The organism is Bradyrhizobium sp. 21, assembly GCF_023073335.1.
Lineage (GTDB): Bacteria > Pseudomonadota > Alphaproteobacteria > Rhizobiales > Xanthobacteraceae > Bradyrhizobium.
In genome coordinates this window covers 21,084-77,928 of record NZ_JADPJG010000038.1, presented here as the reverse complement: position 1 = coordinate 77,928, position 56,845 = coordinate 21,084, and the positions used below count along the sequence as shown (strand labels likewise).

Below are 56,845 nucleotides of genomic sequence, written 5' to 3'. Positions count from 1 at the left end.
GCATCTGAAGCGGGCGATGGAAATCGCCGACTGGAAGGAATTTGGAAAGCGCGCCAAGCTCGCCAAGAAGAGCGGCCTGATCCGCGGCATTGGGCTCGCGAGCTATGTCGAGGTCTGCGGCACCATGGGCGAGGAGACCGCCAATGTGCGGATGGATCCGAACGGCGACATCACCGTCCTGATCGGCACGCAGTCGAGCGGGCAGGGTCACCAGACCGCCTATGCGCAGATCGTCGCCGAGCAGTTCGGCGTTGCGCCCGAGCGCGTGCACGTCCACCAGGGCGATACTGACATGATTGCCACGGGCCTCGGCACCGGCGGCTCGGCCTCGATTCCCTCGGGTGGCGTCAGCGTCGAGCGCGCCACGCGCGAGTTGGGGCAAAAGCTGAAGGAGATCGCAGCGCAGGCGCTGGAAGCCAGTGCCGGCGACCTCGAGATTACCGATGGCGTGGTCCGCATCGCCGGCACTGACCGCTCGATCTCGTTCGCCGATCTCGCCAAGCGGCCGGGCGCCGATCCGTCGAAGTTGAATGCGAGCGCGACCTTTGCCAGCGCCGACGGCACCTATCCCAACGGCACCCATGTCGCGGAGGTCGAGATCGATCCGGCCACCGGCATCATCAAAATCGTCAATTACGTGATTGTGGACGATTTCGGCAAGACGCTCAATCCGCTGCTCCTGGCCGGACAGGTGCATGGCGGCGCCATGCAGGGCATCGGCCAGGCGCTGATGGAGCAGGTGGTGTATGGCGCAGGTGATGGCCAGCTCATCACCGCGACCTTCATGGACTACGCGCTGCCGCGTGCGGCGGACGGGCCTGCCTTCGTGTTCGAGACTGCCAACGTCCCCTGCACGACCAATCCGTTGGGGGTGAAGGGGGCGGGCGAGGCCGGCGCGATCGGCTCCTGCCCGGCCGTCGTCAACGCCATCATCGATGGGCTCTGGCGCGAGTACAAGATCGACCACATCGACATGCCCGCGACAGCGGAGCGGGTGTGGATCGCCATCAACGAGCACCATCGCCGTCACAGCCTGTAAGCCCGAGCTCAATCGAATCATCCGGAGTGCGACGATTGATCGCCGCGCTCCGGATGGAATGAAATCTGCCTAACGGTGTTGGCCTCATGTGGGGTCAGCACGATCCTGTCAGCGAAAGGGATTTTGCGAATGAAGCGAGTGTTGGTTGTTGGCGGCGCGCTGCTGCTCGGCATGGGCGCGGTTTGGGCACAACAGGACTCCGTCAAGGAGGTCCAGACCCTCATGAAGGGTAATGGGAAGAACGCCGGCGCGGTGGCGGCGATCGTCAAGGGCGAGAAGCCCTACGACCAGGCCATCGTCGATACGGCCCTGGCGCAGTTCGAGGACACCGCCAAGAAGCTGCCGAACCTGTTTCCGGCAAGCGCCAAGGGCATGAAGCCCGAGGGCGATTACAGCGCCTCGCCGAAGGTCTGGGAGGACAAGGCCGGCTTCGATGCCAAGGTCGCGAGCTTCGCCAAGACCGTCGCCGAGGCCAAGGGCAAGATCAAGGATATCGATTCGCTCAAGGCGAATTTTCCCGCGGTCGGCAAGGAATGCGGCGGCTGCCACGAGACGTTCCGCGTGAAGAACGGCTGACGGAAAGACAGGCTACCGGAAATCAGGAAAGGGCGGCCTGCGAAAGCAGCCGCCCTTTTTGTTGCGTCGCGTGTCGCCGCTGGACGCAGACTGGCTTTCGTAGGACACTGCGAGTGAATGCTCCCGGGGGGCCATATCGTGCCGCGACTTGTCGTCTGCTTGATTGCCCTTCTGACAGCTGTCGCCTTGACGCCCGGCGCGACAGCCGCCGATGTCAAGGTGATGATCTCGGCCGGGTTCTTCAACGTGTACAAGGAGCTCGGTCCCGCGTTCGAGGCATCGACGGGGAATAGGCTCGTCACCACGCGGGGGCCTTCGATCGGCGATTCACCGGAAGCCATCCCGACGCGGCTCGCCCGCGGCGAGGAGACCGACGTCGTGATCATGGACGGGGCCGGCGTCGATCTCCTGGACAAGCGCGAGCTGACGCGTCCGGGCAGCAGGGTGCCGCTCGCGGAATCCTTCATCGGCATGGTGGTGCGCGCCGGTCAGCCCAAGCCCGACATCAGCACGATGGACGCGCTGCGCAAGACTCTGCTCGCGGCCAAATCCATCGCCTATTCGGATAGCTCGAGCGGCACTTATCTCTCGACGATCGGATTCAAGAAGCTCGGCGTTGCCGACGAAATCTCCGGCAAGTCGCGCAAGGTGCCCGGTCCGCCGTCGGGAGAACCCGTGGCTGCCGTCGTTGCGCGAGGCGAGGCGGAGATCGGGTTCCAGCAGGTCGCCGAACTGATGCATGTTTCCGGGGTCGATTTCGTCGGCACCGTGCCGTCGGACATTCAGCCGCCGACCCTCTATGTCGGCGCACTGTCCAGGAATTCGCAACATCCCGAGGCCGCAACCACCCTGTTGCACTTCCTTTCCTCGGCAGAAGCAGCGGCCGCCATCACGAAGGCCGGATTGAAGCCGTTGCCCGCGCATTGATGGCTGGGCCGGCTTCGCCCGGTCCATGGTCCTTGCGCAACTTGGGACGCGACTTGGAAACCGTACGTTGCGCGTCCGGGAATAGAGGCGGATTCCACGTCGGTTGATGAGAGTTGTCGGAACCGGCGCAGCCGATGCCGATTGCTTCACCGTCGCGAGAGCTCGCGCGGCGAGCACCTCCAACCGAGAACAGCGAGACAGGCCATGGCAAAACCGTTCCCGTCGAAAACCCACATCGGCAACCATATGCTGCATCCGGAAACGCTGATGCTGACCTACGGCTATGATCCGCAATTGTCGGAAGGCGCCGTCAAGCCGCCGGTGTTCCTGACCTCGACCTTCGTGTTCAAGACGGCCGAGGACGGGCAGGACTTCTTCGATTTCGTGTCCGGCCGGCGCGAGCCGCCGGAAGGGATGGGCGCGGGCCTGGTCTATTCGCGCTTCAATCACCCCAATAGCGAAATCGTCGAGGACAGGCTCGCGATCTACGAGCGCACCGAAAGCTGCGCGCTGTTCTCATCCGGCATGGCGGCCATCGCAACCACGATCCTGGCTTTCGTCCGCCCCGGCGATGTCATTCTGCATTCCCAGCCGCTCTATGGCGGGACGGAAACCCTGCTGACGAACACGCTTGCGCGCATGTCGATCGGCGCCGTCGGCTTCGCCGATGGTGTCGATGAAGCCGTGGTCAGCCAGGCCGCGGAAGAAGCCACACGCAAGGGCCGGGTTTCGATGATCCTGATCGAAACCCCGGCCAACCCGACCAACGGGCTGGTCGACATCGCGATGATGCGGCGCGTCGCCGAGACAATCGGAAAGACGCAAGGACACATTCCGATCATCGCCTGCGACAACACGCTGCTTGGTCCCGTGTTTCAGCGGCCGATCGAGCACGGCGCGGATATTTCCTTGTACTCGCTCACCAAATATGTCGGCGGCCATTCCGACCTGATCGCAGGCGCCGCGCTCGGCGCGAAAACAATCATGAAGGGCGTCAAGCAGCTCCGCGGCGCGATCGGCACCCAGCTTGATCCGCATTCCTGCTGGATGATCAACCGGTCGCTCGAGACGCTGAGCCTGCGCATGGAAAAGGCCGACAGCAATGCGCGCCTCGTGGCGGACTATCTGCGCGATCATCCCAAAGTGAGCAAAGTCCATTATCTCGGTCATCACGAGGCGGGCTCTCCGGCCGGACTTGTGTTCGCGCGGCAATGCTCGGGGGCGGGATCCACGTTCTCGTTCGATATCGTCGGCGGCAAGGCGGCGGCCGTGAAATTCCTCAACGCGCTGCAAATCCTCAAGCTGGCGGTGAGCCTTGGCGGCACGGAGTCGCTTGCGAGCCTGCCGGCGACCATGACCCATTCCGGCATTCCCGCCGACATCCGCCGAAAAATCGGCGTGCTCGATTCCACGATCCGACTGTCGATCGGCATCGAACACCCGTCGGATTTGATCGCCGACCTCGCGCAGGCGCTGAATGCCGCCGAACCTGACGTGTGACGCCTGCGCCAGCCGGGCGACGGAATCGAAAAGGGCGGCTGCGAAAGCAGCCGCCCTTTTGTTGGACAGTGCGAAAGGTTACTTCGTCACCTGACCACGGATCTCGCCGCCCGGATTGGCCGCGGTGTGGATGTTGACGTAGAGCTTGCCGGCCAGGAGATCGGCGGCCTGCGCGTCGGTCAGCGTCGCTTCGCCCTTGGCCGGGCTCGACGTCGCATTCGGGATCGCAACGGCGACGCCGGCGTTCTTGCCGGCCTCGGCAGGCCCATGGAAATGTGCGGCGGTGGCAGGGCCCGACAGCCCGGAATAGGTGACGGTCCAGGACAGTTTCTTGCTGGCGGCGTCGTAGTCCAGATCGGCCGTGCCGGTGCCGCTGCTGGTCGTTGCCGGCACCTCGGACTTGGCGTCGAGCGTTGCTTTCAGCTTTTCCGCGCTGGCCGAACCTGCAAAGGCAATGGCGCCGAGCATTGACATGGCGATGACGGTCTTGTTCATGACTTTTCTCCCTGCTGAACCCGTTTGGGCTGCCAAACTTTCAACAGCCGGCATTTCAGTTTATTCCCGTTCCAGGCCGCCGTGGGCTAAATTCTTCGTGGCTGGAGCGGCGCCGACTTCGGTCATAAGGTGCGCCGCGACGCACGAAAGGACTCATGTTGCGACGAACAATCACCGTGGCGCTGCTCGCCGCACTCGCCGCAGCCGGCGTCTATTGGTGGCTCAGTTCGCCGGTGGTGGCCGCCGTGAGCCCGGGGCCAGCCCATGTGCCTGACCTCGCCAACGGCGAGGTGATCTTCAATGCCGGTGGTTGCGCCTCATGCCATGCCGTCCCCGACCAGCCCGATCGCACCAGGCTCGGCGGCGGCGTCGCGATCAAGTCGCCGTTCGGAACGTTCTACGCGCCGAACATCTCCTCCGATCCGACCTACGGCATCGGCAAATGGAGCGAGACCGATTTCGTCAACGCGGTGATGCACGGGGTCTCGCCCGACGGACAGCATTATTTTCCGGCCTTTCCCTACACCTCCTACCAGCATGCAAAACGCGAGGACGTGCTCGATCTCTTTGCCTATCTGAAAACTCTACCGGCCGTTGCAGGAAAAGTGCGTGACCACGACGTGCCCTTTCCGTTCAACATCCGGCGCAATGTCGGCATCTGGAAATTCCTGTTTATGGACGGCAAGCCGTTCGTCGCCGACGGCGGCAAGTCGCCGCAATGGAATCGCGGCGCCTATCTCGTCAACAGCTTTGGCCATTGCGCCGAATGCCACAGTCCGCGCAACGTGCTGGGCGGCATCATCTCGGGCGAGCGCTTTGCCGGCGGGCCCAATCCGGAAGGCGAGGGATGGGTGCCGAACATCACGCAGAAGCGCCTAGGCGAGTGGAGCGCGAAGGATATCGCCTATTTTCTGAAGACTGGCGAACTGCCCGACGGCGACAGCGTCGGCGGCGCGATGACGCGCGTGATCAAGAACATTTCGCAATTGCCGGATGCGGATCTTGCGGCAATGGCGGATTATCTGAAGTCGCTGCCGCCGGTGGACGGTCCGCCGCGGCCCAAGCGCAAGGAGGGTGGCGCCTGACGCAGGCCCTTTCCAATTGACACGCAAGGGTGGCACCCGCATGTTTTGCTGCCGGTTGGAAATTGGAATTGCATCACGATGGGTTGTCTGGTCTTTACGCGGGTAGTGCCGATCGCTTCGACGCGTGAAGGTGCCGAACCGGATGCAGCAGGCCTCACGGCTCAACCGTTTGGTTGAGATGGCCAGCACGGCAAAGCTCCCGATCGTGCTCCATGGGCGTTTCCTGACGCTGTTTCGGGCCGCTCTCGGACAGGGCCAGACCGGCATCGACGCCTATCGGGACTGGCGCGCCTCCGAGCCCTTGGAGGCTGCCGACGAGATCGTCTACCGCACCATGCCGCTGCTCGTCGCCACGGTCGACCGGGCCGGGATCGTGGATGCCGACACCAAGCGGATGCGCGGCGTCGTCAAGCATGTCTGGTTGTCGAACGCGACGCGGGTCCGCGATCTCGTCGAGGCCAATCGAGCGCTTGAAAGCGCCGGCATCGACGCGCTGCTGATCAAGGGCGGTGCGCTGTTTGCACGCGACGAGAGCTACATGGCGAAGCGCATGACGGGGGATTACGATCTCCTGGTTCGCCGCGTTGAGGCGCCGCGCGCGATCGAGGTGCTGCGGCAGGCATCGTTCCGCAGCCATGGCATGAATGTCGAGCTGTTCTCGGAGTCCGATTTCGACCGCGACATCCATGCTGTCGCGATGTCGCGGGCCGGCTTCGGCCGTGCCATCGATCTGCACTGGCGCGCGATCTTCTGGCTCGACGACACCGGTTTTACCGAGGAATTATTCAAGACCGCCGAGCGGGCGAAACTGCTGACCCATGAGGTGCTGATCCCGGGCCTTGCCGAGCAGCTGGCAATCGCGGCCATGCGCCCCGAGCCGGCCGATCAGAAGGAGATGGTTTTCCGGGCGCTCGAGGTCGTCCATGTGCTGGAAAACTACGGCCACAAGGTCGATTGGGATCGCTTCCGTTCGATCGTGATGCGCTACAATGGCTGCCTGTTCGCGGCGCAATTGCTCGACGTCGTCGCGCGGGAGATGCCGGCGCTCGTGCCCGAGGGTCTGGTGAGCCAGTTGTGGCGCTACGCGCCGCCCGGAAAATCCATCGAGGTCGCGGTGCGCGCGGTGCCGTGGGCGCAGCGCACTCAATGGCAGCAGTTCTGGGGCGCCTTCTTCGCGTCATTGCGCGCGCAGTTCAAGGCGCCGTTTCGCGGGTTGGACTGGCTGAGGCTGCCGGGCGCGGCCATCGCCGCGTTCGATGCCAGCGTCACCCATTTTCCCTTGTTTCGGGACGCGATCCTGAAGCGGATCTGGCAGCGGGCGGCTGATACGACGCATCCGCTGCGCGGAAAAGGCGTCTGGTTCGGGCAGGGGTTTTCCATTCCCGAGGACGAGGGCCGATGGACCGACCATCAGTTCGCCGTCGTCGACGTGCCGGTCGACGGACGGTCGCAAACGTTCGCCGCGGTCGAGCTGGCAGTGATTCCGTTCCTGCCGCCGGGGACCGAGAGCTTTCGTTTCGCGGCCTATGCCGGCGCCAGTGAGGTGCTGCAGATGATGGCGGGGCGCAACGATCCGATGCCGTTCAAGGTTACACTGAATGCAAAAATTGTCGGCACGGACAAGCGCAAAATCGTCGTCGCGCTGCGGATGCACGATACCGGGCGTCCGATGGATATCAACCACTCGATCGACCACCGTCTGCTCGGGCTGTTCGTCAAGTCGGTGTCGATCGACGGCGTGCCGGTGTTCACTCCGGCGGCCGCTGCGCCTTGATGGCCTTGCGTAGCGCCATCAGTGTCTGGAGATTCTGAGCGTCCGTGTTGGTGCGGCCGCCATTGCCGAGATGAAGCCGGCGCCGGACGACGATGTCGTCGACATGCGCGATTTTCAACCCGTCCCGCTTGGCGCGGCCGAGCCACGCGATGAAGAAGGTCGCGGGCAGCGTTTCGTCGAACGGCCCGATCCGCTCGAGCGCGGCGCGCCGGATCAGCATGCATTGCTTGAGCTCGCCCGGCATGATCTCGACGGCCGGCTTGAGACGCGCGCGCAGCACCTCCGGTACGTCGGGGCTGACGAATTGCTGCACCTTGCCGAATGCGGCCTCGATGTTGCCGTCACGGTCGAGCAGGGCCAGCTGCATCTGAAGCTTGCGCGGCGTCCAGAGGTCGTCCGCATCGCAGAAGCCGATCAGCTCGCCGCGCGTCATCGCGAGGCCCTTGTTGACGGCGACGGCCTGGCCGCTGTTCTCTTGAGTGAGCGCAACGATGCGATCACCGAAGCGGTCGAGAACGCCGCGTGTGGCATCGGTCGAGCCGTCGTCGATGACGATGACCTCATCGGGAGGGATCGTCTGGCCGAGCACGCTCTCGACGGCCTCGGCAATGTAGGCCTCGGCATTGTAGGCGGCGATGACCACGGAGACGCGCATGCGGCCTCAGAGCTGTTCGAGCCGGCCGAGGAACGCGGCGGGAATCTGCATCGGCGCGGTGCCGGTGTCGGCGAAAAATACGGGCGCGAGCCCTGCGATCCGCGCTACCTTGTCGGCGATCTCGTTGGGCCATCCCGGCAGCTCGTAGGCCGTGGTCGGCAGCAGCGCGCGAAATGCGTCCGACGGCCGCGCCGGTGCGAATTCGGGCACGACCGCGCCGCGGCGGCGGGGAATGAACGTCGCGCGCAGCCTGCCGCCGCCGATGCGGTCGCCGAGATCGGCGAGGCTCAGCTCGTGGCGCGGCTCGCCGTTGAAATCCGAGACCGGCGTGGTTGCGCCGATGAAGCTTTGAAACGTTTCGACCAGGGCAGGGCGCAGCCGCGCCGAGCAGAACAGCGGCTCGATCCGGCCGGTCTCGCTGTTCACAGCGACGAAGTCGTCACCCGCATAGCGCCAGCCGGCTTTGGCGCAGGCCAGCGCCGCGGTGGTCTTGCCGCTGTGCCCTTCGCCCGCCAGCAGCGCGAAGCCTGCGTCGCTTCCCACTGCCGCGCCATGGACCGCGCACCACGGCGTATCGTGCATCATGGCGTGGATCAGCGAGATCGCCGGCCGGCTGCGGATCCAGGGCGGCGCCTCGCCCTTCGGCAGCCAGGCGATGCCGCGCTTTGCCGTGAGATCGACCGCGAACAGCACGGGGATGACGGCCGGCTGCCACACCGAATAGATGCCGTCCTCGATCAACAGGCGCGGTTTCTCGGCGGCTTCCGGCACGAGCGCCGAGAGATCATGGTCGGCGGCGGTGATGAAGCGCAGGTCGAGATCGATACGATCAGGCGTGCTCTGGATGTAGGCGGGCAAGAAACTGCCGGCCAAATCCTGCGAGGCAAAGCCGAGGCGTAAGCCGAACGGGCCGCAGCGGGCCGGTGTCTCGATCGGCGCCGGCGCTGCCGTGGCGAAGACCGCCGCGATCTCCTGCCGGATGAGAGCGCTAGCCTTCATGTGGCTCGCGCAGCGGCCAGCCTTCATCGCCGGCGTCATGCACGGGATCCATCAGCAGGAGCTCCCGCAGATTGTCGAAGCGCTGGAATTCCGGCGCGGCGAATGCGCCCGACAGCACCGGCGTCCATGTCTCAACACGTGCATCGGCGGCGCCTTCAGCGATAAGGCCTTCTGCCAGCATGCTGTCGACGAAGGCTTGCACCTGCGGCGTGATGGAGGCGGCATCACCGCCAGTCGCGGAAGCGCACGCGTTTGCGATCTCCTCAACCGTTCGGTTGGCCCTGAGGCCGAGCCAAATTTGCGCGGCGCTGCCGTCGAGGTTGTAGTAGACGCCATTCTGATAGTTGGCCAACACCACTTCACTATCAAATTGCTGGCTGATCAGCAGCGGCACCGACGTGGTGAGGGCCATGACTTGCTCGGTACTCGCTTCAATTCCAATGGTCGGACGCTAGCATAGGTGCCCGGCTGCGCAACCGCGCGGATTGCGCCAATTGCGGGCAACTAGCTCGCGCCGAACGCCTTGAAGGTGATGATGGTGAGGGTGTCCTGGATGCCCGGTAGCACCTGCACCTTCTCGTTGATGAAGTGGCCGATGTCGGTGTCGTTGTCGACGTAGAACTTCACCAGCAAATCGTAGTGGCCGGCCGTGGAGTAGATCTCGGAGGCGATCTCGGCTTCGGCAAGCGCATTGGCAACAATGTACGACTGGCCGAGCTTGCATTTGATCTGGACGAAAAAGGGAACCATTGCAGTCACTCCGAAGGCATATCTGGCGGCCAATAGGCCAAAACCGGCCGGATTTGGCAAGCGAACTTGCCGGAGGGGCCGGGGATAGGTTGCCGCGAGCGCAAATGCCAGTCCTACGAGGTCACGACCATGGCGGCGAACGCGTCCCTGAGGCGCCGCGCCAGTTCGACCTTGCGATAGGGCTTGGTTAGGACGACAGATTGCGCCTGCGCGCGGCCCTGCTCGACCAGGGTCTCCAGCGCATAGCCCGAGGTGAACAGCACCGGGAGACCCGGGCGAATCCGCCGGGCCCGATCGGCTAGATCCCAGCCGCTCATACCGCCGGGCATCACGATATCGGTAAACAGCATGTCGATGTCGGGATCGGCACGCAGCCGCTCCAGGGCCTCCTTGCCGTTGACGGCGGCGACCACGCGATATCCGAGAGCTTCCACCCTGCGAATGGTGGATGAGCGAACGAACGGATCATCCTCGGCGATCAGGATCGTCTCGTATCCTCTCGGCGCCGCCTCGTCGGCTTCCGGAAGGTCGGTCGGCGATCGTCCCGCCGCCGCGCGTGGCAGGTAGATCCGGACCGTCGTCCCCAGGCCCTTGTCGCTGTAGATCGAGACATGACCATCGGACTGCTTTGCGAAGCCGTACACCATGCTGAGCCCGAGGCCAGAGCCCTTGCCGACCTCCTTCGTGGTGAAGAACGGCTCGAAGGCGCGTTCGAGGACATCAGGCGTCATCCCTTCGCCGTCATCGGTGACGGAGATCAAGGTGTAGCTGCCGGATGCCATTTCGGGGTGCAGCTCACGATAATCATCGTCGATCGAAGCCGGTTCGGTGCTCAGCGTCAGATGCCCGCCGGCCGGCATGGCGTCTTGCGCGTTGAGCGCGAGGTTCAGCACGGCGGATTCGAGCTGGGCGCGGTCTGCGAAAGCCTGGATCGTACCGGGGGCGAACGACGTGCTGATCTCGATGTTCTCGCGCAAGGTACGCTTGAACAGCTTGAACATGGAATCGAGCAGCTGGCGGCAATCGATGGTCTGCGGTCGCAGCAACTGGCGGCGGCTGAACGCCAGCAGCCGCTGCGTCAGCTCCGCGCCGCGTTCGCCGGACTCGCAGATGTCGTCGGCAAACTGCCGCAAATCGGGCCGCGCCTTGAGCTGCTCGCTCAAATGCTCGGCGTTGCCGATGATGACGGTGAGCAGATTGTTGAAGTCGTGGGCAATGCCGCCGGAGAGCTGGCCGACCGTCTCCATCTTCTGCGCCTGCTGGAGCTGCTGCTCGGTCAGCTTGCGCGCGGTCAGATCGTGGACGATGCCGACATAGATCAGCTCGCCGTCCTGCCACGCCTGGCCCACCGACAGAGCCATTGGAAAGCTCGATCCGTCCTTGCGCAGGCCGACGGCCTCTCCGGTTGCGAAATGCGCATGACCGGTGGATGAGCGCCTCTCCTCGTCGGACATCAGCATGCCGATGTCGAGATTCATGACCTCGTCGGCGCGATAGCCGAACAGGCGTTCGCAGGCGGGATTGAACAGCAGAATGTGGGCTTGCGCGTCGAACAGGATGACGCCGTCGACCGCGGTCTCGACGATTGCGGTGAGACGCGTCATGCTCTCGCGCATCGCACGCTGGGCCTCGCCGACCTGCCGCAGCAGCAGCGTCGCGTCCCGGCTTTTGATTTCTTCCTCCTCCAGCGCGGCCTGGACCTTCTGGAGCTCGAACGCGGAAGGGATCGTCAGGATTTTTGGTAACAGCGGCCAGAGCGCGCCGGCTGTGAAAATCGACGCAACCGCGGTTGCCGCCTTGACCAGGCCCTCGATGCCGTAGATCGGAACCCAGAGGGTGTAGATCGACAGCACGTGGGTCAGGCCGCAGGCCATGATGAAGGCCGCGAAGGCCCAATAGACCCACCCGAACCTGAGGTCACGCCGCTTGGTGACGAGAATGGTGAGGGCAAACGGGATCGAGAAATAAGCGGCAGCGATGACGGCGTCCGAGACGACGTGGAGCCAGATCAGCTCTGGCTCCCACAGCAGGCAGATGCCGTGAGGTGAAAACATCGAGGAGTCGAGGAGACGTTCGAAGTAGGCCCACATGATACAATCCCGAGAGAATTGCGGGCCGAGGCCGGCCCGCAACGTGGCGTCGCTGGACGAATCCGCCCCTTAACGTGTCACTCGTCCGGACGGACGCCAAGGCCCGGTTGTGCCGCGGTGGTATTTTCTCGTACTGTGCTCGCTTGCGGGACGACAACGCCGCACAGCACTCGGTCCGACTGATTCGCCGCAACGCGATCTGCGGCGACGCAGATCGAAGCTGGTGCAGCTTGCTGGTGCTATGGCGGCGCGCTAGGACAGGCCATGACCTCGAAAAGCTTGGCTTCGAAAACACGGAAGAAAGCCCCATGACGACGCCCGTGGCGCTCACCATCGCCGGCTCCGATTCGAGCGGAGGCGCCGGCATCCAGGCCGACCTGAAGACCTTCGCCGCGCTGGGCGTCTATGGCGCTTCCGCCATCACGGCGCTGACCGCGCAGAACACCCGCGGCGTCACCGGCATTCACGCGGTGCCCGCGGAATTCGTCACGGCGCAGATCGATGCGGTGTTCTCCGATCTCGATGTCGGCGCAGTGAAGATCGGCATGGTGGCGCAGGTCGCCAGCATCGATGCGATCGCGGCCGCACTGGCGCGCTGGAAGCCCCGCCACATCGTGCTCGACCCCGTGATGGTCGCCACCTCCGGCGACCGCCTGCTGGCTGCCGAGGCGGTCGAGGCCCTGCGCAAAAAACTGATGCCGCTGGCGTCCGTGATCACGCCCAACCTGCCGGAGGCCGCCGCTCTCCTCGATGAGCCGATTGCGGCAAGCGAGACTGAGATCGAGAGCCAGGGGCGACGGCTGCTGGCGCTGGGCTGCCGTGCGGTGCTGATCAAGGGCGGTCACGGTGAGGGCGCCGAGAGCACCGACTATTTCGTCGATGCCAAGACCACGATCGCGCTTGCGGCTCCCCGCGTCGCCACCCAAAACACCCATGGCACCGGCTGCTCGCTGTCCTCCGCCGTCGCCGCGGGGCTCGCCAAAGGCGAGGATCTCGAGCGCGCCGTGCGCGACGCCAAGGCTTGGATCAGCGCCGCGATCGCGGCCGCCGACCGCTTCAGCGTCGGTCACGGCCACGGGCCGATCCATCATTTTCACAGATTTTACTGACGCTGGCTCTGCGCGGCGCGACCGATCCCGGCATTAACCAATAAGGCCGTGGTTTCCGGGGTTTTGCGGGCGACCGCTGCCGCTCCATGTCGCCTGATTGTCGCATGCGACTGATATTCGCGGAGAGGGCGAGGCAAGGTTTGATTCGTATTTGAGGGTGCCTCAAAGGTTCAATCGGTCATCCCCCTGTCACGGGATATTGTTACAGGCTGTCGCATGGGAAGTTACGATGTGAGTGACGAGAGCCCTGAAAGGCGCTTTCGCACGTTGTTTATCTCCGACGTTCATCTCGGAGCCCGCGGTTCACAAGCCGACCTTCTGCTCGACTTCCTGCGTTTTCATGATGCCGACACGATCTATCTCGTCGGCGACATCGTCGACGGCTGGGCGCTGAAATCGAGCTGGCACTGGCCGCAATCGCATAACGACCTGGTCCAGAAGCTTCTGCGCAAGGCGCGCAAGGGCGCCAAGGTCATCTACATCCCCGGCAATCACGACGAGTTCCTGCGCAACTATTACGGCACGCATTTCGGCGGCATCGACGTCGTGGAGAACACCGTCCACACCGGCGCGGACGGCAAGCGCTATCTCGTCATCCACGGCGACATCTTCGACCTCGTGGTGCAGAACGCGCGCTGGCTCGCCCATCTCGGCGACAAGGCCTACGACTTCGCGATCCAGATGAATCGCTTCGTCAACTTCTTCCGGCGTATGTTCAAAGTGCCCTATTGGTCGCTGTCGCAATGGGCCAAGCAGAAGGTCAAGAACGCCGTCAACTATATAGGCGCGTTCGAGCAGGCGCTCGCCGCCGAGGCGCGGCGCCACGACGCCGACGGCGTGATCTGCGGCCACATCCACTACGCCGTGATCCGCGACGAGGGCGGCATCCGTTACATGAATTGCGGCGACTGGGTCGAGAGCTGCACCGCGCTGGTCGAGCACGACGACGGCCGTTTCGAGATCATCACCTGGGCGGATCACGCGCAGAAGCCGGCACAAGTCCCGCAGGTCGCAGCCAGAGCTGCGTAACAGAGGCAGCCTGATGCGCATCCTGGTCGCGACCGACGCCTGGCACCCGCAAGTCAACGGTGTGGTTCGGACGCTGACCAAGCTCGCTGATGCCGCGGAGGCGCTCGGCGCCGAATTTACGTTCCTGACGCCGCAATCGTTTCGCACCTTTGCGATGCCCAGCTATCGCGACGTGCGGCTGGCGATGCCGCGCCCGGCGCGAATCGCCAAGCTGGTCGAAGAGGCGTGTCCTGACAGCATCCACATCGCGACGGAGGGGCCGATCGGCCTGATGGTCCGCCGCTATTGCCGCCAGCGCAAGCTGCCGTTCACGACCAGCTTCCACACCCGCTTTCCCGAATATGTCCGCGCCCGCGTGCCGGTGCCGGAATCCCTGATCTGGCGGGCGCTGCGCCGTTTCCACAGCCCCAGCCGCGCCGTGATGGCGGCAACGCCGGCGCTCGCCCGCGAGCTCCGCGAGCGCGGCTTTGCCAACGTCGCGCTATGGCCGCGCGGCGTCGACACCCATTTGTTCCATCCCCGCGCGATCGATCTCTGTCTGCCGGCACCGGTGTTCCTCTCGGTCGGCCGGGTCGCGGTGGAGAAGAACCTCGAAGCGTTCCTCGAGCTCGACCTGCCCGGCACCAAGGTGATCGTCGGCGACGGTCCGGCGCGGGCCTCGCTCGAAGAAGCCTATCCGGATGCGATCTTCCTGGGCGAAAAGCACGGCGAGGCGCTGGCGGAGATCTATGCTGCGGCGGACGTCTTCGTGTTTCCGAGCAAGACCGACACCTTCGGCCTGGTCCTGCTGGAAGCGCTGGCAAGCGGCCTGCCGGTCGCAGCCTTCCCTGTAAAGGGGCCCCGCGACGTGATCGGCGATGCGCCGGTCGGCGCGCTCGATCACGATCTGCGCAGCGCCTGCTTCGCCGCGCTCGACGTCTCCCGGCAGGACTGCGTCGAATTCGCCGCCAACTACACCTGGGAGGCCTCGGCCCGGGCTTTTATCGACAGCATCCAGACAGCCTGCGCGGTGCTGCCGGGCCGGAACGCCGCGGAACCGCCACGCTTCGTCGCCTGACGGGCAAATCCTCGCGCGGAGATGTCTTGCCCGCGCCTCATCGGCCGCGATAAGGTCAGTCATGACCGAACAGCTCCTCCCGATCGGCCCTGCCGACATCGATGCCGCGGCGCGGGTGATCGCGCCCTTCGCCATCCGCACCCCGCTGTTGTCCTTTCCCGTGCTCAACGAGCGCGTCGGTGCAAAGGTGTTCGTGAAGCCGGAGATGCTCCAGCGTACCGGCTCGTTCAAGTTCCGCGGTGCCTTCAACAAGGTCGCCTCGATCCCGCAGGACAAGCGGGCCGGCGGTGTCGTCGCCTTCTCCTCCGGCAACCATGCCCAAGGCGTGGCGGCGGCGGCAAAGATCCTCGACATGCACGCGACCATCGTAATGCCTACGGATGCGCCGCTGTCGAAGCGCGAGCGCACCAGATCCTATGGCGCCGAGGTGGTGCTGTATGACCGCGATCGCGACGACCGCGAAGCGATCTCGCGCGGCATCGCCGAGAAGCGCGGCGCGACGCTGGTCAGGCCCTACGACGATCCCTTCGTGATCGCGGGGCAGGGCACCGCCGGCCGCGAGATTGCGGAAGACATGGCGGCGCTCGGCCTTGCACCCGACATCGTGGTGGCGCCGGCCTCCGGCGGCGGCCTGATCGCGGGCGTCGCAACTGCGGTGAAGGCGCGCTATCCGCTGGCCGAAATCGTCGTCGCCGAGCCCGAATCGTTCGACGATCACGGCCTTTCGCTGACCGCAGGCCATCGCGAGCCGCACGGGCCGGCCGGCCGCACCATCTGCGATGCGCTGATGGCCCTGATCCCCGGCGAGATGACGTTTGCGATCAACAGCAAGCTCCTGGCGCGCGGCGTGACCGCGTCGGACAAGGAAGTCGGCGCGGCCGTCGCCTTTGCCTATCGCGAGCTGAAGCTCGTGGTGGAGCCGGGCGGCGCGGTCGGCCTGGCGGCGCTGCTTGCGGGGCGTCTCGATGTCGCCGGGAAGAACGTCGTCATCGTGCTCTCCGGCGGCAATGTCGACGCCGATCTGTTTGCCGAGCTGGTGGCCTGAATTGGGAGCGTTTTCCCTGCGGCCTATCCTTCGAGACGCCCGCTTTGGGCGGGCTCCTCAGGATGAGGACGGAGTGCGCGGCAGGAGTTTCAACGGGCGCCGATGCCGATTAGCCTCATCCTGAGGAGACCGCGGAGCGGTCGTCTCGAAGGACGAGGCGTGCGCTCAGGTCGCGCAAAAGGCCGAGCCCCAGTTTAGCTGATCATGTTCTGACATGAAGAGAGGCAGAGCGTTACCGCTCTGCCCCTTTGTCGTGGTATGGCCGGCCGCGATCAGTGCATGAAGCTGCGGTGATTGTTGCCGCCGCCCATGTTCGACGATTGGTTCATCGACTGGCGGAAGTTGCTGCCGCCGCTATTGCCGATCCGGTTGGTCGTGTTGAACTGCGGGCTGGAATTCTGGACCTGCACCTTGTTCACCGGATTGTTGTTGAGCTTCACGCCGTTGTTGATGCGGATCGGGTTGGTCTGCGTCTGAACGGTGACCGGCTTCGCGTCGACGTTCGTGCCGCCCTTGCCGACATTCACCGGCATGCTCACGATCTTGCCAGGGTTGCCGTTGGTAGCGCCGTTGGCATTGCCGGCATTGCTGCCGCCATTCGGCGTGTTGTTGGTCGCAGGCAGGGTCACGATCTTGCCGATGCCGCCATTGTTGCTGGTCGTGTTGGTCGGCGCAGGCAGGGTGACGATCTTGCCCGGGGTCTGCGACGGTGTGCCGTTCTGCTGGTTGACGATCTGACCGCCATTGCCGAGCTTGCCGATGACGTTGCCGTCGACCGGCTTCTGCACGGCCGGCAGATTTCCGTTCATCTGGCCACCACCGTTGCCCTGCAACGGCATGTATTTGGGCTGGCCGAGATTGCCGATCTTGAAGGTCGGGGCGATGTTCTGCGGAGCCAGGAACTTGGTCGCCTGCATCAAGGGGATCAACTTCGGCTGGGCCTCCAGCTTCAGCGCGACCTGCGCATAGGGGGTGTTGCCGTAGCTGTCGTAGAAGTTCTTGTAGGCGACCGGCGAGTTCGCGAGCACCGTCTTGTGCCAGGCCTGCGAGAGCAGCAGGTTGTTGAGCAGCCAGCGGACGTGATCGCACAGCGGGTCATGCGGATACATCGTGATGAACTCCTGATAGTACTCCGGGCGTCCCTCGGACACGACGTAGTCATAGGCCTGGCGCGTGGAACGGCTCGGCAAATTGGAGGCCATCTGTACCACCGGCGCATTCACCGGCGCGCGGTTGGCGGCAATTGCGGTGTCGCCGAAGAAGGTGAAATCGCTCGTCAGCGACGAGCTCTCCCACGGGATCTGCGCGCCGCTGGTGGTCTGATTCACCTGGAGACGCACGCGCTTGAACAGCTGCTCGATCGGGACGTTGGGCTCGCGCGCGACGTTGAGGAAGGCCTGGGTGTAGGGGCTGTGGCCGCCGGTGCCGTCCTGCGCTTCCGCGCCCGGCGCGGTCGAGTAGCCCACGATCGAGCCGTTCGGCGCATCGACGATGGCGAGGCCGCGGCCGGCGTCGTTGACGTTCGGGAAGGGGTTGTTGCGGCAGGCATCGAGGATGACGATGCGCATGCGGCTCGGGATCGTCTCCAGCGTCGACATCACGTCGACCAGGCGCACCGAATTGTTGACGAGCTCGGTCTGGCTCGACACCTTGGCGTCGACGGGAACGAGATAGTTCTCGCCGGCGAGCTGCACGCCGTGACCGGCGTAATAGACCATCGCCACCGTGTTCGGACCGCGCGCGGACACTTTCGCGGAAAAGTCCTGCACCACGCGAAGCATGTCGTTCTGGGTCAGGTCGGTCGCGGCGACCACTTCGAAGCCGGCCGAGTTCAGGAACTGTGCCATCGACTGGGCGTCGTTGTCGGGATTGGCGAGCTGCGGCGCATTCTGGTAGTTCGAATTGCCGATCACCAGCGCGACCCGCTGCTCGGGGCCTTGCAGCGCGGTGGGGGCCGGCGCGACCGGGGCGACTTGCGCGGAAACGGGGCCGCAGGCGAACCCGAACAGGCTTCCAAAAAGGCCCGCGGTCATCAGGAAAGGTCTTAGGCGGAACATGGCGTGCTCCTCTGGCACTGATCTCGATGCGAGATTGGTTGCGAGCAAGCTAGGCCGCGTTCGAGCCTTGGGTACGTGATGCCGATCACCGTGCTACGATGCGTGACCTGAATCACGTTGGAACCCGGCGGCATGCTGAAATCGATCGATCCGATCCTCACGCCCGACCTGCTCTGGCTCTTGGCCTCGATGGGCCATGGCGACGACCTCGTTTTCGTCGATGCCAATCATCCGGCAACCCGCATCGCGCAGAGCACCACCTCGCAGCGCCTGATCCAGTTGCCGGGCATGAGCATGGAGACGGCCGCCCGCGCCATCATGTCAGTCTACCCGCTCGACGATTTCGATCCCGATCCGGTGCGCGTGATGATGCCGGTCGACGATCCCGACCGCGTTCCCGACGTGCAGCGCGCCGTGCTCGCCGAGATCGAACGCGCTGCCGGCCGCCCCGTCACGCCAGGCAAACTCGCGCGGCCGGATTTTTATCGCGCGGCAGCGGCGGGCTTCGGCGTGGTGCAGGTCGGCGACAGCAGGGGCTATGGATGTTTCCTGATCAGGAAGGGTGTGATCGGCTGACGTGCTCGAACGGGCCGACTTCGCGGATCACCTTGCAGATCTGCAGGAATCCGCTTGAGTAGAATTCGGCATGTCCTCGCTTCATCGTCTCGACATGTTCGGGGTGGGTGCGCCAGGCTTCGAGCGCCTCCTCCGAAGCAAAGCGAAACAGTGTGAGCTCCTCGCCATCATCGGCCTTGAATGATTTGACCGACACAAAGCCCGGGAGGCGGCTGACGATATCGTACATGGTCTCGCCGAGGCGGTGGTATTCCTCGAGTGAGACGCTGTCCCGCAGCTTGAGGTCACCGACAACAATCACTTCGCCAATCATGCTTCCATACCTTCGGTGATAGAATTTCCGTCCCCAGATCTCTTCGGTTTCGCGATGGGTTTTGTTACATCGCGATGCCCGAGGACTGAACTTTGCACCCGAATTTGAATGGTCATACCCCAATCGACTGTCTATGGTCTCTCCATGTCGCGCCTTATGTGTCTATCTGTCGCTATCGTCCTATCGCTGTTGCCCGCTGTCGCGCCCGCGGCGTCCGTTCAAAAGCGCCCCAAGCAAGCCTGGCATGGCTACGGCTTCCTGCCGGGCTATCGCCAGCCGCTGAGCAACAGCATTCCGCTCTACAAGCAGAAGGAGGCGATGCGCCGGATGTCGCCAAGCGACCGCCGCCACTGGTACATCGACCCGGTGCCCCAATATTACGGCTGGGATGGCGAATGGCGCTATTTCGGCCGACCCGGTTTCGGCGGCGGCCGCTACAATGGCGGCAGTTTTGGTCCGTGCTGGACGCGGACGCCGATCGGCGCGGTCTGGAATTGCGGGTGACGTATCACCCGCGCAGTGTCTCGCCGCCGCGATTTGCATCAAAACAGCGACCTTCCGGGAACTTGAATCGGGAGCGAGGCTTATCTCCCCCGCGGGACGGCGATCACCTGATCTGCTCGCGGACTGGCCCAACAACGCAAGCAGCTCAACGGAAAGCCGATGGTCATCAATCGCAATATCCTGTTTCTTCTCGTCGGCGCGCTGGTCGTTGTTGTCGGCGTGCTCAGCTACAACCTCTACCAGGCCAAGAAACAGCCGGATGGTCTTCAGATCAACGTCGGTCCCAACGGTCTGAAGATCCAGGGGAAGTGATCAACAGCTAGGGAAAGCTGCGGACCACCTCGATCAAGCCGACGATCGCGGCATTGAACGCATCGAGGTCTTCGGCCGGGATCCAGTACTCCAGATGCGTGCGTCCGCCGGCCTCCTGGACGTCATATTTCGCGATGAAGCTCCGCTCGATTTCAAAGCGCGTCACATAGCCCGAACCACTCGCCGGGACATTCCAGTCGCGCGCGATCTTGGCAGCATAGTCCTCGGTCAGCACCGGATAGAAGATCGGCTGGTCCGGCAGGCGCGGCGGAAACGCACGCATGCCGGATTGGCGGATCAGCTCCAGCTCCTTCGGTCCGACAGGGCGCCAGAGGGTGATTGTGTCTGCGGTGGGGGACATGGTTGGGATGACCGGGTTCTTGAGGTCCGCCCCCTCACGAGAAAAACGCGATCTTCTCGGCCTGCGTCATGCGGCGGATCGGCGCGAGCGGATCGTTTGCTGCCGCGCGGGACTTTTGCAAAATGCCGCTGGCGAGGATGGTGGCGCCGAGCGAGGGTTCTGGGACGGGCGAGGGCATCGGAAGCGGCGCTGTCTGCGCGGTGCCGAATATCGCGGTCGCTGCCATGGCCGGGGCCGGCTGCTCCATCACTTCGGCGGCGGCTTCGGCAATGGCGTTGGTGAGGCGCGCCAGCGATTCCATCGCGATCGGCGCTTCCTCGACGGGCTCCTCCACAACCGGCGCGGCGGCAGGCACGGCTGCGGTCGGCTCCGGCATCTCGGCTGCAATGGGCGCCGCGGCCTCGGCAACCATCGGCTCGGGAACGGCCGCTTCCATCGCGACCGGCTCCATGATCTCGTCGAACTCAGGATCGGGCGCGGCCATCTCCAGCGCGATGGCATCGAGGATGGCTTCGTCCTCGGCTTCCGCGGCGGCGTCGAGCGAAAATTCGTCCGTCACCTCCGCCATAGCGGCGGGCTCGGCGGCCGGCTCTTCAAAGGCGGCATGCTCAGGCGCGATCTGGCTCTCGGCGACGATCTCCGGCTCCAGGGCGGCATCCATTGCCGGCTCGGCAACGGAGAAGGCTTCAGCGACGCCGGCCGCTTCCATGGCTGCTGCTTCCATGGCTACGGCTTCCATGGCTGCTGCTGCCACGGCTGCTGCTTCCACGGGTGCTTCGGGCTCTATCGCCTCTGCGATGTCCTGCGGTGCCTCCGTAAAAGCCACGGGTGCCTCGCTTGCCATCGCGGCGGGCGCGGCCGCCATCGGCGGAGCTTCAGCGACGGGCGGCGGAGTTTCCTGCGCAGGCGCCGGCGAGGGGCTCGCCGCCTGCGGCGTTGCGTCGCCGTCGGTCTGGTCGATCCGTTCCTTGAGCAGATCGAATGCGGCCTTGAGGTCGGCGCGAGGGTCGATGGTCGAAACTTGCGCGCAGGCCGCCTCGATCGAGGCGAGCTGCGAATCAATCAGGTCGCAGATTCGCCCGTCGGCGCCGATCTCGCGCCAGCGCCAGGAGATCTCCTTGATGATGCGCACGCCGCGCGGGATCGCCGAAAGGCTCGCCTCGATGGCCGCGGGATCGAGGGCCGCGATCGCGATCGTCTCGGCTTCGCGGATCGCGTGCCGGATCGCGATCAGCGCCTCGGGCAGGCGGTCCTCGACGACGGGTTGTCGCTGTGCCGCAAGGGTTTCTTCGATTTTCGCGACGGCGTCGAGCACCATGCTTGTATCCGCATTGCGGTTGCGCTTGGCATACTCGCCGAGGAACCAGCGGCCGCGCGCGGTCTCCATGAAGGCTTCGCGGATCGCGTCGTAATCCTGCTCGTTCGGCTCGGCCGCGCGGGCAGACATAGGCGAGAGGGCGAATGCTTCAGAGGCCATGTCAATCTCGTCGCGCAAATCACCGCGCGTTACAGTAACGATCACCACGATATCGACCGAATCGCAATTGGTTTGATGGCAAGCGAATCACAAATCCCCACACCAGCAGCCGTGAAGCGGCGATTCGCCGTGAGCCTCGCCGTGTTCTACTCGGCCTTCTTCGCGGTCCTGGGCACGCATCTGCCCTTCTTCCCGGTGTGGCTGAAGGCGGTCGGCATCGACGCGGCCTGGATCGGCCTCATCAACGCGCTGCCGGCGATCACGCGCTTCACCACGCTGCCGCAAATCACCGCCTTGGCCGAAAAGCGACATGCCATTCGCGCCGGCATCATGCTGTCGGTGCTGGCCACCGCGATCGGATTTACCGCCGTCGGCCTGCAGCAGCAGCCGCTGGCGCTGTTCCTGATCTACGCGCTGACCTGCATGGTGTGGACGCCGACGATGCCGTTGACGGATGCCTATGCGCTGCGCGGGGTGGCCCGCTACGGACTCAATTACGGACCCTTACGGCTGTGGGGCTCGGCGGCCTTTGCCGCCGGTTCGCTCGCCTGCGGCTATCTCGTCGACCACATCGCGCCGCGCGACCTGATCTGGGTCATCGTCGCGTGGGCCGTCGTCGCGGTCGCGGCAAGCCTCCTGCTGCAGCCGCTCGACGATGTCAGGCGGAGGACGACCGAGACGCATGCCGGCACGGCGCTGCTGCGCGATGGCGGCTTCTGGGCGGTGATCGCCTCGGCGGCGCTGATCCAGAGCAGCCATATCGCTTTTTACACGTTCTCGGCCATCAACTGGCAGCTCCATGGCCTCGACGGGCTGACGATCGCAGGCCTGTGGACGCTGGGCGTGATCGCCGAGATCGTCGTCTTCGCGCTGTCGCCGCGCTTTTCGCTGCACCCATCCACGCTGATGGCGATCGGGGGCTTAAGCGCCGTGGTGCGCTGGATCATCACCGCCAACGAGCCGCCGCTTGCGTTGCTCGCGATCGCCCAGCTCGGCCACGGCTTCAGCTTCGGCATGACCATCCTCGGCACCATGAATCTTCTGGTGCAGCGTGTGCCCTCGCATCAGATCGCGCGCGGGCAGGGCTATTACGCCGCCTGCAACGGGCTGCTCGGCGCGGCGACCTCGATCGCGTCAGGCGCGATCTATGCCCGGATCGGCGACGGCCTGTATTACGTCATGGCGGTGATGGCCGCTGCCGGTGCGATTGTGATCTGGTCGGCGCGTCACCGGCTCAGGGCTCAGCCCCAGAGCGAAGAGTCCGGCGGATAGATCAGGCTGTCGTCATACCGCAGGCCATGATCCCGGTCGCGCGCCAGCAGCAGCGGGCCGTCGAGATCGACGAAGCGCGCCTGCGGCGTCACCAGCATCGCGGGCGCCATCGACAGCGAGGTCGCGACCATGCAGCCGATCATGATCTCGAAGCCGAGCGCCTGCGCGGCATCGGCCATCGCCAGCGCCTCGGTGAGGCCGCCGGTCTTGTCGAGCTTGATGTTCACGGCGTCGTAGCGATCCCGCAACGGGGCGAGCGAGTTGCGGTCGTGCACGCTTTCGTCGGCGCAGACGGCGAGCGGACGCTTGATCCGCGCCAGCGCGTCGTCCTTGCCTGATGGCAGCGGCTGCTCGACCAGGGTCACGCCAGCGGCCTCGCAGGCCGCGAGATTGTGCTCCAGATTGGCCTCGGTCCAGGCCTCGTTGGCGTCCACGATCAGCTCGGACTCGGGAGCCGCCTGGCGCACCGCCGCGATGCGCTCCCCATCGCCATCGCCGCCGAGCTTGATCTTGAGCAGCGGCCGGTGCGCCGCCTTGGCGGTCGCTGCGGCCATCGTCTGCGGGGGGCCCAATGAGATCGTGTAGGCCGTGGTGCGCTCGCCCGGCACCGGGCGGTCGAGCAGGCTCCAGGCGCGCAAGCCTGCCGCCTTGGCTTCCAGATCGATCAGGGCGCAATCCAGGGCATTGCGGGCCGCGCCTGAGGGCATGGCGGCTTGCAAGGCCTGCCGGGTGAGGCCGCCGGCCACGGCCTGCTGCATGGCCTGGATGGCGGCAAGGGTCGCCTCGGGCGTCTCGCCATAGCGGGGATAGGGCACGCATTCGCCGCGGCCGGTCAGGCCGCCCCGGCTGATTTCGGCCACCACCGTCACCGCCTCGGTCTTGGCGCCCCGGCTGATGGTGAAACTGCCGGCGATGGGAAAGCGCTCGATTCGTGCGGCAAGGGCCGGAACTTTGCTGGAAGTCATTTTGAACTCTGGCGAAATCTGAACCTGCTAGTTACCTCTAGCAACTAACGTTAACCAGTTGGGGATAGCTTCTCCGGGTAAGGGCGCGTGCGCAACCATCTGATGTCATCCGTTTCCAGCGCCCCGGCACGGGAGCGGAGATCTTGAGCGGCGATCCGAAGCTGGAACGGATTGCGAAAGGCAACGCGCTGGCACTCTGCGCCACCGGAACCTGGACCGCGAGCTTCGCGCCGGTCCTGGAGCGGATGGTGGCCGACGCGGAGAAGCTCGCCGGCGGTCCGCAAAGCATCTTCATCGACGTCTCCGAGGTCGCCAAGCTCGACACCTTCGGCGCCTGGCTGATCGAGCGCCTGCGCCGCAGCCTGACCCAAGGCGCCGTCGAAGCGCAGATCGCGGGGCTGTCCGCCAATTATTCGAGCCTCGTGGACGAGGTGCGGCGGGTCAGGGCGACCCCCGTGACCGACAGCAGCACGATCACCATCACCGGCATGCTGGAGCAGATCGGCCGGGCCGTGGCCGGCGTTGGCGGCACCGTGGCAGGCCTGATCGACATGCTGGGCGCGGTGCTGGCGGCGGGCGCGCGCACCCTGATTCACCCACGCTCGTTCCGGATGACCTCGACCGTGCATCATCTCGAGCAGGTCTGCTGGCGCGCGGTGCCGATCGTGGTGCTGATCACCTTCCTGATCGGCTGCATCATCGCCCAGCAGGGTATCTTCCATTTCCGCAGGTTCGGCGCCGACATCTTCGTCGTCGACATGCTGGGCGTGCTGGTGCTGCGCGAGATCGGCGTCCTCCTGGTCGCCATCATGGTCGCAGGCCGCTCGGGCAGCGCCTACACCGCCGAGCTCGGCTCGATGAAGATGCGCGAGGAGATCGACGCGCTGCGCACCATGGGGTTCGACCCGATCGAGGTGCTGGTGCTGCCGCGCATGCTGGCGCTGGTGCTGGCGCTGCCGATCCTGGCCTTCCTCGGCGCCATGGCCGCGCTCTATGGCGGCGGTCTGGTCGCCTGGCTCTATGGGGGCGTCGATCCCGAGGCGTTTTTGCTGCGCCTGCGCGACGCCATCTCGATCGACCATTTCATCGTCGGCATCGTCAAAGCACCTGTCATGGCCGCCGTGATCGGCATCGTCGCCTGCGTCGAGGGGCTTGCCGTGCAGGGCAGCGCGGAATCGCTCGGACAGCACACCACCGCGTCGGTGGTGAAGGGCATCTTCTTCGTCATCGTCATGGATGGCGTGTTCGCCATCTTCTTCGCCTCGATCGGGATGTGACGGTGGCGCAAGGTACCCAAAACGGGATTCAAAACCCCATCATCCGCGTCCGCGACATCACCGTGCAATTCGGCGCGACCCGCGTGCTCGACGGTCTCGATCTCGACGTCCAGCGCGGCGAGATCCTCGGCTTCGTCGGCCCTTCGGGCGCCGGCAAGTCGGTGCTGACACGCACCATCATCGGCCTCGTGCCGAAGGTCGCGGGCAGCATCGAGGTCTTCGGCGTCGATCTGGATGCCTCCAGTACATCGCAGCGCCGCAATGTGGAGCGGCGCTGGGGCGTGCTGTTTCAGCAGGGCGCGCTGTTCTCCTCGCTCACGGTGCGGCAGAACATCCAGTTTCCGATGCGCGAATATCTGCGGGTCTCGCAACGGCTGATGGACGAGATCACCATCGCCAAGCTGACCATGGTCGGCCTCAAGCCCGAAGTCGCCGATCGCTTTCCCTCCGAACTGTCGGGCGGCATGATCAAGCGCGTGGCGCTGGCGCGCGCGCTGTCGCTCGATCCGGATCTGGTGTTTCTCGACGAACCGACCTCGGGCCTGGACCCGATCGGCGCCGGCGACTTCGACGAGTTGGTCAGGACCCTGCAGCGTACTTTGGGGCTGACGGTTTTCATGGTAACGCACGACCTCGATAGCCTTTACACAGCATGTGACCGCATCGCCGTTTTAGGGAACGGTAAGATCATTGCGGCAGGGTCGATCGCCGACATGCAGGCCTCGCAGCATCCCTGGCTGAGGCAATATTTCCATGGCAAGCGCGCTCGCGCGGTGATGGGCTGAGGTGCCGGAGTAGCTGATGGAAACGCGCGCGAATTACGTCTTGATCGGATCGTTCACGCTGGCGGTGATCGCCGCGGCGATCGGCTTCGTGCTGTGGTTCCAGTCGCTGCACACCACCAAGCAGCGCAGCCCCCTGCGCGTCGTGTTCGAGGGCCCGGCCGCTGGCCTGCGCAACGGCGGCAGCGTCAATTTCAACGGTATCCGGGTGGGCGAGGTGGTCTCGGTGAAGCTCGACAACCCGCGGCGGGTTGTCGCACTCGCCATGGTCGAGAACAACGCCCCGATCCGCAAGGACACCCTGGTCGGCCTCGAATTCCAGGGCCTGACCGGCGTCGCGGCGATCTCGCTCAAGGGTGGCGAGGAGGCGGCCCCGCCGCCGCCGCTCGACGAGGACGGCATCCCGTCGCTGACGGCCGATCCCAACAAGCTCCAGGACGTCACCGAGGCGATCCGCGGCACGCTGCAGAACATCAACAAGATCGTCGCCGACAATCAGGAATCGGTGAAGAACTCGCTGAAGAATCTCGAGACCTTCACCAACTCGCTCGCCCGCAACTCCGAGAAGATCGACGGCGTGATGGCCAGGGTCGACGGCGTCATGCTCAAGGCGGACAGCCTCATGCTCGGCCTCAACACGCTCGCCGGTGGCAAGGATGGCGGCGAGTTGTTCCAGGCGGTGAAATCGATCCGCGAACTGGCCGACGATTTCGACAAGCGCTCCGGCGCGCTGATGATGGATGGCCGCCGCACGCTCGGCGACATCAGCCGCGCCGTGAACAATTTCGATCGCAACCCGACCCGCGTGCTGTTCGGCGCCAGCAACAACGCGCCGGCCGCCGCTCCGCCGCCCCCGCCAGAGCCGCCGAAGCCCGCGGCGCCGGAGCGCCGGCGGCAGTAGACGGAATGCCTGGCGCTTCAGGCGTCGTCCTGGCGAAAGCCAGGACCCATTACCCCAGGGAGGGGTTTGGCGAAGGCCAGTCGTTCGGTACTGCCACCGGCGGCAATCGACAGACCTCGCGGTATGGGTCCTGGCTTTCGCCAGGACGACACCGAATGTTTGTCGATTGCTCCGTTCCTAATGACACCCAAAACAAAAACGGAGGCCACGAGGCCTCCGTTTCCATATTCGTCATTTGCGAGCTGGGTCTTACCCCAGCCGTCCCGCGCTGTGCGCGAGCAGCGTGTACACCAGGCCCGTCTCCGAGGTCAGGTGGTTGCGCAGCTCCTGCGGGCCGCGGCCGTCGCGAGCGACCTCGTCGAGCAGGCGTTCGAACTCGGCGACATAGCGGTCGACCGTGCCCTTGAAGTTGCGATCTGAACGGTACTTGCGGGCGACCTCGTCGAAGGCCTTCTGGCCGGCGGGCGTGTAGAGGCGCTTGGTGAAGGCCTTGTTCTCGCCGCGCTGGTAGCGGTCCCACATCTCGGCGGCGAGGTTGCGGTCCATCAGCCGGCCGATGTCGAGCGACAGCGATTCCAGCGGATTGCCACTGCTCTGCGGGGGCTGCGGCTGCGGAGCGGGTGCCGCGCGGCCACGGGGCGCCTCGCGACCGGTCGGAGCGCCCTGGTTGGCGTCCGTACGGTTGAGGAGGTCCGACAGCCAACCGTCGCGGCCCTGGTCGTTGCCGGCGGGTGCGACCGGCGGGGCTTCAGTGCGGCGCGGGGAGGCCGGCATGCCGAGGTCCGGCGGCGGCAGCGTCGAGGCGCTGCCGGTGTCGCGCATGCGGGTCTCGGTGGTGCCCCGCGCGCCGACGGTCGCCAGCATCGGCTCCTCCTGGCGCTGCACGCTGGCGCGGCCCGTCGTCGAGACGTCGAGGCCGCGGCCGTGCTGGGCCACGATGCGGTTGAGCTCGGCGAGGGCCTCGATCTGGTCGACGATCACCTTGCGCATCTGCGCCGTGCTCTCGGCGGCCTCCTGCGGCATCTCGAGCACGCCGCGGCGCAGCTCGTTGCGGGTGGCTTCGAGCTCGTTGTGCATCTCGAACGCCATCTGCTTCATGCTGGCGACGAGGTTGCTGAACTTCTCGGTCGACTGCTTGAACATCGCATCCGCCTCGTCCGTGGTCTGGCGGTAGATGTCGTGCATGGACTCGACGGTCTGCCGGTGCTCCTCCTCGGACGCCGCGCGCACCGCCTCGAACTGGCGGGTGATCGCGGCGGAACCTGCGCCGGCGGTCTCCGCGACCACGCGGGCGATGTCGCGGGCGCGCTCTTCGGCGGCGGCCAGCGATTCATCGAGCAGGCCGGTGAAGCGCGACAGGCGCTGGTCGAGATCGGTGGTGCGCAGGTCGATCGTGGTGACCAGCGATTCCAGCGCCTGCTTGCGCTCGGCGAGCGAGGCGGTGGTGTTCTTGTTGCTCTGCTCGACAACCTGGGCGGCCTCGACCAGGGCCTTGCCGTGCGCGTCGAACTGGGTCGACAGCTCGCCGAGATCCTGAAGCGCCCGCGTGGTCTTCGTATTGAAGACGTTGAGCTGGTCTTCCAGGTTCTGCGTCGCGGCGCCGTTGCGCGAGGTGACGTCGTTCATCGCCGAGACGAAGTCGGCGACGCGCGTCACCAGCGCCCGCTCGAGCGAGTTGAGGTTGTCGTGCGCACCGGTCAGCACCTCCTGGAGCAGGATGTTGCCTTCGCGCAGGCGCTCGAACAGGGCGACCGTGTCGGTGCGCAGGATCTTGCTGGTCTCCTGCATCTCGGTGACGGCCGCGATCGAGACCTGGCGCGACTGGTCGATCGCCGAACGCGAGGCCTGCTCGAGGTCCTTGAGCGATTTGTTGACGGCGCCTGTCGCCATCTCGCTCGCCGAGTTGATGGTGCGGGCGACTTCCGAGCCGTTGCCCATCATGGTCTGCGAGAACGCGTGGCCGCGCGTCTCGATCGACTTCAGCGCGTCGGACGTGACGCGGTCGATGTCGAGCGTGAGCTGGCTGGTCTTCGAGCCGATCGCGTCCACGAGCGAGCCGCGCTTGGCATCGATCATGTTCGCGAGACGGTCCGATTGCTGCTGCACGTAGGTGACGATCTCGTCGGTCTTGCCGGTCATGGCCTGGCCGAAGCTGCTGCTTGCGGCGAGCACCGAGCGCTCGACGTCCGCCGAGCTCGACTTGACCCGCGAGCTCGCCTCGTTGGAAGCGTTGATCAGCGCGTTCTGGGCGTTGAGTGCGCTGGTCTGGATGTCGTTGGTCGCGTTCGCGGTGGCCGTGCTCAGCGTGCGCTCGATCTCGGTCGAGATCGCGCGGATCTGGCTTGCGGCGTCCGCCGACGTCGTGGTCAGCGAGGTCTGCGCCTCGCGCGCGCTGTTGAGGATGGTCGAGGCGGTGTCGGCGCCGACCGAGGTCAGCGTGCGCTCGATGTCCGTGGTCAGCGACTTGATCTGGCTCGCCGCGTCCGTCGAGGCGGAGATCAGCGTGCCCTGGGCCTCGCGCACGCCGCTGGTGAGCGCCTCGATGGTGGCGCCGCCGGCGGTCGCCAGCGCACGCTGCATCTCGGCCGCCAGCGAACGGACCTGGCCGGTCTGTTCGGCGGAGACCGCCAGCAAGGTGCTCTGGGCGTCGCGAGCGCTGGTCGTGATCGTCTCGGCGGTCGACTGGCCGACCTGCGAGAGCGAGCGATGCACTTCGGCCGCGAGCGACTTGACCTGGCTCGCCGCATCCGTGGACGCGTTGACGAGCGTGCTCTGGGCCTCGCGCGCGCCGGTCATGATGGTCTCGGCCGTCGCGGTGCCTGCCATCGAGAGCGAGCGCTGCACGTCCGAGGACAGCGCCTTGATCTGGTTGGCGGTCTCGCTCGAGGCCGCGATCAGCGTGCTCTGCGCGTCGCGGGCGCCGGCGGTGATCGATTCCGCCGTGGCGGAGCCGGCCATCGAGAGCGAGCGCTGCACGTCGGCGGTGAGGGTCTTGACGTGGTTGGCCGCGTCCGAGGACGCCGTGACGAGCGTGGTTTGCACCTCGCGAGCGCCGGCCAGGATCGAGGCTGCGGTCGCCGAGCCCGCCGATGACAGCGTGCGTTCGACGTCGGCCGCGAGCCCCTTGATCTGGTTGGAGGCATCGCCGGATGCGGCGACCAGCGTCGTCTGTGCCTCGCGGGCACTGCTCAGGATCGAGTTCGCGGCACCGGTGCCGACCGCGGTCAGCGCGCGCTCGACCTCGGCGGAGGTCATCTTGAGCTGGGCGTTGACGTCGGAGGAGACCGTCATCAGCGACTGCTGGGCGGTGCGCGCGCCGGTCTGGATGGTCTCGCTGGTGTTGACCACGAGGTTGGTGAGCGAGCGCTCGGCATCCTCGACATGCGAGCGGATCGCGGTCGAGATCATCTCGGCGCGGGACATCATGTCCTCGCTGGCCTGGCGTCCGCTGCTCTCGATGCGGCCGGCGACGGCCTCGACGCGCGAGCCGAGCAGGTCCTCGAACTGCGCCACGCGCACGTCGATGTCGCTGGCGACCGAGCCGACCTTGGTCTCGATGGCCTGGTGGATGTCCTGGAAGCGTGCCGTGACCGTGTCGGTCAGATGCATGCTGCGGCCGTCGATGATCTCGGTGACGCCGGTGATGCGCCGGTCGACCGCCTCGATCGCCTGCGCGGTGCCGTCCGTGAGCGTCGAGGTCAGGAGGGTGAGGCGGGTGTCGATCGACTGCACGGCCTGCGATGCGCCGTTGGTCAGGGCGGTCGTCAGGTAGGTGAGGCGGCTGTCGACGGACTCGAGCGCCTGCGACGCACCGCTGTTGAATGTCGTCGTGAGATGCGTCAGGCGCGTATCGATCGTCTGGATCGTCTGCGATGCGCCGTCGGTCAGCGTCGTCGTGAGGTTGGTCAGGCGGGAGTCGATGGCCTCGAGTGCCTCGGACGCGCCGCCAGTGAGCGTCGTCGTGAGGTGGGTCAACCGCGTGTCGACCGACTGGATCGCCTGCGCAGCTCCATCGGTCAGCGAGGTCGCGAGCGTGTTGAGACGTTCATCGATGGTTTCGGTGACCGACTTCGCGCGGGAGTCGAACGACTGTTCGAGCGCTGCGACTCGGCCGACGAGTTGCTCGTCGAAGGTCTTGATGTGACCGTCGATCGTCGAGTCGAGGCCGGAGATCTTGCCGTTCAGCGAGGCATCGAGGTGGGTGACACGTTCGCCGATCGTGGTCTCGAACTGCAGCAGGCGCTGGTCGAGGACAGCCGTGATCGCGCCGCCGTTGGAGGTGAAGCGGGTGTCGAAATTGTCGACATAGGCCTTCAGCGATTCGTGGATGTCCTGGGTGCGCTGGCCCATGCGATCGACGATCTCGCCGCCGAAGGTCTTCACGGTGCGGTCGAATTCGGAGATGTGGCGCGTGATCAGCGCGCCCAGCGTGCCGGAGTCGCGGGCGAACTTCTCGACCAGCTCGGTACCCTGGTTCTTCACCAGCTCGTCGAAGGCGCTCATCTGGAGTGACAGCGAATCGTGCGCGGTCTCGGTCTGGCTGACGACCTTGGCGACCAGCGTGTTGACGGTGGCGTCGAGTGCATCGCTCGCCTTGTCGCCGCTGGTCATGATCTGGCCGGCGAGCCGGTTGCCGGCGTCGTCGATCTTGGCGGAGAGGTCGTTGGAGCGCAGCTCGAGCTCGAGCAGCAGCGAGTCCGACGAATTCTTCAGGCTGTCGTGCACCTGCTCGGTGCGTTCGGAGATGCCGTCGACGATCGCGGCGGAGCGCTGCTCGAACTCGCCGGTGATGCGGTCGATGCGCTCGTTCAGCATCTCGTGGACGCGGTCGGCGAGGTCGACGAACTCGTCGTGGACGTGGCCGGTCTTGAAGTTGAGGCTGGTGGTCAGCCGCTCGCTGGCATCGAGCACGGCGCGCGTGGTCTCGTTGCTGGCCTCCTCGAGGCGGTCGAGCAGGTCGCCGCCGCGCTCACCGAGCGCGAGGATCATGTTGTCGCCGGCATTGCTCAGCGCACCGGTGATGTGGGCGCCGCGCTCTTCGAGAGCGCCGGTGATGGACTTGGCGACCTCGTCGACGCGCGAGGCGATCGCGTCCGAGATCAGCGCGATGTCATGGCGCAAATCGATCTGCACGCCGGAGATGGCGCTGCGGACCTGCTCGGCCTGGCCGACCAGATTGTCGCGCTGATGCGCGATGTCCTGGAGCAGGGCGCGGATGCGCACTTCGTTGTCGGAATAGGCGCGTTCGAGCGCCGCAACCTCGTTGGCGACCAGCGTCTCGAGCTCGCCGGCGCGCGCAATGGCGCGCTCGATGCCGTCGCCCATCGCCGCGACTTCGCGGCGGATGGCCTGGCCGACGGTGACCATGGAATCGGAGGCCGAGCCTTCCGGCTCGGAGAAGCGGATTGCGACCTGCGCCATCGCCTGCGCGATCATGCGCATTTCCTGGCCGCGCCAGACGAGGCTGGCGAGGAAGTAGAACAGCATGATCGGCGCGAAGAACATCGCGACCAGGCCGGCGATGACGAGCACGCCGCCGCTCTGGCCCATGGCGGCCTGGATCGAGGGCAGGAAGCCGACCGTCAGCGCGGCGCAGGCCGCGAGCCAGACGCCGGCGAAAACGGTGGCGAAGGTATAGACGCTGCGGGCAGGGCGGCCCTTCTGAAGCGCCTGGAGCAACTGGCCGATGGTCTCGCGGTCGTCATTGGCGGCGCGGCGCGCGCTGCGCGGCTCATCGATCGGGTCGAACATCGTGCGTTCGTTCGCGGCAGGCCGCGGGTCGAAGCTCGGATCGTCGAACATCGGGGGAGTCGGTGGCGCCACCGGAGGCGAATTTTCGTTGCGCATCGAGGCGTTGCGGCTGGTGTCCGCGGCCGTGTCGCTGATGTTGAGGGCTTCCTGGATCGCAGAAAGCGCAACTTCTGTGGGGTCTTTGGCCTTTTTCGGAGTGTTCGCCATGTTCAGTCCGAGCCCTCGTTACTTGTACGCGTCCCCCCGCGAGCCCTGCGCGCTGCGCAAGCCCACAGTCCGGATCATGCCGCTTGCGCGGATCTCCGAGCCGTCCCCACCCGGACGGCTTGTCCGCCAATTTCCAAAACATCCTATTGGCAGAGCGTCGCGAATGAAATGCCCGCGATTAAGACAATCTTAATCATCGTTAACAGGATCGCGCCGTAACGCCTTAGCAATAAATGCAATTCTCCACCGAACTCGCCGGATTGCGGCAACTTTTCGGCAATAAACAGGCAGATTTGCGCAAAACAGCCCGAACACTTCGTTAACCATTTCCATGCTTGGTGGAGGGAACCTGACCGCCCGACCGGCGGACATCGCGCGATGCCGGGGCCTGCGCCATGACGCCTGAACTGCAACGGATGGACTGGATGGCCTCGCCCCCGCTTGCCCCCATCGATTGCCCGCTCGACCTCGATCATCTCGCCCGCATGACGCTCGGCGACGCTGAGCTGGAGCAGGAAGTGCTGGCGATGTTTGCCGAGCAGGCGGTCCGCCTGGTCGCGGCGATGGCCGCGCTGCCGACTGATGCCGGCGCACTCGCCCACAAGCTCAAGGGCTCGGCGCGCGGGATCGGCGCCTTTGCGGTGGCGGATGCCGCAGCCAGCCTGGAGACCGCGATCCGGACCGGCCAGGGCCGGCCCCACGCCTTCGCCGCGCTGAAAGAGGCGGTGACCGAAGCCCGTGCCGCCATCGAGGCGATTCTGAAGCACTAGGGCGACAGGGCCAGAACCGTGCCCTAGTCATTTGTTTTGACGGGTTTTCTTGCCGCGAAGCGGGATTCTCGTCCTATCAAAACGCTATGGCGCCGGGCTGACCGACCCGTTATAGGACAGCCCGGACCCTCCTTCATTTCCTAGATCGCGGCAGCACGAGCACACATGGCCAAAATTCACTTTGTCGATCACAAGGGCGAAACCCGTACGGTGGACGTCGAGAACGGCGCGACCGTGATGGAAGCCGCCATCCGCAACAGCGTTCCCGGCATCGAAGCGGAATGCGGCGGCGCCTGCGCCTGCGCCACCTGCCATGTCTATGTCGACGAAGCCTGGCGCGAGAAGGTCGGCAGCCCGACGCCGATGGAAGAGGACATGCTCGACTTCGGCTTCGACGTGCGCCCGAATTCGCGCCTGTCCTGCCAGATCAAGGTCTCCGACGAGCTCGACGGCCTCGTCGTGGCGACGCCGGAGCGCCAGGCCTGATCCTCGCTTCAGGCCTGGTCCTGCCCGACAAGCCATTTGCTTGTTGATTGAATTACGAGCTTGGCGGCGCGACCTCGATGCCGCGCTTGTGCCAGGGTCTTAGCTTTTCGATCACGTCCGCAGTGAGCGGCGCCGGCCGCCGTGTCGCCTCGTCGAGCATGACGCCGACCGACGTCGCGGACGCAATGCACGTCCCGTTCGAAAACACGACCTGCTCGAACGTCACCGAGGTCCGTCCCAGTTTCACGACGCCAAGGCCGAGCTCGATCGTGCTCGGCCAATGCAGCTCTGCGCGGAAATGGATGTCGAGCCGCACCATGATCCAGGCAAGCCCCGGCGGTGTCAGCCCGTACTCCGGGCTCTTCATCAGCGTGACACGGCCGGTCTCGAAATAGGTGGCGTAGACTGCGTTGTTGACGTGCTGGTTCGGATCGAGATCGCCGAAGCGGACGTTGTCGCCGATGCGATAGGGGTAGTCCTCCAGGCGCGGCGTCGTATCGTGGCGGCTTGGTGCGTTCACCGATTGATCTCCGTCATGTCCTTGCTCGTTACAGCCCAGTTATTTTGGCCCGGCAAGTGGGCGCGGCTGCGGGGCGCTCCCGCTTTTATGCCTTCCCTGATCCATCCCCGTTGGCTAGACAGGCAGGGTCACCTCGGCCCAAAGGGCGCCGTCCAACCGATAACGATCGATAAAGAGACGACATGAGCGACGTGATCAAAACCGACGTGCTGATTATTGGCGCCGGCCCTTGCGGCCTGTTCGCCGCCTTCGAGCTTGGCCTTCTCGACATGAAGGCGCATTTCGTCGACATCCTCGACAAGGTCGGTGGCCAGTGCGCCGAGCTCTATCCGGAAAAGCCGATCTACGACATTCCCGGCATTCCGCAGGTTTCGGGGCAGGGCCTCACCGACTCATTGATGGAGCAGATCAAGCCGTTCCATCCGACCTTCCATCTCGGCGAGATGATCGAGACCGTGGAGAAGATCGGCGATCCCCTGTTCCGCTGCACCACTGACGCCGGCAAGGTGTTCGAGTGCAAGGTATTGGTGATCGCGGCCGGCGGCGGCTCGTTCCAGCCCAAGCGTCCGCCGGTGCCCGGCATCGAAGCCTATGAAGGAAGCTCGGTGCATTACGCCGTGCGCAAGATGGAGACGTTCCGCGACAAGAACGTGCTGATCGTGGGCGGCGGCGATTCCGCGCTCGACTGGACACTCAATCTGCATCCGGTCGCCAAGCGCATCACGCTCTTGCACCGTCGCGACGATTTTCGCGCCGCGCCCCACAGCGTCGAGCAGATGCGCGCGCTGGTTGCCGGCGGCAAGATGGATCTGCAGCTCGGCCAGGTCACCGCGCTGTCAGGCACCGAGGGCAAGCTGACGGGCGCCACCGTCAAGGGCAACGACAACAACGTGACCGAAATTGCCTGCGACACCATGCTGCCGTTCTTCGGGCTGACCATGAAGCTCGGTCCGGTCGCGAACTGGGGCATCGCGCTGGAGAACAATCTGGTGCCGGTCGAGACATCCGCGTTCGAGACCAACGTGCCGGGCATCTTCGCGATCGGCGACATCAACACCTATCCCGGCAAGATCAAGCTGATCCTGTGCGGCTTCCACGAGGGCGCGCTGATGTCGCAAAAAGCCCATCGCTACGTCTATCCGGAGAAGCGGCTCGTGTTCCAGTACACGACCTCGTCCTCCAGCCTGCAAAAGAAGCTGGGTGTCAACTAACGGCGGCGGGAACGGCAGGCGCTGCCCCATGTTTCTGGTGCTGGAACGGTTCGCGAAATCGCCGTACTCTACGGCCATTCCAGTCTTTGCAAGTAAGGTGATTGGACTAGCAAGGTGATCATAATGCGGAATCTCTTTTCCAGCTTTCGGCTGCTCTCGCTACTCGCGCTCGGTCTTGCGCTGACGCTCGGCGCGGCGAGGCCGGCTGCCGCGCAAGCCCCGGCGGCGCAGGCTCAACCAACCGCCGCGGGCCTTTGGCAAAAGGTCGAAGACGGCAAGACGGTGGGATGGTTTCTCTTCATCGATCATAACGGCATCTTCGAAGGCGTGATCGCAAAGACCTTTCCGCGCCCCGGCGACGATCCGAACGAGATCTGCGCGAAATGCGCCGACGATCGCAAGAACGCGCCGGTGCTCGGGCTCTCCTTCATCCGCGACATGAAGCGCGACGGCTTGAAGTATGACGGCGGCAACGTGGTCAATCCGCGCGACGGCAATATCTGGAAGGCCAAGATGACGGTGAGCCCGGATGGTCAGACGCTGACCATGCGAGGCTTCCTCGGCATTTCCCTGTTCGGCAAGGACGAGACCTGGACGCGCCTGCCCGACGCCAACATCGCCCAGGTCGATCCCGCCATCGTCGCCAAATATCTCCCGGCGCAGGCGACCGCCACGACGAAGCCCGCGCCCGCGGCGAAGAAGGGCGGCGCGATGATGGCGCCGGCACCGAAGCAGTAGGCTGCCTCCGAGGTCCGCGCGGCGCTCGCCCCCAATCCGTCATTGCGAGCGTAGCGAAGCAATGACGGAGTAGCGACCGTCAATAAGCCCGCGCCTTCTTGCAAGGCGCATAGAAGGTGCCGTTGCCGGCGACGACCCGCTCGAGGCATTGCCGGGGATCGGTGATCTCGCCGTCGACCTGGAAATAATAGGCCTGGGTTCCCAGGCTCAGGACGTAATGTCCCGGCGGCAGCTCCGATCCTGAATCGCCGGCGTGAAGCTCGTACATCTCGGGTTTCCCCGCAATCGGCGAGACCCGGAACGGATAGGCGAAGTTGCGGATGACGCCGACATCCTCTCCGCCACTGAGATTCTTGCCGGCGGCGTCGGTCGAAAATTCTCTGGCGATCTTTGCGACGACTCGAACCTCGACGCGCTCCGGGATGGAGTTCGCGGCGTCCCGGCGAAACACGATGAACTTGACGCGGCCGTTCGGCAGATGCGGACGATCGGGCTTCTTGAACTCCGGTGATATCGCGATCCGCATGTCGGGCGCCATCACGCCGGTCGCGTTCAACTCCGCCAGCGACTTGTCGTCGGCCAAGGCGTAGACGCCGTAGTCGGTTGGAAGGACGCGCGTCGGGGCAGGCGCGGCAGGTGTCACCATTTCCGGCTTGGTGACCGTGATCGACGTTTCCGGTTTGGGCGCGACCATCGCGATCTCGGGGACTTGCGACGAAATCTGCCGGCGCAGCGCGGCGATGTTGTCTCGCTGCGAGACGATCAGGATGACGGCGCCAACGGCAACCAGGATCGCCGTCGTCCGTTTGATCACCGGCCAGAGCGGGCCCGAGATCGCAGGCAGCTTGCTGCGCGACGTCCCGATCCCTGATCGCAGAACGGTCGCGTCGCCGGACACCAGAAGACCGCCTGTCTCAGTCGCCTTTGACGATGTGAGGTGTTGTTGCTGCAACCGCTCCAGGGGCGGCTGGTCACGCGAGAATTTTTCGACCTCCTCGATTGCGACCTCGAGGGCCCGCTTCATCTGGTCGATGTTCTTGGCGTCGGCGTAGGTGAACTGCTCCTGGAGCTTGTAGCGGGCGAGATCGTAGACCATCTGCCGCCTGGCTTCCGGGTCTTCCCGCACCGTGTCGAGCATGCGCGAAATCACCAGCGCAAACTGCACCTGGTTTGCGGGCAAGTCGGTCTGCTCCTGCTGGCTGGGAAGCAGGTCTTTCGAATCACTCATAGCGCTGACGGTCCAGTGCCAGTCACGCCAACATCCGATTTCTCTAATTGAAACAGTTGATTAAACGATGCGGAACGCGTCCGTGGCAATTTCGTACACGTCCTCGCGCAACAAGGAAAGCCTCCAAGAGCGCGGCCGGAATCGCCGGTGCCTCGGACATGCGGGACGTGCGGGCCGGCGGGACAACACCGTGCGGCAGTAGTTCCCCGGAATGCATGCTGGCGCCGGATTTGCATAGCTGTCGCAAAGCTGCTGGGGGAGCGAGTCGCAGTCTCTGTGCCCTTCTGAAGGCGCGAGCGGCGGACGACGTCGCCTGTCCCCACGCGCCGATTGCGATCCGCGGAAAGACGACATGCGACTTGCAAGACTATGTGCCGCTGCGCTGCTGGTGCTGCTGGCGACCCCGGCGCCGGCGCGCGACGACGGGCGCTACGCGAACTCGCCGCTGAAACCCTGGTTCGAGAGCCTGCATAGCGAATATGGTCAATGCTGCTCGGATGCCGACGGCTATGTGGTCGCCGATGTCGACTGGGAATCCGACAAGGGCCGTTATCGCGTGCATCTCGACGGCGAATGGGTCGTCGTGCCCGACGGCGCCGTGCTCACCGAGCCGAACAAGATCGGCCGCACCATGGTGTGGAAGCATTATATCGACGGCCATCCGCGCGTGCGCTGCTTCATGCCGGGCAGCATGACGTAGAACGGCTGGTCATTCCGGGCGCTTCGTGGCGTCGAACCCGGAATGACAGGAGGTGCTTAGCGCGCCGCGCTTGCCGCGTCAGCGCTCGCAAGCCGCTTCACGCGCGGCGACAGCACAGACATTTGCACCGGCGAGGCGGGCATGCCGCCGACGATCATCGCTGGGGCGGGCGACTGCTCTTCGACGCCGGTGCCGCCGAGCACCTGCACTTGCGTCGCCGAGATCGGAAACGAGTTCACTTCGTAAGAGGGAAGCTCGCCGGCGAACGCACCGGCCGAGCCCGCAATCATGGTGCCGGCAATGGCAATCATCGAGAGAATACGCACTGGAAAATCTCCGTTGAAGATATCAATCGGAGGTTTTGTCGCCGCGGTGCCGCAACAGGTTCGCTCGTCGACGAACATTCGACCGCCGCCGGCCGCTATATTTGGTTGCGTGATGCGACAGCTGCGACACCAGGACGAAGTTTTTCGCGCCAATGTTTCCGGACGGTTTCGCGGGAGCCGTCGCGCGGTGGCGCGTTGGTCGTGCCCTATGCGGCGAAATGGCACTCTCGCACCACTGCATCCGCGCGGCGACGCACGTCCGGATTGAGCGCAAGGCCGAGGCCGGGTGCACGCGGCGCAGACACGATGCCGTTGTTCACGCTCGGAAGCGCGGTGACGAGATCGCGATACCAGGTCGACAACGTCGCGCGCACGACCTCCTGGAAGATCGCGGTCGGCGCATGCAGCGCCAGATGCAGCCCCGCCATCAGCGCGACCGGGCCGGTGCAATCGTGCGGGGCGAGCGGCTTGTTGTAGGCTTCGGCGAGGGCGGCGATCTTGCGCGCCTCGCTCAAGCCGCCACACCAGGCGATGTCGAGCATCACCACGTCGATGGCGTCGGCCGCGAGCAGATTGCGGAAGCTCGCCGCGCCCGCCAGCGTTTCGCTGCCGCAGATCGGCGTCTGCACGCGCCGTCTGAGGTCGGCGAGACCCTGCACGTCGTCCATCTTGTTGAGGGGGTCCTCGACCCAGAACACATTGTAGTCTTCGAGCGCGCGGCAGATGCGTTCGGCTGTGTGCGCGCCCCACAGGCTATGCAGCTCGCACATGATCTCGATGCGGTCGCCAACGGCGTCGCGGATTTTCCGGAACGGCTCGAGGCCGGTTTTGAGATCAGGCAGGGAAATTGAATGACCGCCGTTTGCGGCGAAGGGATCGAACGGCCAGATCTTCATGGCGCCATAGCCTTCGCTCAAAAGGCTTTCGGCGAGCGCTCCGGCGTCGCGCATGAAGGCGATCTGGTCGTCATAGGGGCCGAGCGCGGCATCGTCCGCGCCGATCTCGCGGCGCTTGGCGCTCTCAGTGTTGTAGGCGTAGCCGGCGCAGGTGTTGTAGGCGCGGATTTCGAGCCGGCTCGCCCCGCCAAGCGCCTCGTGGACGGGAATGCCGTGGCGCTGGCCCTTGATGTCCCATAGCGCGATGTCGATGGCGCTGGCGGCCCGCACCTCGGCGCTGACGCTGTGGAAGCCGAGATATGGCGTCAGCAACTGACGCGATATGGCCTCGATGCGGCGGGAGTCCTGGCCGAGCACCAGCGGTGCCGCAAGCTCATGAACCGCCGCCTCGACGGCTTGCGCGCCACGAAAGCTCTCGCCGAGGCCGGTCAGTCCTTCGTCGGTCTCAACCTCGATCCAGATCAGGTTCGGCCGCTCTTCGATACGGATCGTGCGCAGGGTCGTGATGCGGGACATTTCACACGTCCTCTTGGGTCTTTGTTCTTGGCTCTTTGCTCTTGCCGGCGCCGCGCGGCGCTCAGGTCACCGGCGCCGGATTGAACAGCGTCAGGTCGTTGTGGATGCCCCAGCGGTCCGACCACGGTTTTGTCCGGCCGCTGGCGACATCGAGGATCAGGCGGAACAGGTCCCAGCCGGTTTCCTCGATGGTCTTTTCACCGGTGGCAATCCCGCCGGCATCGAAATCGATCAGGTCCTTCCAGCGCCGCGCCAGCTCGCTGCGGGTCGCGACCTTGATGACGGGTGCGGCGGCGAGGCCATAGGGCGTGCCGCGGCCGGTCGTGAACACCTGCAGCGTCATACCGGAGGCAAGCTGCAGCGTGCCGCAGATGAAGTCGGAGGCAGGCGTTGCCGCGAACAGCATGCCCTTCTGCGTCGCCTTCTCGCCGGGCGAGAGCACACCGGTGATGGCGGACGAGCCGGACTTGACGATCGAGCCCAAGGACTTCTCGACGATGTTGGCAAGCCCGCCCTTCTTGTTGCCGGGCGTGGTGTTGGCGCTGCGGTCGGCGCCGCCGCGGGCCAGATAGGAATCGTACCAGGCCATCTCGCGCACCAGCGCGCGCCCGACGTCCTCGTTGATGGCGCGGCGGGTGAGGAGCTGGATCGCGTCGCGGACTTCCGTCACTTCCGAGAACATCACGGTGGCGCCGGAGCGCACCAGCAGGTCCGCGGCGAAGCCGACAGCGGGGTTCGCGGTGACGCCGGAGAAGGCGTCGCTGCCGCCGCATTGCAGGCCGATGACGAGATCGGAGGCCGGGCAGGTCTCGCGGGTGCGTTTGTTGAGGATTTTCAGCCGGGCTTCGGACTGGGTCATGATCGCATCGACGATCGCGCCAAAACCGTCAAAAGCCTCGTCCTGCATGCGCACGATGGCGTCGCTGACGCCTTCCGGCACCAGCCGTTCGGGCGCGAGCTTTTCACAGCCGAGGCTGATGACCAGAATCTCCCCGCCGAAATTCGGGTTGAGCGCGAGGTTTTGCAGGGTGCGGATCGGCACCACCGCATCGGGCGCGTTAATGGCGACGCCGCAGCCATAGGCGTGCGTCAGCGGCACGACGTCGTCGACGTTCGGGTACTTCGGCAGCAGCTCGGCGCGGATGCGCTTGACCGCATATTCCATCGTGCCCTTGACGCATTGCACGGAGGAGGAGATGCCGAGGATGTTCTTGGTGCCGACCGAGCCGTCGGAATTGCGGAAGCCCTCGAAGGTGAAACCTTCGAGCGGCGGCAGCGGCGCGGGGACGGCGGTGGAGATCTCGAGCTTGTCGAGGGCGGGGGCCTCCGGCATGCGGATACGCGCCTCGTCCACCCATTCGCCGGCGAGGATCGGCGAGAGTGCGTGGCCGATCACCTCGCCATAGCGGATGATCGGTGTGCCTTCCGCGATGTCGACCAGGGCCGTCTTGTGTCCCTGCGGCACGAAGGCGCGCAGCGTCAGCCCGCAGGCGAAGCGGGAGCCGGCGGGAAGCCCGAAATCATTGACCACGATCGCGACATTGTCGCGCTCGTTGAGCTTGATGTAGCGGGGCTGCTCTTTCGCTGCGACTGACTGGTCCATGCGGCCTCCAGATTGTAGTGTGGGTTAGCCTTGCAACTGCGCGAAGCGCAGTTCGCTGGGCGTAACCCACCAAGGTCTCGATCGCGGAAGCAGAAGAGGTGGGTTACGCCAGCGGACTGCGCTTTGCGCAGCCGCGGGCTAACCCACCCTGCGATCATCAACCCGGATAGGTATAGGCGGTCTTCACCGTCGTGTAGAACTCGCGCGCATAGGAGCCCTGCTCGCGGGCGCCGTAGCTCGAACCCTTCCGGCCGCCGAACGGCACGTGATAATCGACGCCGGCGGTCGGCAGGTTGACCATCACCATGCCGGACTCGCTGTTGCGCTTGTAGTGCGAGGCGTATTTCAGGCTGGAGGTGCAGATGCCCGAGGCGAGCCCGAACTCGGTGTCGTTGGAGATCGCCAGCGCCTCCTCGTAGTTCTTGGCGCGAATGACGGTCGCCACCGGCCCGAAGATTTCCTCGCGCGCGATGCGCATGTTGTTGTTGGCTTCGGTGAACAGCGCCGGCTGGAGGTAATAGCCGGGCGTCTCGCGCTTGAGCAGCTCGCCGCCGAAGGCGAGCTTGGCACCCTCGTCCTGGCCGATCTTGATGTAGCGCAGGTCCTGGTCGAGCTGGCTCTGATCGACCACGGGGCCGATATGCACGCCGGGCTTGAGCGCGTCGTCGACCGAGAGGCCGTTCAGGCGCTCGGCCACCGCCGCGACGAAGCGGTCGTGGATGCCCTCGGTGACGATCAGGCGGGAGGAGGCGGTGCAGCGCTGGCCGGTCGAGAAATAGGCGCCGTTGACGGCGACCTCGACGGCGGTCTTGAGGTCGGCGTCGTCGAGCACGACGAGCGGATTCTTGCCGCCCATCTCCAGCTGGAACTTCTTCATGTTGCTCGACGTCACGCAGGCCTGCGCGATCTTACGGCCGGTCTGCACCGAACCGGTGAAGGAGATCGCGGCGACGTCGGGGTGCTCGAGCAGGGTCTGGCCGACTACCGAGCCGGAGCCGACCACGAGATTGAAAACGCCGGCGGGAATGCCGGAGCGGGTGATGATCTCGGACAGCGCATGCGCCGAGCCGGGCACCAGCTCGGCAGGCTTGAACACGACCGTGTTGCCGTAGCAGAGCGCGGGCGCGATCTTCCAGGCGGGGATCGCGATCGGGAAGTTCCAGGGCGTGATCATGCCGACGACGCCCATCGGCTCGCGGGTGAGCTCGACGTCGATGCCCGGACGAACGGAGGCACCCTTCTCGCCGATCAGTCGCAGCGCTTCGCCGGCGAAGAACGCAAAAATCTGGCCGGCACGCGCGACCTCGCCGATGCCCTCCGGCAGCGTCTTGCCTTCCTCGCGGGCGAGCAGGCGGCCAAGCTCTTCCTTGCGGGCGATGATTTCGAGCGAAACCTTGTTCAGCGCGTCATAGCGCGCCTGCGGCGTCGACTGCGCCCATGCGGGGAAGGCGGCCTTGGCGGCTGCGATCGCCTTCTCGGTCTGCACCTTGTCGGCCTTGGCGTATTCGCCGACGAGGTCGTTGGTGTTGGAGGGGTTGATATTCTTGGTGACGCCGGAGCCATCGACCCATTCGCCGCCGATGAAGTTCTTCAGGATCGCAGTCATCTCATTCCTCCAAGGGAAGGTTTTCTCAACGCACGAGGCAGGGACGCTTGTCGTCGAAGGTCCAGCCGGGGATCAGGTCCTGCATGGCAATAGCGTCATCGCGGGCGCCGAGTCCATGCTGCTTGTAGAGGTCATGCGCGGCGTCGATGGCGGCTCTGTCGATTTCGATACCCAGGCCCGGCCTGTCAGGCACCGCGATCTTGCCGCCCTTGATCTGGAGCGGTTCCTTGGTCAGTGCCTGGCCGTCCTGCCAGATCCAGTGGGTGTCGATCGCGGTGACCTTGCCGGGCGCCGCGGCACCGACATGGGTGAACATCGCGAGCGAGATGTCGAAATGATTGTTGGAGTGCGAGCCCCAGGTCAGGCCGTTGTCGCGGCATGTCTGGGCCACGCGGACCGAGCCCTGCATGGTCCAGAAATGGGGATCGGCGAGCGGAATGTCCACCGCGCCCAGGCGCAATGCATGAGCGAGCTGCCGCCAGTCGGTTGCGATCATGTTGGTCGCCGTCGGCAGGCCCGTGGCGCGGCGGAACTCGGCCATGATCTCGCGGCCTGAGAAGCCGCCTTCCGCGCCGCAGGGGTCCTCGGCATAGGCGAGAATGCCGTGCATGTCCTTGCAGAGCCCGATCGCCTCGTCGAGCGACCAGGCGCCGTTGGGGTCGAGCGTGACACGTGCGTTGGGGAAGCGTTTTGCGATGGCGGTGACGGCCTCGATCTCCTGCTCGCCGCGGAGCACGCCGCCCTTCAGCTTGAAATCGGCAAAGCCGTAATGGTCGTGGGTGGCCTCCGCGAGGCGCACCACGGTCTCCGGCGTCATCGCCTCCTGATGGCGGAGGTTGAACCATTCCGGCTTGCCGGTCTCGCCCGCGACGTAGTCGAGCTTCGATTTGCGGCGGTCGCCGACGAAGAAGAGATAGCCGAGCGTCTCGATGCTCTTGCGCTGCTGGCCTTCGCCGAGCAGCGCGGCGACGGGCAGGTTGAGATGCTGGCCGAGCAGATCGAGCAAGGCGGATTCGATCGCCGTGACCGCGTGGATCATGATGCGGAGATCAAAAGTCTGCTTGCCGCGGCCGCCGACGTCGCGGTCGGCGAAGGCGGTGCGGATGTCGGCGAGGATGTTGTTGAGCGCGCCGACGGTCTTGCCGATGACGAGATCGCGCGCGTCCTGGAGCGTCTGCCAGATCTTTTGCCCGCCGGGCACCTCGCCGACGCCGGTGTGACCGGCATTGTCGGTGAGAATGACGATGTTGCGGGTGAAGAACGGCGCATGCGCGCCGCTCAGATTGAGGAGCATGCCGTCACGGCCCGCGACCGGAATCACCTGCATCGCTGTGACGATTGGTGCGCCAGAGATTTCAGTCTGGGCCATCGCACGCTCCTCCCTGTTGTCGTCTGTTATTCTGCCGCCTGTTGTGTCGATCGGATGGCGGGCAGATTTTTCACCAGCGCCGTCAGCTCCGCGATCTCCTGTTCGGTGAGGTCGGTCAGCGGCGGGCGGACCGGGCCGGAATCGCGGCCGATCACTTTCATGCCGGCCTTGATGATCGAGACCGCGTAGCCCTTCTTGCGGTTGCGGATCGCGATCAGCGGCAGGATGAAATCCTTCAACCCGGCATTGATCGTCTCATGGTCGCGCTTGCGCACGGCAGCGTAGAAATTGGTCGCGAACTCCGGCACGAAGTTGAACACGGCCGAGGAATAGGTCGTCACGCCCATGTCCAGATAGGGCAAGGCGAAGGTTTCCGCGGTCGGCAGGCCGCCGACATAGGTCAGGCGATCGCCGAGCTTGGTGTAGACGCGGGTCATCAGCTCGATGTCGCCGATGCCGTCCTTGTAGCCGACGAGATTCGGGCAGCGCTCGGCAAGGCGGGCGAGCGTATCGGGCTGAAGGATGGCGTTGTCGCGGTTGTAGACGATGACGCCGATCTTCACGGAGGCGCAGATCGCCTCGACATGGGCGGCGAGGCCGTCCTGCTCGGCATGGGTGAGATAGGGCGGCAGCAGCAACAGGCCGTCAGCGCCGGCCTTTTCCGCGCCGATCGCGATCTCGCGGGCGGTGGCGGTGCCGTAGCCGGTGCCGGCGAGCACGGGCACGCGGCCCTTGGTCTCCTCGACGGCGATCTTGACCACCTGTGGAACTTCGCTCGGCGTCAGTGAGAAGAACTCGCCGGTGCCACCGGCGGCGAACAGGCCGGCCACGTCATAGCCGCACAGCCAATCCATGTTGGCGCGGTAGGTCGCCTCGTCGAAGGAGTAATCCGCCTTGAACGGCGTGACGGGGAAGGACAGGAGGCCGGATCCGATCTTCTGGGCCATTTCCTGCGGGGTCATCTTGCTCATGGGCGCTGCTCCCTTCTCTGATGTTGTGGAGGACGCAGGCCAGAGCCGCGCGTCCATGCGCCGCTGTTTAGGAGACCGTTCGATGCGCGTCCAAGCCAAAGCCTATATCGACCGATGCGGATTGAGCATCAATCCTCCATCAACTCCGCAGAGGACAATTCGCTGGCGATTTTGACCAGCGCCGCGAGCAGTGGATCCTCGTTGTCGCGCCGCCAGACCATGAACAGCTCGACGGGGACGCGTGTGCGCAGCTTCAGCGGCCGCAGTCGCACGTCGGCGATCTTCAGGCTTGCCGCCGCCGCCGGCACGATCGCAAGGCCGAGGCCGGCGCGCACCATGGCGAGGATCGAGTGGATCTGGCTCAAATGCTGGACATAGCGCGGCAGGATGTCGGCGCGGGTGAACAGCGCCACCAGCAGGTCGTGGAAGTACCGGCTCTCATAGGGCGAATACATCACGAAGGGCTGGTCGCCGAAATCCTTGATGGTGATGTTCTCGGCGTTCGCCAGCGGATGCTTTTTCGGGATCGCGGCGAGCAGGGGCTCGGCGACGACGCGGCGGCTGGCAAGTTCGGGGCGCGCGATCGGCGGCCGCAACAGTCCGGCGTCGATCTGGCCCGAGGTCAGCGCCTCGAACTGGTCGCCCGAGACCATCTCCTTCAGCGAGAAGTCGACCTCGGGCAGCTTGGCGCGGCAGGCGGCGACGAGCTCGGGCAGGAAGCCGTAGGCCGCCGCCGCGGTGAAGCCGATCTTCAGCGAGCCGGTCTTGCCGAGCGCGATGCGGCGGGCGACCTGCGAGGCGCTTTCGGCGAGCTTCAGGATGCGCCGCGCCTCCGGCAGGAAGCTGCGGCCGGCAGGCGTCAGCCGCACCGAACGGCTGGTGCGCTCCAGCAGCGGCGCATCGATGATGTGCTCGAGCACCTGGATCTGCCGGGACAGCGGCGGCTGGGTCATGTTCAGCCGCGCGGCGGCGCGGCCGAAGTGCAATTCCTCCGCCACCGTGACGAAACAGCGGAGCTGGTTGAGGTCGAACATCGATACATGCCTTAGATGGATAAGGCGTTTCCCCGGCACTTCTAGCATCGATTATCCCCAAAACAAAGACGGCGGCCGTGAAGCCGCCGTAAGTTGCCTGGTCAGCTCCCGTGGGAGCCCTCAGGAGGAAGGTTTGAGCACCACCCGCTCGATCTTGCCCACGATCACGAGATAGGCGAACGCCGCCACCAGCGCGTTGGCGCCGACGAACACCAGCGCGCCGTTGAAGGAGCCGGTCGCGGCCAGGATGTAGCCGATCACGATCGGGGTGGTGATCGATGAGATGTTGCCGAAGGTGTTGAACAGCCCGCCGGAGACGCCGCCGGCTTCCTTGGGCGAGGTGTCGGAAACGACGGCCCAGCCGAGCGCGCCGATGCCCTTGCCGAAGAAGGCCAGCGCCATGAAGCCGACCACCAGCGCCTGGCCGTCGACATAGTTGCAGGCGATGATCGACATCGACAGCAGCATGCCGCCGACGATCGGGATCTTGCGCGCCATGGTCAGCGAGCCCGTCTTGCGCAGGATCGCGTCGGAGATGACGCCGCCGAGCACGCCGCCGATGAAGCCGCACAGCGCAGGCAACGTCGCGACGAAGCCGGCTTGCAGGATCGACAGGCCGCGTTCCTTGACGAGGTAGACCGGGAACCAGGTCAGGAAGAAATAGGTCAGCGTGTTGATGCAGTACTGGCCGAGATAGACGCCGAGCATCATGCGGTTGGAGAGAAGCTGGCGGATGTGATCCCAGCCGGGGCCGGAGGCGGCTGCGCGCTTGTCCTTCAGATCATCCCTGGGCGCGTCGAGGTCGACCAGTGCGCCGCCCTCCTTGATGTAGTCGAACTCGGCCCCGTTGACGCCGGGATGCTCCTTCGGACCGTAGATGGTCTTGATCCAGACCAGGCCCATCACGATGCCAAGCGCGCCCATCACGAAGAACACGTAGCGCCAGCCGTAGTCGTGCGCGATCCAGCCCATCAGCGGCGCGAAGATCACGGTCGCGAAATACTGCCCGGAATTGAAGAACGCGGACGCGGTGCCGCGCTCGTTGTCGGGAAACCAGGCCGCAACGATGCGGGCGTTGGCCGGGAAGGACGGCGCCTCGGCGATACCGACGAGGAAGCGCAGGCCGAACAGCATGAGGATCGCGGTGCCCGCGCTGAAGAAGCCGACCCAGCCCTGCATCGTCGTGAACAGCGACCAGACGATGATGCTGAAGGCATAGACCAGGCGCGAGCCGTAGCGGTCGAGCAGCCAGCCGCCCGGCACCTGCGCGATCACATAGGACCATCCGAACGCCGAGAAGATGTAGCCCATCGCGACGGGATCGAGATGCAGCTCCTTGGAGAGCGCGGGACCCGCGATCGACAGCGTGGCGCGGTCGGCATAATTGACGGTCGTGACCAGGAACAACATGGTCACGATGAACAGCCTGACGCGAGACCTCCTCACGTCCGTTGCGGACACCACTGCGCTCATCAGGCGCCTCCTTAGAATTCGAAACGTTTCCTCACTGCGACTCCTAGAGGCGCGCGCGGCAGAGTGTCCAAGCCGAAGGGGGTATCGATCGATGCCGTTTTTGGATTGATGGAACGGCGGGTGCGGGGAACGGAGCGTGGTGATGGCGGACCCGGTGCGCCACGCGCGGTTGTCATTCCCCGCGAAGCGGGGAATCCAGTACGCTGCGGCGTCTCGATTCAATCACGTCTGTCACGGCGTACTGGATCGCCCCGCCCCAGTGCGCAACTGCGCACAAAGCGGGCGACGACAGTGTGCGCGTAGAAGCCGCGCTTACTGCTGCCGCACGCCCGGCAGCAGCGGCGCCAGCAGGCCCCGCGTCACAGCCGGTGGTGCCGCATCCAGCCCGAGCACTGCGCTCGCCGCCGGCAGCGCGGCATCCGCCATCGCGGCGTGGCCTTCGGCGCTTGGATGCACAGCGCCGCCATAGACGGCGGAGAGCACGCCCCAGGTCGCGTCGTGGATGTCGGTCGGCTGGCTCGCGGCCGGCAAGCCCTGCGGATAGGTCATCGCGGCGAAGTAGCTGTCATTGGCGTCGCGGATCCAGCGCGCGCGCGGCGAATAGGCGCGGAATTCGGAGGCGCCGCGGCCGCACAGCATCGGCTGGCTCGCCGCGCTGACGATGTCGGGATTGAAGCTCTGGCCGTTCTCGGCAAAGCAGCTGCGGTCGAATTCGGGATCGTTGCCCGAATGCGCGCAGAAGCCGTGATCGGCGAACGCTGCCTGATGCGAATCCACGAAGGTCATGCGGTCGGCTTCGGGATCGCGGCACAGCGCGCCACGGGTGCAGGTGGCGAGGCCCTTAAGCTGCGGCAGGAATTCGGTGTCGACGAAGGTTGAGACGCGAGCGAGACGCTGGGGGTCGGCGTTGAAGGAGGGGTGGATGTCGAAGCCGGCGCGGCCGCCGCGGCACGGCACGCCGCCATCGGCGAGCGCGGGGTTCGCGTAGGAGACGTAGACCACGTGCGAGAGATCGCCGCCGACGAGCGGCTTCAGCGCCTCGCGCAGCTTGACGAAATTCTGCGGCAGCTCGCGCGCCAGCGCATCGCGGGAATCGTCGACGCTCGCCATTACGCCAGAGCGGCGGAACAGCGCGCGCTCGGTCGCGGTCTCGACGATCACGTCGGCGACGAGGCCGGAGAAATAGATGTCGTTGGCGCCGACCGAGAGCAGCACGAGGTCGAGCGTGCGGTCCGGCTGGCGCTTCCTGGCGGCGGTCAGCGCCTCGCGCAGCTCCGCGACCTGCGCGTTCACGCTGGTGTTGCAGACGCCGGTCTTGCCGGGCGGGCATTCGCGTGCGCGCTGCGAGCCGAGCAGCCCGTCGCCGATGCTGGCGCCGGTGCAGGCGAGCGGCAGGAAGGTCACCGCGACGTGGGTGTAGCGCACCGCGAGCGCCAGCGCGGTGCGGGTCTGGTAGCTGTAGAGCGAGCGGTGGCAGGGCGAGTTGAACCAGAGCGCGCTGTAGTGCTGCCAGTTGGCGAGCGTATCCGGCGCCTCGCAGGCGCGGCCACCTTTGTAGCCGGCGCGGCTCGGCCGGTAGTACTGCGCGCCGGCGGTGCCGAGATAGGAGCGGAAGCAAAAGCCTTCGTCCGACAGCGCCAGCGGCCGGTCCGGATTGCCTTCACCTGAGGCGATGCTGTCGCCCAGGCCGGCGACGAAGATGTCGCGAACCGCGATCTCGGTCTGGACCCGCTGGGTCGGGTCGGAGCCGGAGGAGACGTCGACGCTCGCGATCGTCTGCTTGCCGTAGCGGACCCGCAGATTGACCGGCTCGGCGCAGTCGAAGGTCGAAGCTTGCGGTCCGTCGCCGTCATCGAACGACCAGGCGCAGGTGGCGCCGACCGGCACCGCGCCGGTCAGGCGCACGGTGACGGGGTGGTCGACCGGGGTGATGTAGTTTTCCTTCACGTTGTCGCGGGTGCAGGGCTGGTTGACCCGGCCCTGAAGGTCGATGCAGAGCCGGTTGACCATGTTGCGGGCCCAGCCGCGGCCCTCGCTCTGGAGCTCCAGTGACTGTTCGGCGGCGAGGATGCTGCGGTTACGCGCATTCTCGACATGGAGCAGGAAGTCGCGCTCCTCGCGGAACAGCCGGAAGCGGTTGCGCACCTCCCAGCTGATCTGCATCGCGCCCGCGTCCTGCGCGGCCGCCCGCTCCGGCGGCAAGGCGGCGAAGAGCCCGGCGAGCAGCAGGGCACCAGCGAGGAAACGGCGTAGGGATACTGGGATCATGGCCCGCGTCTTCAACGTCAAAGTTGAGGCGGAAATAAGAGAGGAACCTCTCTCGCCGCCTGCAACATCGATCTGACGGTTTTGCGGGCCGCCGTCCAGCGGCTTAGCGTTTGGCCTGCCGCAGCGCCCGCTCGCGCTCCATTGCTGCCACCTGTTGGGGCAGGTTGGCCTGCGCACAGGCCTCCGCTAGCCGCCGGCGCTCCTGCCAGGGCTTCACCACATTCATCCAGAGCTCGCGTGCGCCCATGATGGAGATGGCAAGACCGAACGGGATCACAAAATAGAGGATGCGGAACACGAGGAGCGTCGCCAGAAGCTGTTCGCGGCCGAATTCGGGGAGCGCCACCAGCATGGCGGCGTCGAACACGCCGAGCGAGCCGGGCGCGTGGCTGGCAAATCCGAGCAGCGTCGCCAAAATGAAGACCACGGAGAGCGACAGGAAATCGATCTGCGGAGTGGCCGGCACCAGCAGATACATCGCCAGTGCGCAGAAGCCGAGATCGACCACGCCGATCAGGATCTGCACCAGCGTCAGCGGCGCCGACGGCAGCACCACCTTCCAGCCCTTCTGGCCAAGCTCGCGGCGCTTCTCGCCCATGCAGAGCCAGACCAGATAGGCGCCGATCGAGGCGAGGCCGCCGAGCGCGATCAGACGATTGATGGATTCCGGGAGCTGATCCATGTAGGAGGCGGCACCCGGGTGGATCGTCATGCCGATCGAGAGCACGAAGATGTTACCGAGCCAGAAGGTCAGGCCGGACAGGAAGCAGATTTTTGCAACGTCGATCGCGTTCAGCCCGTAGTCCGAATAGATCCGGAAGCGGATCGCCCCGCCGGTGAACACGGTGGCACCGATATTGTGGCCGATCGAATAGGACGTGAAGCTGGAGAGCGCTGCGATGCGATAGGGCACGTGCTTCTTGCCGATCGTTCGCAGTGCAAAAAAGTCGTAGAAGGTCAGCGTACAGAACGCGAAGCACACGCAGATCGCCGCCAGCCCGATATTGCCGCGGGGAATCTCGGTTAACGCGGTCAGGATGACCCCGGTATCGATGCCATGGAGGGTCCGGACCAGCGTGGTGATCGCGAAGGCGATGATGAACACGCTCGCCGCAACGCCGAGCCGTCGCCAGCCGATCCATCTCTTGAAGCCGCGCTTCAGCGCGGGCAGCAGTCCGTGCATTCATCCTCCCGGCGGGGGGCAAGACCGACAAGGCCAGACATTGGCCGGTCGGGTACGATCACTGCCCGAACTGGGCTTCGATCGCTAGGCATGATGTAGCTCATTTAAGGCAAAAACAGCGACTTGTGCAGCCCTTGACAACGATAGGTTCTGTGTTGGACCGCACCTTTTGTCATACGCGGTTCACATCGGACGCGCGTTAAGCATATGAGTCGTGGATCGGTCGCGTCCGTCTATCGACATGGTTTCAGATCCTGCACGGCGCGCATTGTTCCAGCGCAAGGGATACAGGCTTTTTTGGAACGCCGGTGCCGCGTGCTGGTTAGCGCCCCATCAGCAATCGAACATGGCGGAAGATGCGGCTTTGCGTGCAAGCCCGTGCCGCCGTGTTCCCGAAACCCGAGAGGATCGGAACGATGGGACTGTTCACAAAAGACATCAAGACCATGAACGACCTGTTCGTGCACCAGCTTCAGGACATCTATTACGCCGAGCAGCAGCTCACCAAGGCGCTGCCCAAAATGGCAGATAAGGCGACCGATCCGCAGCTGAAGCAGGGCTTTTTGACGCACCTCGAAGAAACCAGGCAGCACGTCAAGCGCCTCGAGGAAGTGTTCAAGATGCACGGTGCGCAGGTGAAGGCGGTCGACTGCCCCGCCATCGACGGCATCATCGAGGAGGCCGACGAGACCGCCGGCGAGGTCGCCGACAAGGCGGTGCTCGACGCCGCGCTGATCAACGCGGCACAGGCCGCGGAGCATTACGAGATCGTCCGCTACGGCAGCCTGATCGCCTGGGCCAAGCAGCTCGGCCGCACGGACTGCGCCAACGTGCTCGCCAAGACGCTGGAGGAGGAGAAGGCGACCGACAAGAAGCTGACCGCACTTGCCGAGAGCAAGGTAAACCTGCGCGCGGCCAGTTAACGCCGGTTCCGCAAACGAAACGCCGTGCGTTCGACGCACGGCGTTTTCGTATCATCATTCGGTCGTTGTCGAAGCATCACGGCGGGCTGGAAGCGTATATTTCGCATGGGGCTGCAACCGAGATGGCAGCATGCGCGTAAGCACCGTCAAATACGAGGCCTTCGACCACGGAGCCGGCGCATCGCGTGCCGGCACGCGACTTGCGACCTCGCTCACGCTTGCCGCGATGAGCCTAGGCTATGGCGTGGTGCAGCTCGACGTCACCATCGTCAACACCGCGCTCGATGCGATGGGCAGGACGCTCGGCGGCGGCATCGCCGAGCTGCAATGGGTGGTCAGCGCCTACACCATCGCGTTTGCCGCCTTCATCCTGACGGCCGGCGCGCTCGGCGACCGGATCGGGGCCAAGCGCGTCTTCATGGCGGGCTTCGCCATCTTCACCGCAGCCTCACTCGCCTGCGCGCTGTCGCCCAATGCGACCGTGCTGATCGCAGCGCGACTGGTCCAGGGGCTGGCGGCAGCGATCCTGGTGCCAAATTCTCTTGCGCTGCTCAATCATGCTTATCCGGACGACCGCGAGCGCGGCCGCGCCGTCGCGGTCTGGGCCGCCGGAGCGAGCCTCGCGCTCACCGCCGGTCCTTTCGTTGGCGGAGCGCTGATCACGCTGATCGGCTGGCGCGCGATCTTCCTGGTCAATCTGCCGATCGGGCTCGCCGGCCTCTGGCTGAGCTGGCGTTACGCCAGCGAAACCACGCGGGCGCGCTCGCGCGAGATCGATCTGCCCGGCCAGCTAACCGCGATCGGCGCGCTGGGGGCGCTCGCCGGCGCGATCATCGAAGGCGGCGCGCTCGGCTGGGGACATCCAGCGGTGATCGCGGCCTTTGTCGCAGCCGCAATTCTCGCCATGCTCTTCGTCTGGCGCGAGAGCCGCGCGGCGCAGCCGATGCTGCCGCTGTCGCTGTTCGGCCACCGGCTGTTCGCGCTGACCTCGCTCGTCGGCCTGCTCGTCAACATCGCGATCTACGGCCTGATCTTCGTGCTCAGCCTGTACTTCCAGAGGATCAACGGGCTGTCTCCGTGGTGGACCGGTCTCGCCTTCGTGCCGATGATGGCGGCGGTGCTGCCGGTCAACCTGCTTGCGCCTCGGCTCGCCGAACGCATCGGCTCGTGCCCGACCATCGTGGTTGGCGCCTGTATCTCGGCGCTCGGCTGTCTCGGTCTGCTCTGGATCGAAGCCGGGACCAGCTACTGGGCAATCTTTGCGCAGATGATCGCCATCAGCGGTGGACTTGGCCTGCTGGTGCCGCCGCTGACCTCCACCTTGCTCGGCAGCATCGAGAAGGCGCGCTCCGGCATCGCCGCCGGCGTCCTGAACGCGACGCGGCAGACCGGCAGCGTGCTCGGCGTCGCGCTGTTCGGCTCGCTGGTGGCCTCGGAAGGGGCGTTCATGACGGGGATGCATCTGTCGCTGGTCTTGTCCGCGGCCGTGTTGCTGCTCGCCGCCGCCGTGATCGGCCTTGGCGCGCCTGCGCGCGGATGAACAATCCGAGTGAACGAACGCATCTTTCGTTCACCATTACCGAAACAGGCACGTAGCCGGTTACCGACTATCCATCTCTGTCGGTTCAAGTGCGGGTCGATAGGGGCCCGCGATGTATCAAGTTCTCTACTGTCTCGCCGAGGAGCACGACTGGCGACTTGTCGCGCTTGGCGGCGCGGTGTGTCTGCTCGCAAGCGCGGCGGCGATCAGTCTGTTTCACCGGGCGCGGGCGACGCACGGCCCCGGGCGTCTGGTCTGGCTCGCTCTGGATGCCGCCGTCAGCGGATGCGGTATCTGGGCGACGCATTTCATCGCCATGCTCGCCTACGGGCCGGGTGGCGCCGGCGCCTACAACATCCCGGTGACGTTCCTTTCGCTGATCTTCGCGATCTCCGTGACCTTCGTGGGGCTGAGCATCGCAGTATCCTCCGCGCGCACGCTGTGGATCGTGCTCGGCGGTGCGATCGTCGGCGCCGGGGTCGCGACGATGCATTACACCGGCATGGCGGCTCTGGAGATGCCCGCACGCGTCGACTGGATCGGAAGCACGGTTGCCGCCTCGGTACTGTTCGGAGTTGTTTTTGCAGCGCTCGCGCTGTTCGTCGCCGCGCGGCGCGACGACCTCTTCCATGCGCTGGCCGCGACCACCTTGCTGACAGTTGCCATCGTCGCGCATCATTTCACCGCGATGGGCGCGGTGCTGTTGACGCCGGATCCGACGCTCGCGATCAGCGGGCTATCGATCCCGCCGGCCTCGTTGTCCTTCCTCACCGCGGGTGCTGCGGTCGCGATCATCGCGATCGCGCTGGTGGCCGCGCTGCTCGACCGCGGCGCCAAGGGCGAACTGGGCCGCCAGCAGATCGTGCTGGATACGGCGCTCGAGAACATGTCGCAGGGGCTGTGCATGTTCGATGCGGACGGCAAGATCATCCTGTTCAACGAGCGCTATGCCGCGATGCTCGGCCGCACCGAGACCCTGCTCACCGGCCGCCTGCTGGTCGACGTGCTGCGTGAGGAGCAGGCCAAGGGCCAGTGGCAGGGCGATGCGGGCGAATTCTTCGCGCGCCTCGTCGCCGACGCGCGCGAGACCCGCACCACGACCGACGTCGTGAGCAGGTTCGGCCGGTCCATCCGGGTCGTCAACCAGCCGATGCAGGGCGGCGGTTGGGTCGCGACCTTCGAGGACATCACCGAATGGCTGGAGGCCCAGGCCAAGATCTCGCACATGGCCCGCCATGACGCTCTGACCAGCCTGCCGAACCGCGTGCTGTTCCACGAGCAGCTCGTGCAGGGCCTGCGCCGGACCCAATCGGGCGACCAGTTGGCGGTGCTTTGTCTCGATCTCGATCATTTCAAGGACATCAACGACTCGCTCGGCCATCCGATCGGCGACGCGCTGCTCAAGGAGGTCGGCCGCAGGCTGAAGGCCACCGTCGGCGAGAGCGACACCGTCGCCCGGCTCGGCGGCGACGAGTTCGCCGTGGTCCAGATCGGACGTTCCGAGGAAACCGCGGCCAGATCCCTTGCCGGCCGCCTCGTCGAGGTGATCTCGGCGCCTTACGAGATCGACGACCATCAGATCGTCATCGGCGTCTCGATCGGCATCTCGCTGTCGCCGCAGGACGGCAGCAATCCCGACGAATTGTTGAAGAACGCCGACCTCGCATTGTACCGCGCCAAGGCGGACGGCCGCGGCACATACCGGTTCTTCGAGACGGGCATGGATGCGCGCGCGCAGGCGCGGCGCCTGCTGGAGATGGATCTGCGCGCGGCGCTGCAGCGCGACGAGTTCGAGGCGTACTATCAGCCGATCCGCGACGTCGCCAGCGGGCGCGTCGTCGCCTTCGAGGCGCTGCTGCGCTGGAACCATCCGCAACGCGGCTTGATCGCGCCCCTCAACTTCATTCCGTTGGCCGAGGAGACCGGCCTGATCATCCAGCTCGGCGATTTCGTGCTGCGCTCCGCCTGCGCCGACGCGGCCACCTGGCCCGACGATGTTGACCTCGCCGTCAATTTGTCGCCGGTGCAGTTCAAGAATCCGAACCTGATCGCATCCGTGACCGAGGCGCTGGCCGCTTCGGGCCTCCACGCGCGCCGCCTCGAGCTCGAGATCACCGAATCCGTGCTGCTGCAGAACAGCGAGGCGACGCTGACCACGCTGCATGAGCTCCGCGCCATGGGCGTGCGCATTTCGCTCGACGATTTCGGCACCGGCTATTCCTCGCTGAGCTATCTGCGCAGCTTCCCCTTCGACAAGATCAAGATCGACCGCTCCTTCGTGTCGGAGCTGGCGACGCGCGAGGATTCCATGGCGATCATCCGCGCCGTGACCGGGCTCGGGCGGAGCCTCGGCATCGTCACCACGGCAGAGGGGGTCGAGAACGATGCGCAGCTCGAGCTGCTCCGTCGCGAAGGCTGCACCCAGGTGCAGGGCTATCTGTTCAGCAAGCCGCGGCCCGCCTCGGATGTCGCGATCATGCTAAACCGCTCGCGACTGCGCGCCGCGGGCTAGTGAGACTAGCCGCGGCGCAGCGCGAAATGCGCGCCGCAGAACGCCATCACGGCACCGAGGCAGAGCGCGGCAAGCCCGGCCAGCACG

General features: G+C 65.4%; 49 protein-coding genes (1 of these 49 running past the window's edge). 25 read left to right on the top strand and 24 right to left on the bottom strand.

Going from position 1 to position 56,845, the window contains the following annotated elements:
• The 4 genes from IVB31_RS33440 to IVB31_RS33425 all read left to right on the top strand — a co-directional run.
• Window positions 1–1,039, top strand: partial view of a xanthine dehydrogenase family protein molybdopterin-binding subunit gene (locus IVB31_RS33440; RefSeq protein WP_247332620.1) — the 3' portion only. Its footprint begins 1,271 nt before the window's first position; 1,039 of the gene's 2,310 nt are visible here — the last part of the coding sequence; its start codon lies beyond the left edge, outside the window; it ends in the stop codon at window positions 1,037–1,039.
• A 129-nt stretch (window positions 1,040–1,168) separates the two neighbouring features.
• On the top strand, window positions 1,169–1,615 hold the full coding sequence (locus IVB31_RS33435) for a cytochrome c (protein WP_247332619.1): 447 nt from the start codon (window positions 1,169–1,171) through the stop codon (window positions 1,613–1,615).
• Between the two features lie 138 nt (window positions 1,616–1,753).
• A complete protein-coding gene (locus IVB31_RS33430) occupies window positions 1,754–2,542 on the top strand; it encodes a substrate-binding domain-containing protein (protein ID WP_247332616.1) in 789 nt (262 codons plus the stop codon).
• A 204-nt stretch (window positions 2,543–2,746) separates the two neighbouring features.
• Window positions 2,747–4,042, top strand: a complete 1,296-nt coding sequence (locus IVB31_RS33425; RefSeq protein WP_247332614.1) for a cystathionine gamma-synthase family protein — start codon at window positions 2,747–2,749, stop codon at window positions 4,040–4,042.
• A 78-nt stretch (window positions 4,043–4,120) separates the two neighbouring features.
• Here the strand turns inward: IVB31_RS33425 and IVB31_RS33420 are convergent, their stop codons facing one another.
• Window positions 4,121–4,537, bottom strand: a complete 417-nt coding sequence (locus IVB31_RS33420; RefSeq protein WP_247332612.1) for a CHRD domain-containing protein — start codon at window positions 4,535–4,537, stop codon at window positions 4,121–4,123.
• Between the two features lie 155 nt (window positions 4,538–4,692).
• Between IVB31_RS33420 and IVB31_RS33415 the strand changes: the two genes are divergently transcribed.
• On the top strand, window positions 4,693–5,622 hold the full coding sequence (locus IVB31_RS33415; protein WP_247332607.1) for a cytochrome c: 930 nt from the start codon (window positions 4,693–4,695) through the stop codon (window positions 5,620–5,622).
• A gap of 142 nt (window positions 5,623–5,764) precedes the next feature.
• Window positions 5,765–7,396, top strand: coding sequence for a nucleotidyltransferase family protein (locus IVB31_RS33410; RefSeq protein ID WP_247332605.1), 1,632 nt, complete (start codon window positions 5,765–5,767; stop codon window positions 7,394–7,396).
• Here the strand turns inward: IVB31_RS33410 and IVB31_RS33405 are convergent.
• From IVB31_RS33405 to IVB31_RS33385, 5 genes are all read right to left on the bottom strand, one after another.
• On the bottom strand, window positions 7,371–8,051 hold the full coding sequence (locus tag IVB31_RS33405; RefSeq protein ID WP_247332602.1) for a glycosyltransferase family A protein: 681 nt from the start codon (window positions 8,049–8,051) through the stop codon (window positions 7,371–7,373). The genes IVB31_RS33410 and IVB31_RS33405 overlap by 26 nt on opposite strands.
• A 6-nt stretch (window positions 8,052–8,057) precedes the next feature.
• A complete protein-coding gene (locus IVB31_RS33400; protein ID WP_247332599.1) occupies window positions 8,058–9,050 on the bottom strand; it encodes a hypothetical protein in 993 nt (330 codons plus the stop codon).
• Window positions 9,040–9,462, bottom strand: a complete 423-nt coding sequence (locus IVB31_RS33395; RefSeq protein ID WP_247332596.1) for a PqqD family protein — start codon at window positions 9,460–9,462, stop codon at window positions 9,040–9,042. The genes IVB31_RS33400 and IVB31_RS33395 overlap by 11 nt, the downstream gene beginning before the upstream one ends.
• A gap of 92 nt (window positions 9,463–9,554) precedes the next feature.
• Window positions 9,555–9,800 (bottom strand): Lrp/AsnC family transcriptional regulator, encoded by a 246-nt coding sequence (locus tag IVB31_RS33390; protein WP_247332592.1) that lies wholly within the window; start codon window positions 9,798–9,800, stop codon window positions 9,555–9,557.
• 113 nt (window positions 9,801–9,913) lie between these two features.
• Window positions 9,914–11,890, bottom strand: a complete 1,977-nt coding sequence (locus IVB31_RS33385; protein ID WP_247332589.1) for a PAS domain-containing sensor histidine kinase — start codon at window positions 11,888–11,890, stop codon at window positions 9,914–9,916.
• Window positions 11,891–12,198: 308 nt separating this feature from the next.
• Here IVB31_RS33385 and thiD point away from each other — a divergent pair, with 308 nt between their 5' ends.
• From thiD to IVB31_RS33365, 4 genes are all read left to right on the top strand, one after another.
• Window positions 12,199–12,999 (top strand): bifunctional hydroxymethylpyrimidine kinase/phosphomethylpyrimidine kinase, encoded by an 801-nt coding sequence (thiD, locus tag IVB31_RS33380; protein ID WP_247332586.1) that lies wholly within the window; start codon window positions 12,199–12,201, stop codon window positions 12,997–12,999.
• Window positions 13,000–13,215: 216 nt separating this feature from the next.
• Complete coding sequence (locus tag IVB31_RS33375; protein WP_247332583.1) at window positions 13,216–14,028, top strand: UDP-2,3-diacylglucosamine diphosphatase; 813 nt, start codon at window positions 13,216–13,218, stop codon at window positions 14,026–14,028.
• Between the two features lie 13 nt (window positions 14,029–14,041).
• Entirely contained in the window at window positions 14,042–15,085 is a 1,044-nt protein-coding gene (locus tag IVB31_RS33370) for a glycosyltransferase family 1 protein (protein ID WP_247332581.1), read from the top strand.
• A 61-nt stretch (window positions 15,086–15,146) separates the two neighbouring features.
• Window positions 15,147–16,130, top strand: coding sequence for a threonine/serine dehydratase (locus tag IVB31_RS33365; protein ID WP_247332579.1), 984 nt, complete (start codon window positions 15,147–15,149; stop codon window positions 16,128–16,130).
• A 272-nt stretch (window positions 16,131–16,402) separates the two neighbouring features.
• Here IVB31_RS33365 and IVB31_RS33360 read toward each other — a convergent pair whose 3' ends face one another.
• Entirely contained in the window at window positions 16,403–18,187 is a 1,785-nt protein-coding gene (locus IVB31_RS33360) for a caspase family protein (RefSeq protein ID WP_247332577.1), read from the bottom strand.
• Window positions 18,188–18,319: 132 nt separating this feature from the next.
• On the opposite strand from IVB31_RS33360, the gene IVB31_RS33355 reads away from it, so the two are divergent.
• The gene (locus IVB31_RS33355) at window positions 18,320–18,763 is read left to right on the top strand and encodes an RbsD/FucU domain-containing protein (protein ID WP_247332575.1); all 444 of its coding nucleotides are present in this window, start codon (window positions 18,320–18,322) and stop codon (window positions 18,761–18,763) included.
• On the opposite strand, the gene IVB31_RS33350 is transcribed toward IVB31_RS33355, so the two are convergent.
• Window positions 18,741–19,076, bottom strand: coding sequence for an antibiotic biosynthesis monooxygenase (locus tag IVB31_RS33350; RefSeq protein ID WP_247332573.1), 336 nt, complete (start codon window positions 19,074–19,076; stop codon window positions 18,741–18,743). The two genes, IVB31_RS33355 and IVB31_RS33350, sit on opposite strands and share 23 nt — an antisense overlap.
• Window positions 19,077–19,220: 144 nt before the next feature.
• On the opposite strand from IVB31_RS33350, the gene IVB31_RS33345 reads away from it, so the two are divergent.
• Window positions 19,221–19,580 carry a hypothetical protein gene (locus IVB31_RS33345; protein WP_247332570.1) on the top strand — a complete coding sequence of 120 codons (360 nt, stop codon included), beginning with the start codon at window positions 19,221–19,223 and terminating at the stop codon, window positions 19,578–19,580.
• A 159-nt stretch (window positions 19,581–19,739) separates the two neighbouring features.
• On the top strand, window positions 19,740–19,892 hold the full coding sequence (locus IVB31_RS33340) for a hypothetical protein (protein WP_247332568.1): 153 nt from the start codon (window positions 19,740–19,742) through the stop codon (window positions 19,890–19,892).
• Between the two features lie 7 nt (window positions 19,893–19,899).
• Here IVB31_RS33340 and IVB31_RS33335 read toward each other — a convergent pair whose 3' ends face one another.
• On the bottom strand, window positions 19,900–20,253 hold the full coding sequence (locus IVB31_RS33335; RefSeq protein WP_247332566.1) for an ADP-ribosylation/crystallin J1: 354 nt from the start codon (window positions 20,251–20,253) through the stop codon (window positions 19,900–19,902).
• 34 nt (window positions 20,254–20,287) lie between these two features.
• Entirely contained in the window at window positions 20,288–21,730 is a 1,443-nt protein-coding gene (locus IVB31_RS33330) for a hypothetical protein (RefSeq protein WP_247332563.1), read from the bottom strand.
• 75 nt (window positions 21,731–21,805) lie between these two features.
• On the opposite strand from IVB31_RS33330, the gene IVB31_RS33325 reads away from it, so the two are divergent.
• Window positions 21,806–23,002 carry a major facilitator superfamily domain-containing protein 6 gene (locus tag IVB31_RS33325; protein WP_247332560.1) on the top strand — a complete coding sequence of 399 codons (1,197 nt, stop codon included), beginning with the start codon at window positions 21,806–21,808 and terminating at the stop codon, window positions 23,000–23,002.
• Here the strand turns inward: IVB31_RS33325 and dgcA are convergent.
• On the bottom strand, window positions 22,972–23,967 hold the full coding sequence (dgcA, locus tag IVB31_RS33320; protein WP_247332556.1) for an N-acetyl-D-Glu racemase DgcA: 996 nt from the start codon (window positions 23,965–23,967) through the stop codon (window positions 22,972–22,974). The two genes, IVB31_RS33325 and dgcA, sit on opposite strands and share 31 nt — an antisense overlap.
• A gap of 143 nt (window positions 23,968–24,110) precedes the next feature.
• Between dgcA and IVB31_RS33315 the strand changes: the two genes are divergently transcribed.
• The 3 genes from IVB31_RS33315 to IVB31_RS33305 are packed head-to-tail and all read left to right on the top strand — an operon-like array spanning window position 24,111 to window position 26,927.
• Window positions 24,111–25,244, top strand: a complete 1,134-nt coding sequence (locus IVB31_RS33315) for an ABC transporter permease (protein WP_247332553.1) — start codon at window positions 24,111–24,113, stop codon at window positions 25,242–25,244.
• A 2-nt stretch (window positions 25,245–25,246) separates the two neighbouring features.
• On the top strand, window positions 25,247–26,029 hold the full coding sequence (locus IVB31_RS33310) for an ABC transporter ATP-binding protein (RefSeq protein WP_247332549.1): 783 nt from the start codon (window positions 25,247–25,249) through the stop codon (window positions 26,027–26,029).
• Window positions 26,030–26,045: 16 nt separating this feature from the next.
• Entirely contained in the window at window positions 26,046–26,927 is an 882-nt protein-coding gene (locus IVB31_RS33305; protein ID WP_247332547.1) for an MlaD family protein, read from the top strand.
• A gap of 249 nt (window positions 26,928–27,176) precedes the next feature.
• Here IVB31_RS33305 and IVB31_RS33300 read toward each other — a convergent pair whose 3' ends face one another.
• Complete coding sequence (locus IVB31_RS33300; protein ID WP_247332545.1) at window positions 27,177–32,885, bottom strand: negative regulator of septation ring formation; 5,709 nt, start codon at window positions 32,883–32,885, stop codon at window positions 27,177–27,179.
• Between the two features lie 395 nt (window positions 32,886–33,280).
• Here IVB31_RS33300 and IVB31_RS33295 point away from each other — a divergent pair, with 395 nt between their 5' ends.
• On the top strand, window positions 33,281–33,655 hold the full coding sequence (locus tag IVB31_RS33295; RefSeq protein ID WP_247332542.1) for an Hpt domain-containing protein: 375 nt from the start codon (window positions 33,281–33,283) through the stop codon (window positions 33,653–33,655).
• 165 nt (window positions 33,656–33,820) lie between these two features.
• Window positions 33,821–34,141, top strand: coding sequence for a 2Fe-2S iron-sulfur cluster-binding protein (locus tag IVB31_RS33290; protein WP_247332540.1), 321 nt, complete (start codon window positions 33,821–33,823; stop codon window positions 34,139–34,141).
• A gap of 52 nt (window positions 34,142–34,193) precedes the next feature.
• Here the strand turns inward: IVB31_RS33290 and IVB31_RS33285 are convergent, their stop codons facing one another.
• Window positions 34,194–34,661 (bottom strand): thioesterase family protein, encoded by a 468-nt coding sequence (locus IVB31_RS33285; RefSeq protein WP_247332537.1) that lies wholly within the window; start codon window positions 34,659–34,661, stop codon window positions 34,194–34,196.
• 182 nt (window positions 34,662–34,843) lie between these two features.
• Here IVB31_RS33285 and IVB31_RS33280 point away from each other — a divergent pair, with 182 nt between their 5' ends.
• Together IVB31_RS33280 and IVB31_RS33275 are read left to right on the top strand one after the other, a co-directional pair.
• Window positions 34,844–35,872 carry an NAD(P)/FAD-dependent oxidoreductase gene (locus IVB31_RS33280; RefSeq protein ID WP_247332535.1) on the top strand — a complete coding sequence of 343 codons (1,029 nt, stop codon included), beginning with the start codon at window positions 34,844–34,846 and terminating at the stop codon, window positions 35,870–35,872.
• Window positions 35,873–35,995: 123 nt separating this feature from the next.
• On the top strand, window positions 35,996–36,610 hold the full coding sequence (locus tag IVB31_RS33275; protein ID WP_247332532.1) for a DUF2147 domain-containing protein: 615 nt from the start codon (window positions 35,996–35,998) through the stop codon (window positions 36,608–36,610).
• A 79-nt stretch (window positions 36,611–36,689) separates the two neighbouring features.
• Here IVB31_RS33275 and IVB31_RS33270 read toward each other — a convergent pair whose 3' ends face one another.
• On the bottom strand, window positions 36,690–37,838 hold the full coding sequence (locus tag IVB31_RS33270; RefSeq protein WP_247332530.1) for a hypothetical protein: 1,149 nt from the start codon (window positions 37,836–37,838) through the stop codon (window positions 36,690–36,692).
• A 352-nt stretch (window positions 37,839–38,190) separates the two neighbouring features.
• Between IVB31_RS33270 and IVB31_RS33265 the strand changes: the two genes are divergently transcribed.
• The gene (locus tag IVB31_RS33265) at window positions 38,191–38,538 is read left to right on the top strand and encodes a hypothetical protein (protein WP_247332529.1); all 348 of its coding nucleotides are present in this window, start codon (window positions 38,191–38,193) and stop codon (window positions 38,536–38,538) included.
• A 56-nt stretch (window positions 38,539–38,594) separates the two neighbouring features.
• Here IVB31_RS33265 and IVB31_RS33260 read toward each other — a convergent pair whose 3' ends face one another.
• The 10 genes from IVB31_RS33260 to IVB31_RS33215 all read right to left on the bottom strand — a co-directional run bounded on the left by IVB31_RS33260 (window position 38,595) and on the right by IVB31_RS33215 (window position 51,783).
• Entirely contained in the window at window positions 38,595–38,864 is a 270-nt protein-coding gene (locus IVB31_RS33260; protein WP_247332527.1) for a hypothetical protein, read from the bottom strand.
• Between the two features lie 206 nt (window positions 38,865–39,070).
• Window positions 39,071–40,276, bottom strand: coding sequence for a mandelate racemase/muconate lactonizing enzyme family protein (locus IVB31_RS33255; RefSeq protein WP_247332525.1), 1,206 nt, complete (start codon window positions 40,274–40,276; stop codon window positions 39,071–39,073).
• A 61-nt stretch (window positions 40,277–40,337) separates the two neighbouring features.
• Window positions 40,338–41,879, bottom strand: a complete 1,542-nt coding sequence (garD, locus tag IVB31_RS33250) for a galactarate dehydratase (protein ID WP_247332522.1) — start codon at window positions 41,877–41,879, stop codon at window positions 40,338–40,340.
• 157 nt (window positions 41,880–42,036) lie between these two features.
• Complete coding sequence (locus IVB31_RS33245; protein WP_247332520.1) at window positions 42,037–43,485, bottom strand: aldehyde dehydrogenase family protein; 1,449 nt, start codon at window positions 43,483–43,485, stop codon at window positions 42,037–42,039.
• 25 nt (window positions 43,486–43,510) lie between these two features.
• Window positions 43,511–44,854 carry a glucarate dehydratase gene (gene gudD, locus IVB31_RS33240; RefSeq protein WP_247332518.1) on the bottom strand — a complete coding sequence of 448 codons (1,344 nt, stop codon included), beginning with the start codon at window positions 44,852–44,854 and terminating at the stop codon, window positions 43,511–43,513.
• A 26-nt stretch (window positions 44,855–44,880) separates the two neighbouring features.
• Entirely contained in the window at window positions 44,881–45,825 is a 945-nt protein-coding gene (kdgD, locus tag IVB31_RS33235) for a 5-dehydro-4-deoxyglucarate dehydratase (RefSeq protein ID WP_247332516.1), read from the bottom strand.
• Window positions 45,826–45,953: 128 nt separating this feature from the next.
• Complete coding sequence (locus tag IVB31_RS33230) at window positions 45,954–46,859, bottom strand: LysR substrate-binding domain-containing protein (protein WP_247332514.1); 906 nt, start codon at window positions 46,857–46,859, stop codon at window positions 45,954–45,956.
• 120 nt (window positions 46,860–46,979) lie between these two features.
• On the bottom strand, window positions 46,980–48,332 hold the full coding sequence (locus tag IVB31_RS33225) for an MFS transporter (RefSeq protein WP_247332511.1): 1,353 nt from the start codon (window positions 48,330–48,332) through the stop codon (window positions 46,980–46,982).
• A gap of 312 nt (window positions 48,333–48,644) precedes the next feature.
• Complete coding sequence (locus tag IVB31_RS33220; protein ID WP_247332508.1) at window positions 48,645–50,600, bottom strand: hypothetical protein; 1,956 nt, start codon at window positions 50,598–50,600, stop codon at window positions 48,645–48,647.
• A gap of 103 nt (window positions 50,601–50,703) precedes the next feature.
• Entirely contained in the window at window positions 50,704–51,783 is a 1,080-nt protein-coding gene (locus tag IVB31_RS33215) for a YbhN family protein (protein WP_247332505.1), read from the bottom strand.
• 416 nt (window positions 51,784–52,199) lie between these two features.
• On the opposite strand from IVB31_RS33215, the gene IVB31_RS33210 reads away from it, so the two are divergent.
• The 3 genes from IVB31_RS33210 to IVB31_RS33200 all read left to right on the top strand — a co-directional run bounded on the left by IVB31_RS33210 (window position 52,200) and on the right by IVB31_RS33200 (window position 56,758).
• A complete protein-coding gene (locus IVB31_RS33210; RefSeq protein ID WP_247332503.1) occupies window positions 52,200–52,706 on the top strand; it encodes a ferritin-like domain-containing protein in 507 nt (168 codons plus the stop codon).
• A 130-nt stretch (window positions 52,707–52,836) separates the two neighbouring features.
• Window positions 52,837–54,246: an MFS transporter gene (locus IVB31_RS33205; protein WP_247332501.1), complete on the top strand. Its 1,410-nt coding sequence runs from the start codon at window positions 52,837–52,839 to the stop codon at window positions 54,244–54,246.
• 112 nt (window positions 54,247–54,358) lie between these two features.
• The gene (locus IVB31_RS33200; RefSeq protein ID WP_247332499.1) at window positions 54,359–56,758 is read left to right on the top strand and encodes an EAL domain-containing protein; all 2,400 of its coding nucleotides are present in this window, start codon (window positions 54,359–54,361) and stop codon (window positions 56,756–56,758) included.
• The last annotated feature ends 87 nt before the right edge of the window (window positions 56,759–56,845 follow it).

What these genes read in the sequence shown, in the direction of transcription:
- IVB31_RS33375 (WP_247332583.1), top strand. Translation starts at nt 13,216, where the DNA reads ATGGGAAGTTACGATGTGAGTGACGAGAGCCCTGAAAGGCGCTTTCGC.
- IVB31_RS33350 (WP_247332573.1), bottom strand. Translation starts at nt 19,076, where the DNA reads ATGATTGGCGAAGTGATTGTTGTCGGTGACCTCAAGCTGCGGGACAGC.
- IVB31_RS33400 (WP_247332599.1), bottom strand. Translation starts at nt 9,050, where the DNA reads ATGAAGGCTAGCGCTCTCATCCGGCAGGAGATCGCGGCGGTCTTCGCC.
- IVB31_RS33200 (WP_247332499.1), top strand. Translation starts at nt 54,359, where the DNA reads ATGTATCAAGTTCTCTACTGTCTCGCCGAGGAGCACGACTGGCGACTT.
- IVB31_RS33365 (WP_247332579.1), top strand. Translation starts at nt 15,147, where the DNA reads ATGACCGAACAGCTCCTCCCGATCGGCCCTGCCGACATCGATGCCGCG.
- gudD (WP_247332518.1), bottom strand. Translation starts at nt 44,854, where the DNA reads ATGGCCCAGACTGAAATCTCTGGCGCACCAATCGTCACAGCGATGCAG.
- IVB31_RS33225 (WP_247332511.1), bottom strand. Translation starts at nt 48,332, where the DNA reads ATGAGCGCAGTGGTGTCCGCAACGGACGTGAGGAGGTCTCGCGTCAGG.
- IVB31_RS33305 (WP_247332547.1), top strand. Translation starts at nt 26,046, where the DNA reads ATGGAAACGCGCGCGAATTACGTCTTGATCGGATCGTTCACGCTGGCG.
- kdgD (WP_247332516.1), bottom strand. Translation starts at nt 45,825, where the DNA reads ATGAGCAAGATGACCCCGCAGGAAATGGCCCAGAAGATCGGATCCGGC.
- IVB31_RS33215 (WP_247332505.1), bottom strand. Translation starts at nt 51,783, where the DNA reads ATGCACGGACTGCTGCCCGCGCTGAAGCGCGGCTTCAAGAGATGGATC.
- IVB31_RS33385 (WP_247332589.1), bottom strand. Translation starts at nt 11,890, where the DNA reads ATGTGGGCCTACTTCGAACGTCTCCTCGACTCCTCGATGTTTTCACCT.
- IVB31_RS33415 (WP_247332607.1), top strand. Translation starts at nt 4,693, where the DNA reads ATGTTGCGACGAACAATCACCGTGGCGCTGCTCGCCGCACTCGCCGCA.
- IVB31_RS33335 (WP_247332566.1), bottom strand. Translation starts at nt 20,253, where the DNA reads ATGTCCCCCACCGCAGACACAATCACCCTCTGGCGCCCTGTCGGACCG.
- IVB31_RS33210 (WP_247332503.1), top strand. Translation starts at nt 52,200, where the DNA reads ATGGGACTGTTCACAAAAGACATCAAGACCATGAACGACCTGTTCGTG.
- IVB31_RS33410 (WP_247332605.1), top strand. Translation starts at nt 5,765, where the DNA reads ATGCAGCAGGCCTCACGGCTCAACCGTTTGGTTGAGATGGCCAGCACG.
- IVB31_RS33345 (WP_247332570.1), top strand. Translation starts at nt 19,221, where the DNA reads ATGTCGCGCCTTATGTGTCTATCTGTCGCTATCGTCCTATCGCTGTTG.
- IVB31_RS33425 (WP_247332614.1), top strand. Translation starts at nt 2,747, where the DNA reads ATGGCAAAACCGTTCCCGTCGAAAACCCACATCGGCAACCATATGCTG.
- thiD (WP_247332586.1), top strand. Translation starts at nt 12,199, where the DNA reads ATGACGACGCCCGTGGCGCTCACCATCGCCGGCTCCGATTCGAGCGGA.
- IVB31_RS33245 (WP_247332520.1), bottom strand. Translation starts at nt 43,485, where the DNA reads ATGACTGCGATCCTGAAGAACTTCATCGGCGGCGAATGGGTCGATGGC.
- IVB31_RS33280 (WP_247332535.1), top strand. Translation starts at nt 34,844, where the DNA reads ATGAGCGACGTGATCAAAACCGACGTGCTGATTATTGGCGCCGGCCCT.
- IVB31_RS33220 (WP_247332508.1), bottom strand. Translation starts at nt 50,600, where the DNA reads ATGATCCCAGTATCCCTACGCCGTTTCCTCGCTGGTGCCCTGCTGCTC.
- IVB31_RS33300 (WP_247332545.1), bottom strand. Translation starts at nt 32,885, where the DNA reads ATGGCGAACACTCCGAAAAAGGCCAAAGACCCCACAGAAGTTGCGCTT.
- IVB31_RS33275 (WP_247332532.1), top strand. Translation starts at nt 35,996, where the DNA reads ATGCGGAATCTCTTTTCCAGCTTTCGGCTGCTCTCGCTACTCGCGCTC.
- IVB31_RS33340 (WP_247332568.1), top strand. Translation starts at nt 19,740, where the DNA reads ATGGTCATCAATCGCAATATCCTGTTTCTTCTCGTCGGCGCGCTGGTC.
- IVB31_RS33390 (WP_247332592.1), bottom strand. Translation starts at nt 9,800, where the DNA reads ATGGTTCCCTTTTTCGTCCAGATCAAATGCAAGCTCGGCCAGTCGTAC.
- IVB31_RS33355 (WP_247332575.1), top strand. Translation starts at nt 18,320, where the DNA reads ATGCTGAAATCGATCGATCCGATCCTCACGCCCGACCTGCTCTGGCTC.
- IVB31_RS33420 (WP_247332612.1), bottom strand. Translation starts at nt 4,537, where the DNA reads ATGAACAAGACCGTCATCGCCATGTCAATGCTCGGCGCCATTGCCTTT.
- IVB31_RS33295 (WP_247332542.1), top strand. Translation starts at nt 33,281, where the DNA reads ATGACGCCTGAACTGCAACGGATGGACTGGATGGCCTCGCCCCCGCTT.
- IVB31_RS33325 (WP_247332560.1), top strand. Translation starts at nt 21,806, where the DNA reads ATGGCAAGCGAATCACAAATCCCCACACCAGCAGCCGTGAAGCGGCGA.
- IVB31_RS33270 (WP_247332530.1), bottom strand. Translation starts at nt 37,838, where the DNA reads ATGAGTGATTCGAAAGACCTGCTTCCCAGCCAGCAGGAGCAGACCGAC.
- garD (WP_247332522.1), bottom strand. Translation starts at nt 41,879, where the DNA reads ATGGACCAGTCAGTCGCAGCGAAAGAGCAGCCCCGCTACATCAAGCTC.
- IVB31_RS33395 (WP_247332596.1), bottom strand. Translation starts at nt 9,462, where the DNA reads ATGGCCCTCACCACGTCGGTGCCGCTGCTGATCAGCCAGCAATTTGAT.
- IVB31_RS33265 (WP_247332529.1), top strand. Translation starts at nt 38,191, where the DNA reads ATGCGACTTGCAAGACTATGTGCCGCTGCGCTGCTGGTGCTGCTGGCG.
- IVB31_RS33255 (WP_247332525.1), bottom strand. Translation starts at nt 40,276, where the DNA reads ATGTCCCGCATCACGACCCTGCGCACGATCCGTATCGAAGAGCGGCCG.
- IVB31_RS33230 (WP_247332514.1), bottom strand. Translation starts at nt 46,859, where the DNA reads ATGTTCGACCTCAACCAGCTCCGCTGTTTCGTCACGGTGGCGGAGGAA.
- IVB31_RS33290 (WP_247332540.1), top strand. Translation starts at nt 33,821, where the DNA reads ATGGCCAAAATTCACTTTGTCGATCACAAGGGCGAAACCCGTACGGTG.
- IVB31_RS33330 (WP_247332563.1), bottom strand. Translation starts at nt 21,730, where the DNA reads ATGGCCTCTGAAGCATTCGCCCTCTCGCCTATGTCTGCCCGCGCGGCC.
- IVB31_RS33360 (WP_247332577.1), bottom strand. Translation starts at nt 18,187, where the DNA reads ATGTTCCGCCTAAGACCTTTCCTGATGACCGCGGGCCTTTTTGGAAGC.
- IVB31_RS33435 (WP_247332619.1), top strand. Translation starts at nt 1,169, where the DNA reads ATGAAGCGAGTGTTGGTTGTTGGCGGCGCGCTGCTGCTCGGCATGGGC.
- IVB31_RS33205 (WP_247332501.1), top strand. Translation starts at nt 52,837, where the DNA reads ATGCGCGTAAGCACCGTCAAATACGAGGCCTTCGACCACGGAGCCGGC.
- IVB31_RS33370 (WP_247332581.1), top strand. Translation starts at nt 14,042, where the DNA reads ATGCGCATCCTGGTCGCGACCGACGCCTGGCACCCGCAAGTCAACGGT.
- dgcA (WP_247332556.1), bottom strand. Translation starts at nt 23,967, where the DNA reads ATGACTTCCAGCAAAGTTCCGGCCCTTGCCGCACGAATCGAGCGCTTT.
- IVB31_RS33405 (WP_247332602.1), bottom strand. Translation starts at nt 8,051, where the DNA reads ATGCGCGTCTCCGTGGTCATCGCCGCCTACAATGCCGAGGCCTACATT.